Raw genomic sequence first — 57,671 nt, 5'->3', positions numbered from 1 at the left:
CAAGACCATAGTCGCGTTCATGTCAATGTTAATAGCACTTGACAACGGTTTTCAAGCTTGTCTAATGGCTCCAACTGAAATTTTGTCAGTCCAGCATTACAATGGATTATTAGAATTATGCAACAACTTGAATATCAGTATAAAAAAACTAACAGGTTCAACTAAAACTTCAGAAAGAAAAAAAATTCATGAAAGCTTGGAAAATGGCGATTTACAAATCCTTGTTGGCACCCATGCCCTACTTGAAGATAAAGTGAAATTTAAAAATTTGGGGCTTGCGATTATAGATGAACAGCATCGATTTGGAGTCGCACAACGAAGCAAATTATGGAAGAAAGGAGGCCCTCCTCAATCCTCCCAAAGGGAGGAAGCAAAAAAAAGTCTCCCCTCTGGGGAGATTAGTGGGGCTTCTATCCCCCCACACATTCTAGTAATGACCGCCACACCGATTCCCAGAACGTTGGCCATGTCTGTTTACGGAGATTTAGACATCTCAATTATTGATGAATTACCACCGGGCAGACAGTCCATAAAAACAGTACATCGTTATGATAAAAATCGATTAAATGTTTTTAAATTTATTCGAGACGAAATAACAAAAGGAAGACAAATTTACATAGTGTACCCTTTAATTCAAGAAAACGAAAAAATGGATTATAAGGATTTGATGGATGGTTACGAAAGTATTGCCAGAGATTTTCCATTACCAGATTATCAAATATCCATAGTTCATGGAAAAATGAAACCTGCGGATAAAGATTACGAAATGCAACGCTTTATAAAAGGAGAAACACAAATTATGGTGGCTACTACTGTTATTGAAGTTGGGGTAAACGTACCTAATGCCTCGGTCATGATTATTGAAAGCGCAGAACGTTTTGGCTTATCACAATTGCATCAGCTTCGTGGTCGTGTGGGACGTGGTGCAGAGCAGAGCTATTGTATTTTAATGACAAGCCACAAGCTTAGTAATGATAGTAAAACCCGTTTAGAAACCATGGTAAGAACCAGTGATGGTTTTGAAATAGCCGAAGTAGATCTACGCTTACGCGGTCCTGGAGATATTATGGGCACTCAGCAAAGCGGTGTTTTGAACCTTAAAATTGCAGATATCATAAAAGATAATGACATTCTACAATTAGCGAGACATCACGCGAAGAACGTGCTTAAAACTGACGCTACGCTCTCTTCTACAAACAATAAAGTTATTTTAGACACCTATAAATCATTAGGTAAATACAAAAACATCTGGAATTACATCTCGTAATTTTAGTTGGTGCTATTTATAATATTACTTTTACATAAAAAAACAAATATGCTTGGTTTAAAACTAGAAACAGATCCTCGTTGGGTAAACATTGCAGAATCAAATATTGAGGAGATTCTAACCGATCATGCCTGGTGTGAACAAAAGGCTGCTTCTAACGCGATCACTATAATTACTTTAAACTCAGAATATACTGATCTGGTTACCGATTTATTAGTATTAGCCCAAGAAGAGCTGGAACATTTCCAAATGGTTCATGATATTATAAAAAAACGTGGTTACAAACTAGGCAGAGAGCGCAAAGACAGCTATGTTAACGAACTTTATAAATTCATGAATAAAGGAGGCAATAGACTACAAAGCATGGTAGATAGACTTCTGTTTTCTGCCATGATTGAAGCCAGAAGCTGCGAACGTTTTAAACTATTATCAGAAAAAATAAATGACCCTGAACTTTCTAAATTCTATCATGACTTAATGATTAGCGAGGCAGGACATTATACAACGTTTATAGGGTTTGCTCGCAAATACGGAAAAGATATTGACGTTGATAAACGCTGGAAAGAACTCATAGAATTTGAAAGTATTGTTATAAAAAACTACGGAAAAACCGAAACCATACATGGATAAAAAAGAGGCTTTCTAAAAAGTAATATATTTTGTCATTCAGAATAACACTTTTTAGACAACCCCTTAAGTAGCTGTTAGTTGTTTGATTGATGATAATCTTTAATTAATATCTTCTCCTTTTTCCAATTTATCAATATTAGCTTGTACACGTCCTTTAGAAGCATCATTAGGCGCATTAGTCAAGGCCTTTTTTAAATGCGTTAAGGCTTTTGAATGGTTTCCTAATGCAGAATACCCACGGGCTAAACCATAGTGTACAGGCCAGGTACCTTTATTCTTTTGTGCATTTAATTTAAAAACTTCTAGTGCTTTCTCTTTTTTTCCTTGACCAATAAGCGTTCTACCGTATTGATGCATCTGAATAATAGTAGCAAACTCTAAAGCTTCGTCCATGGCAGCAAAAGCTTCGGCTTCTTTCCCAAGTTTTGAAAGTATTTGAGATTTTATCTGAAGATTATTAAATGTTTTTTGACTGAAAAACTGCCCAGCAATCGCACCGTCAATCCATCCCAAGGCTTCATTTAAGTCGCCACCATTATTCAAGGCATAACCAGCAGCCTGTTCCCAATTCTGACGCTGAAAGCCTCCTTGCCCTTTAAATTCTTCTTTAAAACTCGCCAAAACAATATCAGTAACGTCTACCTCAATTTTAAATGGTATCTGTTTCTTTTCCCATTGTAAGGCTAACACTGCCGAGGTTGCATCAACACTTATAAAACTATAAGTTAATAACTCTGTATGCGAAATAGTATTTGTAGTTACTTTTACTCTTAGAGCATCTTGCGATGGCTCATAAAAATAACTTCCCCAAGCCGAATGATCTTTAGAAAAAATTAATGTAGCAGTATCATCTTCATTAACAATGACATGAAACCCATATTTCCCAGCTTTAAGAGATTCTCCTTCAATTTTCACATCATCAGTAAACTTAATAATGGTATTTTCATTGGCTCCAGCTCTCCAAGGCGATTCTTTAGCAGTTCCAAATCCCAAGTTATTCATACCATAAGGGACTAATTTCCCCCAGACCTCTCTATCATTCACACTAGGTCTAGAATATTTAACATAAATATTCGTTATACCAACTCGTTGTGATACGCTAGCCATTTGACTGCCCCTAGGAGCATCTAATTGAGCAAATGTGTCAAAGCTTAAAGTAAGCAAAAGACACATAAATAATGTAGTCAGATTGTTAGTTTTCATTTTAGTCATATTTTTGATTCCCCTTTCAAGGTATATACAAATGGCATCCACAGGTGTTAGCATTTTGTTAAAGAATTAAGATTGACTGTTAATTAACATATTTTAAGAGTTTTAGTCTGCTTATATACTTCTTATAAAACGGCGGCTTAATTAAATAGAATTTTTAACTTTGCTCACTTATCCCCTGATGAAAAAACGCATGATAAACATTCATGATAAAACATTAAAAGATCTAGAGTTTTCAACTGTTCTGCAACAAGTAAGTGAACATTGTGTAACAGCACTAGGAAACGAAAAAACATTATTAACAAGTCCTTACAAAAATAAGGAAGCGCTTCTAGGTGCTTTACAATTGACCAATGAGTACTTGTCGTCTTTTTATAATGATAACCGTATTCCAAATCATGGTTTTGATTCTATTTCAAAGGAAATTAAACTATTACGTATTGAAAACACGTATTTAGAAGTACATGCATTAAAAAAAATAGTTTCAATTTCATTAACAACAAATGACATCGTTAGGTATCTAAAAAAGTTTGAGGAATATTATCCGAGGCTTAACGAATATGCATCTCATATTGAAGTTACCAAAGTAATTATCGAAAAAGTAGATGCTATTGTAGATCGCTTTGGAGATATAAAAGACAATGCCTCTAGCCTACTTTTTGAGTTACGTCAATCTATTAATAAGATAAAAGGTAAAATAAATGCTAGTTTTTCATCTGCCCTTACTACCTATCATAATCTTGAATATTTAGATGATATTCGTGAATCTGTAGTAGATAACAAACGTGTACTTGCTGTAAAAGCTATGTATCGCCGTAAAGTAAAAGGTGCTATTATGGGTGGAAGTAAAACAGGTAGTATTGTTTATATAGAACCTGAAACGACTTTACAGCACTCACGGGAACTCAATAATTTAGAATACGAAGAACAAGAAGAGGTTATTCGTATTTTAAAAGACCTTACCAATTACATACGTCCATTTTTACCATTATTAGAAAACTACCAAACGTTCTTAATAAATATGGATGTTATTTCAGCAAAAGCGAAGTATGCACGATCTATGAATGCTATTCTTCCCGAAATATCTGAAAACAGAAGTATGTTTTTGAGAGATGCTTATCACCCACTTTTATATTTAAACAATTTAGAAAAAAAAGAAACCACCTTTCCGCAAACTATAGAATTAAAACAAGACAGCAGAATCATAGTCATCTCTGGCCCTAATGCCGGAGGCAAAAGTATTACTCTTAAAACAGTTGGTTTATTGCAAGTGATGTTACAAAGTGGCTTGCTAATTCCTGTCCATGAACGCAGTAAAGTTTGTTTATTCGATAGGATCTTAAGTGATATTGGTGATAATCAATCTATTGAAAATCACTTAAGTACATATAGCTATCGTCTAAAACAAATGAATTATTTTTTAAAGAAATGCAATAAGAATACGCTTTTTTTAATTGATGAATTCGGTACAGGTAGTGATCCTGAACTTGGTGGTGCTTTAGCCGAAACGTTTTTAGAAGAGTTTTATCATAGAGAAGCATTTGGTATCATAACAACGCACTATTCTAATTTAAAGATTTTAGCAAACGAATTGCCACATATGCTTAATGCGAATATGCTTTTTGATGAACGTACACTAGAACCTCTTTTTAAATTGGTTATTGGACAAGCCGGAAGTTCGTTTACTTTTGAAGTGGCACAAAAAAATGGTATTCCTTATAGCTTAATAAATCGCGCTAAAAAGAAAATTGAACGCAGTAAAGTACGTTTTGACGCTACGATTGCTAAGCTTCAAAAGGAACGTTCTCGTCTAGAAAAAACAGGACAATCGTTAAAACTAAACGAGAAGAAAAAAATAGAAGAGGCCGATAAGCTTGAAGAAATTAATGCCAAAATTCAAAGGAAATTAGAAAGTTATCAAGAGCTCTACGATAGCAACCAACGTCTTATTTATTTAGGACAAAAAGTGAACGATATTGCCGAAAAATACTTCGATAACAAACAAAAACGTGAGCTCATGGCGGAGCTTTTTAAGGTGGTTCAAATTGAAAACTCTAAGCGTAAAAAAGTGACCGCCAAACAGAAAAAAGTCATAAAAGCAAAAGAAGAGCAAGTAAAAAAGGAAGCCGAAAAAGTGGTAACCGTTATTCGCAAAAAGAAAAAAGAAGCCAAGAAAAAAGCCATTGAAGCTCCAAAACCTAAACCTATTTTAAAAATTGGAGATCGCGTACGTATGGAAGATGGTCGTGCTGTTGGTAGCATCGATAAAATAGAAAAAAACAAAGCGGTTGTAAACTACGGTATATTTACGACCAATGTTAGTATGGATCAATTGGAACTCGTAGAAGCTAAAAAATAGCAACCTATATCAGGTTTTTGAATCTGAAACTTTTAAAGTGGTATCTTTGTTCTATGTCTTTTTCTTTACCAAAACATAAAAAACTTATCCTATTTGATGGTGTTTGCAACCTTTGTAACAGCAGTGTACAATATGTTATAAAACATGATAAAAAGAATATATTCATGTTTACGGCTTTGCAAAGCGATATTGGCAAAGATTTAATTAAACGATTTAATATAGATACAGAAAAGACCGATTCTATATTATTATACACGCCGGAAAATAGCTTAGTTTCAAAATCTACTGCGGCTTTAAAAATTGCAAAGTATTTAGGATTTCCACAAAGTTTGATGGGTGTGTTTTTTATTATTCCACCATTTATTCGAAATTGGGTTTACGATTACATTGCAAAAAATCGTTATAAATGGTACGGTAAAAAAGATGCTTGTATGATTCCTACTCCCGAATTAAAGAGTAAGTTTTTGGAGTAATAAACTCATGACTTGTTAACATATACTTTCTGCAACTTGCGCTGAATATATTTAAGCAGGAAAGGAATCCATTAAAAATAAGAATTAATCATATGGTGAATCTATGAATAAATTATTTTTTATACTTACTGGTTTATTGTTTATAAACGCCTACTGTCAGGAGGATACACCTATTGCCTTGAACATTAATAAAGAAGAAGGCATGTCCTATACCCCACTTTCGAAAATGGGTATTGATTCAACTTACGTCTATTCTAAGGTTGATTCTATTATAACGAATGGTATAAAAAATAACGCTTTCCCAGGGGCACAGGTTTTGGTAGCTAAAAACGGTACCATCGTATTTCATGAAAGCTACGGTTATCACACCTACAATAACATACAGGCTGTAGCCAATAATGATATTTACGATCTTGCTTCTGTTACTAAAATAGCAGGCCCTTTGCCAGCGATTATGAAATTAGTTGACAATGGTAAATTAAATTTGGACCAACCTTTTAGCACCTATTGGAAACCATGGAAAAAAATTGAGGACAAGAAGGATATGACTCTAAGGGAAATACTTGCGCACCAAGCAGGATTAGTACCCTATATTATTTTTTTGAATGTAGTGATTAAGAAAAATGGAAAACTCAAGAAAAGGTTTGTCCGCACAACACCGAATTTCAAGTTCAAAAAACAAGCGTTTGACCACCTGTTTGTAAAAAACAACTTCAATCTCAAAATGTATCGCATGATCAATAAATCTAAAGTAAGTACCGAAAAAAAGTATAAATATTCAGGACTAGCCTTTTTGATTTTCCCAAAACTTATTGAGCAATTGACTGGACAATCCTATGAGCGTTATATCACAGAGCACTTTTATCATCCTTTAAAAGCCTTTACCTTGGGCTTTAATCCAAAAACAAAAAACCAAACCAATAAGATTGTTCCCACAGAAATAGATACCCTTTATCGACATACACTGACCCAAGGTTGGGTCCATGATGAAAATGCCTCCCTTTTGGGTGGTATTTCGGGTAATGCTGGACTTTTTGGAACTGCTAACGATTTGGCCAAATTGATGCAGATGTATCAAAACTTTGGAGTCCTTAATGGCCATAGGTTTATTTCTGAAGCTACCTTAAGGGAATTTACCAAAATACAATATCCAAAAAATGAAAACAGAAGGGGTTTAGGTTTTGACAAACCCTTAATCAAAAATGCGGAGCTCAATTTGAATGAAGCCTACCCAGCACCCGAAGCAAGTGAACAAAGTTTTGGGCATAGTGGTTTTACAGGCACCTTCGTTTGGGCAGATCCAAAACACCAATTGGTATTTGTTTTTCTTTCCAATCGGGTCTATCCAACCCGTGAAAACAGAAATCTATATAAGCTGAACATTCGGGGAGCACTTCAACAAGTGTTTTATAAAGCTTTGAGCACTCCCAAAGAATAGGGCATAAAGTTAAGCTCAAAAAAACGTTAGTGTCTTTTTACACGCTACGTTTCATAGGCAAGACCAATAAGACTAATCTAAAGACTGGTTTTACTAGTGGCGTACCAGATAAGAAAAAGCCTTTACCAATGAATTTCTGAAGCTTTTAGGTATGATTACATAAATATATACTCACATAACAACAAATACTTTCAAAACAATTAAAAGTCTACTAGGTTAATGCTCTCAATTTTTACTTTCGAACTAAAAAAAACAAAATCAAAAGCTTTTACTTAGCACTTAGTGGAAAGTCTGTTAAATTTTATTGAATTATAAACGTTAGAAAACTTAGGTTTATTCTTATAGTAAAAAAACTTTGTAATCTAAATAGCATTATATCTATACTAAAGAGCATAACATCGAATATATAAAATCCTTGATGGTTTTTTAGGTGGGACTAAATACATTTGCTAATTCGAAAAACTATAACATTTTTTTGCTCATTTGGTATTTTAAATTTAGTAAAAAAAGAATAATTTTCTTTGCTAAATCAGATTTTTCCACGAAAAATCCTCGAGCTTAAATAACATACTAGATTCATTAAAAGCTGATATGAAAAAAAAGCTACTACTATTTATTATTCTAATCTTTATAGGTTTTATAGGAAGTGCTCAATGTCCTAAGCCATACCAACTAAGTACTAATACTAAAACAACCAATTCTATAACATTAACCTGGAACTCAGGAAACAATGCGTTGACAGGTAATTTTGAAATAGAATACGGCCCTAGAAACTTCAGCCCTGGAACCGGAACTAAAATTTCGAGTTCATATGTTGCTTTGCAAATCAACAATTTAAACTCTAATACGCCGTATGATTTTTATGTAACAAATAAATGCGGAAGCACACCTACAACATCTGATGTTTACCAAGATATAACCATTGCAGATTACTGTAACGGAGATCTGTTTTTAGACCCTGGTTTTAATGAAAATTACGTAGGCGAACATTATGAATCTTACAATATTAGACCAAATTCTCCTGATCAAAGAATAGTTTTAGATTTTGATGTATTTGAGTTATCACCCAATGCTACATTAAAAATTTGGCAAGGTAGTTACGCTCTTGGAAATCCTATTGCAGAGTACGACAATAACTCGCTACCCACAGAACCCATCACTTCTAAAGCAGCAAATGGCGAACTATATGTTCAATTTGAATCAAATAATTCACAAAACAATGCTATTGGTTGGGTAGGAAAAATTACTTGCATTGACAAACCACAATGCAATGCACCCAGGTTTGTTTCTCCTACAAGTATTACCTATAATTCAATCACGTTAAGATGGACAAAAAGCACAGCTAACCGTACATTTATAGAATATGGTCCTAAAGATTTTATAATGGGTACAGGTGAAAAAGTTAACACTTATTCAAATACAATAGAAATATCATCCTTAAATGAGTTGACAGAATATGATTTTTACCTAACTGAAGAATGCGAAGACTTAAGCTTAAGTGATACAAATAAAATCCCTTCTGTTTCTACAAAACCTTTTTGTGAATCAACTATTTCCTTTAGAAGACTTGATGCTTATAAATTAAATCAAATAGAATTAACCGGGGTAAATATTGATCCTGATCTTAATGAAGAGTGGCAGCTGGAATATGGATTAAAAGGCTTTACACCTGGTGAGGGTACTACACAAAATTACGCTTCAAAAGATATTATTCTTGGAAATCTGGAGAACGATACTGAATATGACTTTTATTTAAGGAATAAGTGTGGTGATCGTTTTAGTAGCCCAAAAGGGCCATTCTCAAAAAAAACAAATGTTGATTATTGTAGTGAAGGTAAAATATATGACAGAGGAGGTAAAGATAAAATTTATACCGACTATCAATATACAAGGGATAAATATATATACCTAAGGGACAATACAAGGGCTCGAATAAAAGTAAACTCAATACGGCTTACAAGTTATGAGGAAATTAAAATATATGATGGTCCCGATTCAAATAGCCCTTTACTAAGGCATTTGCGCCGTAATTTACCTCCAGGTGAGTTTGTTTCCTCAGGAAATAGTAATGTCATTTTCTTTGATATTAAAAATAATCATTATAATTACTCTGACATCAAATGGGACATAGACATAACTTGTGAACCAACTCCTAACTGTGAAGAAGCCACAAATTTTCAAGTTAAAGCCTCTAAATTAACCCATAATCAATGTGAGTTAAACTGGACTAAAACATCTAATTTAAGCGATAGTTACAGTATAGAGTATGGATTAGAAGGTTTTGAAAGAGGAACAGGTACCATAGTACAAACGAATGAAGATTTTATCACGCTCATTAATCTTAGTAAATCAACGTCATACCAGGCTTATATTACTACGGTATGTGCTGCAGGAGGTCAGAATAATATATATGTTGAACCACTAACTTTTAAAACAACCCCTAATTATTTTGGAGGAGATAAGTTTACTGATGATGGTGGCGTGGACAATAATATTCCGGAAAATCAAACGAAAATTACAACCATATATCCGAAAGATGATGGAGAAAGAATTCGTATTACTTTTGATTATATTGAGTTAATGACTAGTTACCATTACAATTCTTTAAAAATATATAGTGGCACTAATACAGATTCAGAACCAATTGTACAGCTAAAAACCACAAGTGATTTTGAGACGAAAGGTTATTCATTTTCTTCTGATGATCCAAATGGAGCTATCACAATAGAATACATTGGCAATGATTCGTATTCAAGGTATTTTTCAAGAGGTTGGGAAGCTGATATAATCAGTGAGTTAATCCCTGATTGTAGTGAACCTTTCAATATTTCAACAACCAATTTTACCCATCAGGAAATAAACTTAACCTGGGAGTCTGAAACGGATGTGTCCGAATGGAAAATTGAATATGGCCCTGCTGGTTTTATTAGAGGGAATGGGATCGTAAAAGACACTAATAATGAAAATATCAGTATCACAGACTTATCTCCTGATACAGTATATGATTTCTATATATCTTCAAAATGTGGCAACGGTAACTTCAATGATTATGCTCCTGTTTACAAAGAAAAAACAAGGAAAGACTTCTCAAACGGTGTCTTATTAACTTCTAATGATGAAATAAGGACAATATATCCCAACAATAATGGGGAAAGAATTAGAATTGAATTTACCCATTTCAATATTGAACCATATAATCAGAGCACCTGGAAAAGTGAAGTCGTGGTTAATTTCTTAAATGAACTAAAAACATATAACTATTACAGTTGTTATGTTTTTAACCATGACTCTAATTTATACCCTGTAGTTTCTGAAAAAGAAGATGGGTCTATATCCTATTTTCAAAATATAGATGGCACTTCATATTGGGAAGCAAAAGTATATAGTGAGCCTAAACCTACTTGCGAAACAACAAATGAAAAAGAATTTTTGTTTCAAAGGGTGAGTCATAAAGAAGTGGAGCTTATTTGGGAAAAAAATGACGAAAGCACAACATATAAGGTTGAATATGGTCCTCTTGGTTTTACTTTGGGAACTGGTATTACAAAAGAATTTGATAGTAACAGGCAATTTTTGGAGTCAGGACTTCGCAGACCTTATCATACTTATAATACAGAAAACAACCGTTTTGATCCAAATTTGATTTATTATTCTATTATTCTTGATGATTTATACGAAGATACAGAATACGAATTCTATATTACAACGATATGTCCTGATGGGTTTACCAATACCTTCCCGGTACCAAAACTCATTAAAACAACTGCTAATTTAGTTAATACAGGAATATATCATGCGAATTCCTCTGGACAAATGAAACAAAGAAAACTTTGGACTATAGTGGGGCAACTTGAAAACACAACCATTTATCCAAACTCATCAGAAGACAGAGTTGTAGCGACAATAAAGCGCTTAAAAATCCCTCAATACTCAGGGGGAGATCCCTTTACTGTTTTCAATAATAATAGCACTAAAGATGAAAATACAGTGCTTTTTTCTACTAATTGGGAAATACCATTTATTCATGATGAAACTGTTATAAAAGCCGATAACGATAGTGGTTGTTTAACTTTTAACTTCTCATTCTCAAATAGCCGTGCTTTTGGTTATATCCCAGAGACCGTAGAAAGTTGGTGGGACGGCTCTCCTGGAGGCTGGATTGTTGAAATAACTTCAGAACCAAAAAACACCTTGAATGTAAAAGATATGGCTGATACCAAGAATATTCAGTTATATCCAAACCCTTCCAAGGACCATTTCTTTATAAAAAATAATTTAGATTTAGATATTAAAGAAATTAGTATCAATGATATTACAGGTAGAAGTGTGAAAAAATATTTCAATACAAATTTGAATCAGAAACTAGATTTTAATTTACCTTCTGGAACCTATTTTGTAATTATAAAAACTGAAAACGATACCGCTAGTATTAAAAGAATTATTGTGGAGTAATTATGTATTATAAAGAAGTAAAATTATTCTAATTTTTGAAACTCCTGTAGCATAACATATAAAACTATAGAAAAAAGCACAGAGAAAGCTTCTCCTATGTCTTACTCATTAACCAAACTCCCCCACTCGGTCCAGGAACCATCATAAACTGATATGTTTTTATAACCGGAGATATTGGCTCCTAAGGCCAATATACATGCTGTGATACCCGAACCACAGGAAAAAATAATAGCGTCATCTTTATTATACGCTATTTCCGCTAAAGCTTTCTCAATATCTTTTTTAGATTTTAATTCCCCAGCACCCAACAAGTCTGTAAAAGGTAAATTCACCGAATTAGGAATAGTTCCCATTCGCAAACCCTCTCTGGGTTCTGGCTCCTGGCTCTTAAATCGACCTTCTGATCGTGCATCAATAATATGGTATGTTTTATTTTTTGAAGCCTGTTTCATGCTCTCAAAAAAGGTCATGCATTCTGGTTTGTAATTGGCTTCAAAATCACCAAGTTCACCATCATAGTTTTTCATAGCTTCAGTATCATAGTTCGCTTTTTTCCAGGCTGGAAACCCGCCGTTTAAAACAGCTACATTATAATATCCAAAAGCCTTAAATAGCCACCAAACACGAGCACTTGAATAAATACCCTTATCATCATAAACGACGATAACACTATTTTTATTTACCCCTAAAGCTCTAGCTTCTTTTTGAAATTGTTCCTGTGTTGGAAACGTACTGGGAAATGGTGCATTAGCTTCACTAAATTTCTTTTTAATATCAAAAAATCGTGCATTAGGTATTTGAATTTGTGATGTATCAAATACTTTATTTATAGTACCATCTAAAATGATAAGATTACTTGCTTCTATATTATTTTGAAGCCATTTTACTGAGACAATAGGTGATGATATTGACATGTTAGAATTCATTATTTTCTTGTAAACGCACTAAAGCGTATGTTTTAAGTTGAATAATCATTACTCTGCAAATATGATGTGATGTCTCAATCATACCTCATATCGGCTTAACAAAAACTATCCTTTCACTTTTTCATAATTATCATCCCATTCTTTGGGCTTTGGTTCATGCAGTTTACCTAAAGATTTGGCAACCATCATAGCAACGGTAGCATCTCCTGTTACATTCACAGTTGTTCTACACATATCTAACGGTCTGTCCACTGCAAAAATAAGTGCTAATCCTATTGGTAATAATTCTGCTGGAAAGCCAATAGATTCCAAAACGATAACCAACATGACCATACCTGCACTTGGCACTGCTGCACTACCTATGGATGCTAATAATGCCGTAGCAATTATGACTAATTGATTCGTGAATGTCAAGCCCTCTGGCCAAATAACCTGCATGATAAATACGGCCGCAATACCTTGATATAAACTTGTTCCGTCCATATTAACTGTAGCTCCAACTGGTAAAACAAATCCAGACACTTCTTTATCTACACCAATATGTTCTTCTACACGCTCCATGGTTACTGGTAAGGTTGCTGCACTACTACTGGTAGAAAAGGCTAATAGCTGTGCCGGACTTATTTCTTTTAAAAACCACATAGGCGATTTTTTAGTATAAATACTTACTAAAATAAGGTAAAAACCAATCATTAACATTAAGCCTCCAACAACACATAAGGCATAGTTTAATAGCTTAAGAAGTATTTCGGTATCATCAAAAGCGATAATTACATTAGCCATTAAAGCAAATACCGCATAAGGCGCAAAAAGCATAATTAAATCCACCATTTTCATGACGACTTCGTTTAACGAATCGAAAAAATTCACTAAAGGTTTTGCCTTTTTTTCAGGAATTAACAATAAACAAATACCAACAAATAATGCAAAGAAGATGACCTGAAGCATCTTTGCGTCTCCCAATGCTTTAAATATATTACTTGGAAAAATATCAACTAGCGACTGTAATGGTCCTGCATCTTTTTGTACAGATGCTTTTGTAAGTTTATCAGCAACCCCTTCATCACTCGCATATTTTGATTTAATTTTTTCAATGGTATCTTGTGACATACCCTCTCCTGGCTTTATTGTATTCACGATACTTAAGCCTATAATTATAGCAACCAAAGTGGTAGCCATGTATATACCAATAGTACGTAATCCCATCGTTTTAATCTTAGAAATATCTTTTAAGTCTGAAATCCCTTTTATTAATGAGGCTAAAATTAATGGTACTGCAATAAGCTTAAGTAAGTTTATAAAAATGGTTCCAAATGGTGAAATCCAATCGCTTACAAAATCTTTTCCTCCAACAGAATTCATAATAAAACCAAAAATGATTCCAAGAACCATTCCTATAATAATCTTCCAGTGTAATGCCAGTTTTTTCATATAATAATATTTCTATATAATTACTTGTAAATTTTCAAAGCAAGATAAGTTTTTTTGCCTAGACCTTTAAAACCAAATGTAAATTCCAATTGAATTGGTAATAAATTAACAGATTGTACACAATACGACTCTACCCAATATATCTAGTCCAATTTTTTCATTAATATGCTTTTAAAAGGATAATAGAGAAGGTTAATAAATAGCTACTAATTATACATTTTATTTAGTAAATAAAAATCAGCTAAAACCAATGCCGCCATCGCTTCTACAATAGGCACGGCTCTTGGAACCACACATGGGTCGTGACGTCCTTTACCTTGCATTTCGACAGTATTTCCTTCTTTATCTATAGTTTCGTATTTCTGAATAAGTGTAGCTACGGGTTTAAAAGCCACATTAAAATAGATATCCATACCGTTACTTATACCGCCTTGAATACCTCCAGAAAAGTTAGTTTTTGTAGTACCATCGTTATTAAATGCATCATTATGATCGCTACCATACATCGTACTCCCTTCAAATCCACTACCGTATTCAAACCCTTTTACGGCATTAATGGAAAGCATGGCTTTGCCGAGCTCTGCATGTAATTTATCGAACACCGGCTCTCCTAAACCAACAGGGACATTTTTAATGACACAACTAACAATACCACCAACGGTATCACCCTTACTACGTACTTCTTTAATGTAAGCTTCCATATTTGCTGCCATAGCTTGATCTGGACATCTTACAATATTTGATTCTATCTTTGTTAAGTCTATTTCGGTGTATGGCTTCTCAAGTTTCATAGTACCAACACCGGAAACATAGGCCGTAATTTCAATGCCTTTTAGCATTTGTTTGGCAATGGCACCAGCAACCACACGACATGCGGTTTCTCTTGCTGAACTTCGTCCACCACCACGATAGTCTCTAAAACCATATTTCTTATCGTATACATAATCGGCATGACTTGGTCTATAACTATCTTTTATATGCGTGTAATCATGAGATTTTTGGTTGGTATTTTCAATAACAAAACCAATTGAAGTACCAGTCGTTTTACCTTCAAAAATGCCTGAATGGAATTTAACTGTATCTGGTTCTTTTCGTTGTGTCACTATAGCAGATTGACCAGGTTTTCTTCTATCAAGTTCATTTTGAATGGCTTCTAAATCTAACTCAATTCCAGGAGGGCACCCATCAATTACACCTCCTAAAGCTGGTCCATGAGATTCTCCATATGTTGTTAAATTAAATAGTTTTCCAAAAGAATTGCCTGCCATAAATAAAATTTTGTCGCTAAAATAAAGCTTTTTTCGAAATCATCTGCCCTAAATACTAAGCCATATATGGTATTTTTTAATACATGTGGATTTATATATCTATACCTTTTATTTTAGATTTCTATTTTCACTTCGATTTCTCTTAATGTCACCTCTTTGTAATGATAATTCTAAATAAATAATACGAAGCTAGCCCAATAAAATTTTTCAATCTGTTCTTATAAATTATGAAAGTAAAATAGTGTATAAACATTGATTATTGTAATAAACTACCTAACAATTGTTTAACATAATGCTGATATTTAGATAATTATAAGATAATATAAAAACCTGTAATTTGTAAAATAACCTTAAGACACTATTATTGAAAATTAAACGTAAAATAGAAGTCGCAGTAATCTCTGATGTTCATCTTGGAACTTATGGCTGTCATGCTAAACACCTTCTCACTTATTTAAATAGTATTGAACCAAAGAAATTGATTTTAAATGGTGATATTATTGATATATGGCAATTTAGTAAACGTTACTTCCCTAAATCGCATTTAAAAGTTATTAAGAAGATTATGGATATGGCCTCTAATGGTGTTGATATTATTTACATAACTGGAAACCATGACGAAATGTTGCGTAAATTTAGCAATACAACCATTGGTAATGTCTCTATTGTTGATAAGCTTGTTTTAGAATTAAATGGCAAAAAGGCTTGGTTTTTTCATGGGGATGTTTTTGATGTTTCTATACAAAATGCCAAATGGCTTGCTAAACTTGGTGGTTATGGCTACGATTTACTAACTCTTCTTAACCGTTTGATAAATTGGTATTTAGAAAAACGTGGAAAAGAACGCTATTCGTTATCTAAAAAGATAAAGAATGGTGTTAAAGGTGCTATCAAGTATATTAATGATTATGAAGAAGTCATTTCTGACCTGGCCATCGAAAATGGTTATGATTATGTAATCTGTGGACATATACATCAACCAAAGATGGCATATATAGAAAATAAACATGGTAAAACGATGTATTTAAATTCAGGGGATTGGGTTGAAAATTTCACAGCCCTCGAATATCAATTTAATCGTTGGAAAATATACAATTACAATAACGATAAGTTTGCTCCTTTTTATGTCGATGAAGATATAGAAAACCTAGAGGTTAAAGATTTAATTGCTGCCATCACCATTGTAGAACAACACGAAAAAAAGAGTAAATAGTTTCTTTGTTATTTATATATTAAATTCTTTTTAGTAATAAAATTCTATTAATTTTGTTAGCTATATTTATAAATAGTGGCTATGTATTCTAATGCCAACGTGACAAAATTATATGTGAATACGTTATTATAGTATTCAAATAAAAATAAGAAAACGTAATCATGGAAATAAAACGTATAGATCCAAAACAAGCAGAAAACTTAATTAGAGAATTAGACGAATATCAAAGTAAGTTATACCCACCTGATAGTTGCCATCTAGATAGTATCGAAACGCTACAAAGCGAAAATGCTTATTTTTATGGGGCTTTCGAGAATGATGAAATTATAGCCATTGGTTCTGTAAAGATTTTTGCTAAATATGGGGAACTAAAGCGTATTTATGTTCCTCCATCACAAAGAGGAAAAGGTTTAGCACAAAAAATAATTAAGGAGCTTGAATCCTTATTAATTAAAAAGAAAATATTTTTAGCAAAATTAGAGACGGGTCCTTATTCTAAAGACGCCATAGGTTTATACAAAAAGCTTGGTTATTCGATTTCTGGTAAATTTGGTAATTATAAAGAAGATCCATTAAGTACATTTATGGAAAAAAGATTAAGTGAAACCGACAAAACAATTTTTTGATTTACGCTGTGTTGAATAACATACTTGAAGCGTACCTAATAACACTACTAAATAATTTAATGAATAGGCTCACCAGAATAACATCCATTCTAATTCAATTACAATCTAAAAAAGTGGTAACAGCCAAAGAGATTGCCGACAGATTTGAAATTAGTTTACGAACTGTTTATAGAGATATTAAAACGCTTGAAGAAGCAGGTGTCCCCATTGGTTCAGAAAATGGCATTGGTTATTTTATTGTTGATGGCTATTCCTTACCACCTGTAATGATTACTGAAGAAGAAGCAAATGCATTAATTGTTTCCGAAAAACTAATTTCTAATCAGGGAGATGCTTCTCTTATAAAAGATTTTAACTCCATACTTATAAAAATCAAGTCCGTTCTCAGGAGTTTCGAAAAGGAAAATATTGCCAAATTGGAAAACAGAATCATACCTTCTTATAAAAAAGATGTATTTGAAAGTAATTGGTTATCTCAAATTCAAAAATCAATTACTAATGGAAAAGTTCTGACTATATCGTATCATTCAATTTATAAGAACGAAGAAACGCTAAGAGAAATTGAACCTTTAGGTGTTTACTATACAGACAAAGCCTGGATAGTGATCGCATATTGCAGGTTAAGAAAAGACATAAGAGAGTTTAGATTAGATAGAATTTTAAAAATAAATTCCACTTCGCAAACCTTTGATTATCAAAAAGATTTCAGCCTTTCTAAATATTTTAGCAGATTTACAGAACCTTGTTGACATAGGGTTGTCACTCCTCCATTTTACTTTTGTTTTTCATCTCACCCAGGATTGCAAAAAAACAATTCTGACCTCTCCAAAGGAGAGGTAAATAGGGACGCCTCCCTAAAGGTTGGTGAATTTTTAAATTAACTTATAAATAAATGAAATGGAACAAAGTGACATCATTCAAATTTCAAAAAAGTATCCTCAAGCTTTTAAAAGCATGGATCCTAACTTAATTGATCGTTTTTTCACTAAAAACGTCACAAAAACTGGGTTTTTGTATGATTATGAATCTAGTAACTGGACAGATATGACTACTGTTGGGGTTTTAGATCTTAAAAATTGGGTAACGGACTATAATAAACATGATATTATACCAGACTCAGAAATAAAAATTCAAATTCTTGATCTACAAGAAAAAATAGCCGTTGTAAAACTCGAAATGGACTGGGCGCCTAATAAAAAGGGATGCGATTATCTTTTTCTTATAAAAGAGGATACCTGGTTAATTGATAAAATTCTATGGCAAAGTACTCTTTAAGCTATATCTGTAGAAGTCATTACATATTAATTTTTAACCATAGTTAAATCTATAAATCTTTATCCAAGGTAAGCAAGGGCAAAAAACGTCCATACCTGGAAGTCATACCAATTAAACCTCAAAATGAAACAATTAGCAATACTATCAGCCTTCCTAATATTATTTGGCTGTAACAATCAAACAAAAACAAAAATGCACGTTGAAAAAAAAAGAAGACATCGGAACCATTGTTCTTGTCACGGCAAAAACTAAACCTGAATACTCCAGAGAAGAAATAATAAAACTTTCTAAAGCCATTGACCCTATGGTTGATAAGTTTGACGGGTACTTGGGACGTAAAATGACATTTTCAAATAGTGAACCAGACTTCTTGATGGAACTTGTCTATTATACGAATGTTAAAGCCTTTGAAGATGCTTCAGAAATTGAAATGAAAAGCGAAACATGTCTAAAGTTTTTTGGCACCATGATACCAGATCCTGAGACAAATAAAATACTAATTACATCGCCGCTAATCATAACTACACCAAAGCCTGGAAAGGTAAAAGTTGTTGAATTAGTTCTTTTCAAAACAAAGCCTGAATTCACTAAGACACAAGTTGTTAATGCTGCAAAAAACATAAACCCTGTATTGGAAAAACACAAAGGATATCTCTCAAGAAAGCTTTCCATAACTGAGGACGGACAATGGATGGATGTGGTTTATTGGACTGATCTGGAAAGCGCGGAAAATGCATCAAAGCACATTTTAGAGAATAAATTAGCGCAAAAGTATTTTGAAATGATAGATGATAGTACCGTAGAATTCAATCATTTTAATGTGATTATAGATACAGAAAGGTAATAAACAACAATTGAATTTATCTAATAAAAAATGAACATTTTAGTATTTAAGACTAACATTGATAACATGCAAAAACTTGCATCTGTAAATAACTCCTTCTCTGAAATCTCCGAAATAAATCATTGGTCTGTTGATATGGAGGATATTGATAATGTTTTAAGAATAGAAACCTCTGGGAACATACTAGAATCGAATATCATAGACTTGCTAGGTGATATTGATCTTTATTGTCGAGATTTAATCTAGTATTTATAAAAACAATTTTAGTACATGACAAAAATTGAAACAGCCATTGTAAGTTGTTGGTTATTAGAATAACTAAATTATACTTTTTTATGTTTTTAGACCTGACAGGTCTCTGTTTCAATGCTATCAACTTCACTTCATAAAGTCTAAGATAATTTTTGTCATGTACTTAGAAAAATAATATTAAAATAAAAATGGCAGAATTATTAAAAAACAGATACAATACTAAATTCTTTGATCGCTTTATAACTTCAGTTCAAGAAGTTGTTCCAAGTTTTAATAAGGCATCTTTTTTAAAGGAAATATACGATGATGAATGGGAAAATAGCGCGTTAAAACAACGCATGAGATGTATAACCCTAGTATTTAAAAATCATTTGTCAGATGATTTTAATACGAATGTCGAAACTATATTAAAACTTATTCCCGTAATAAAAAAAAATGGGTTCAAATCAGATAACTTTGAATTCATGTTTTTTCCAGATTTCATAGAAGTTTACGGTATAAAGCATTATCAAACATCGATAAAAGCATTTGAAACGATTACGCAATTTGTCAGTTGTGAATTTGCAGTTAGACCTTTTATAATAAAATATCAGGATAACATGATAAGACAAATGTTGCTTTGGGCAAGCCACAAACACAGTTCGGTTAGACGACTAGCTACAGAAGGTTGTAGACCAAGACTGCCATGGGCTATGGCAATTCCATCATTAAAGACAAACCCTGCTCCTATTATCCCAATTCTTGAGAAATTAAAAAGCGACACTTCTGAATATGTAAGAAGAAGTGTTGCTAATAATTTAAATGACATCTCTAAAGATAATCCAGAAACTGTTGTCAATCTCGTTAAAAAATGGGAAGGAAAAACCAAAGAAACCAATTGGTTAGTTAAGCATGCAAGTAGAACCCTTTTAAAACAAGGTAATACAGAATTAATGACATTATTTGGTTTCGGAGCTATTGATAAAGTTAAGATTATTGATTTTAAAATACTTACACCAAAAGTCAAAATTGGAGCCTCTGTAGAATTCGCACTTAAACTTGTAAATACCAACAATAATTCATCCAAAATCCGATTGGAATATGGACTTTATTATCAAAAAGCGAATGGATCTTTATCTAGAAAGGTATTTAAAATAAGTGAAAAGGACTATCCAAAAAACTCAACCACAAGTATTAAGAGAAAACAATCGTTTAAAATAATCACAACGCGTAAATTTCATATTGGAAAACATCAAATTTCTATAATTATAAATGGAAAAGAGCTCGATACATTAGATTTTGAGCTTATTCAATAACGTGAATAATGGATAAGAATTTTTTGTTAGTTAGAGTGCCAAATCCATGGTATAGTATAATAACTCACCTGAAGGATTACCTCTTCTCTTAATACTTGAAAACGTGAAGTCAATCCCATTGTTTAATAAATATGTTTATAAATCTAAACGGCCATTAAATATAAATTCAATTTTGGCGTTATTTTTGTTAACCAATGTAAATAGAGTAATCTTTTTTACGAAAAATATCGTATATCATTTAATCAAACTAAACTTTAAACTTATGAAGAAATTATTTTTATTATCAGTTGCTATTTTAGGATTCACTTTAACCTCTGGTGCTCAAAGCATTTCAGATAACGCTATTGGGTTACGATTGGGTGACAGTGACGGCTTAGGTGCTGAAATCTCTTATCAACGTGCTTTAGGTGATAACAATAGACTAGAATTAGATTTTGGTTGGAGAGACGGAAAAAACTATGATGGTTTTAAGCTTGCTGGATTGTATCAATGGGTATTTCCTTTAGATGGTTCTTTTAATTGGTATGTAGGTGCTGGTGGTGGTATTGGCTCTTTTAGCTTTGATGTTCCTGGTGGAAGAGATGTTTCTGATACATTTATTTTCGCAGCCGGTGATATTGGTATTGAGTATAACTTTGATATTCCATTATTATTATCATTAGATTTTAGACCAGAAATTGGTTTTGGAGATGATGTTTATAATAACAATGACTTAGATTTTGATATTGCTTTTAGTATTCGTTATCAATTCTAAGTTAGAAAATTATATATTAAATAAAAAAGCGCCTTAATGGGCGCTTTTTTGTTAATTTATAGTTCCTTTTTTATACTTATAATACCAGACACTTAGCCAAAGTATCTTCATAAATAGCTTCATACTGAGGTACAATAGCATGCAAATCGAATTTTAAAGCTTCTTTTCTTGCATTATCTTTAAAAGTCTGTAAACGTTTTTCATCGCTCAAAATATAAAGTGCATTTTTAGTCATATCCTCTACATCGCCTGCATCACTTAAAAACCCGGACACCCCGTGTATGTTAACTTCGGGAATTCCTCCTGTATTACTTGATATAACTGGAACACAAGAAGCCATAGCTTCTAACGCTGCTAATCCAAAACTCTCTGTTTGTGAAGGTAGTAAGAACAAATCGCTAAAACATAATATTTTATCTATTTCATTACTTTTTCCGAAGAAAATAACTTTATCTAAAATACCTAATTCTTGACAACGTAGTTCTATTTTTTCACGCTCTGGCCCCTCTCCAACAAGCATTAATTTAGCTGGCATTTCTTTTTGAATATTATAAAAAACAGAAATAACGTCCTGTGCACGTTTTACCGGGCGTAAATTACTAATATGCGTAATTATTCTTTCATTATCATGGGCCATCATTACACGTTGACAATCTGTAAAACTGTGCTTATATTTATCTAAATCGATAAAATTTGGTACGACATTAATATCACTTTTAATATCAAATAATCGTAACGTATCGTCTTTTAAACTTTGTGATACTGCCGTTACTGCATCCGATTTATTAATACTGAATTCCACCGCCGGTTTATAAAATGGGTGGCTTCCCACAAGTGTAATATCGGTACCGTGCAATGTTGTAACAATTGGTACATAAATACCTGCTTCTTGCAGCATTTTTTTAGCCATATAAGCTGCGTAAGCATGAGGAATAGCATAATGAACATGTAGAATTTCTATTTTATGAAGCCTCACCATATCTACTAATTTACTAGATAAAGCCAACTCGTATGGTTGATAGTGAAACAAAGGGTATTCTGGAACATTTACCTCATGGTAGTGTACATTGTTACTTAACAACTCCAATCGTACGGGTTGGTTATATGTAATAAAATGGACTTCATGCCCACGTTTAGACAATTCTAAACCAAGTTCTGTGGCAACGACACCACTTCCTCCAAATGTTGGGTAGCAAACAATTCCTATTTTCATTGAAACTCTATTTTTTCATTCCCACGAAAGAGGGAATCTAACTTCTGTTAATCTTAATTTTATAACTACAAGGTTTTAAAAAACTTGCAGGATTATTCAATTATCGCTTCGTAAATTAAGCGTTGTATTTCAGTTCTAATATTCTCCCTTAACAATAAATTTTTCCCTGCTTTTGGGTAGGTTCTGTTGGCCAAAAAGATATAAACTATTTCTTCTTCAGGGTCAGCCCACGCATAAGTTCCTGTAAAACCCGAATGTCCAAAACTTGTCATAGATATGCAACCACAAGTTGGTCCTTCTTCTCCCAACTGTGGCTTATCAAATCCTATCCCTCTTCTATTTCCTTTTGCACAATAATAGCAAGTATTAAATTTATCAATAGTTTCCGGTTTTAAGTAGCGTTTACCCCCATAATACCCTTTTTGTAAATACATTTGCAAAATTTTGGCCACATCGTTAGCATTACTAAAAACACCAGCATGTCCTCCTATACCATTTTGCATAGCTGCCCCCATATCATGTACATAGCCATGCACTTTTTGATATCTATAATAATCGTCTACTTCTGTTGGAACGATTTTCTTGCTACTTATTTTATAATATGGGTTGTACAATGTATTATTAGCTCCTAATGATTGATAAAAATGATCTTGTACCAATTTATCAAGTGTTTTGTCGTAATGAGTTTCTATAAATTTCTTTAAAATATAATATGGAAAGTCACTATATCTATACCTTAGTCTTTTTAACAATTCTGAGTCTTTAATAATACTGTTTATAGAATCCTTATAATCAGAGCGTAAAAACAAATTCTTCGTGACTTCTACATTAAATTTACCAGTTTTTTTGCCTCTATAATATTTTTTACTTGGTCGTTTAGTAACAGTATCTAAAGTACGAAAATAAAATGGCTCCCATGGTCTTAATCGAGCATAATGCGATAACATACTTTTAATGGATATATCTTCCTTATTTGAGCCTTTATATTCTGGTAATATTTTTGAAAGTTTAGTGTCTAATGATACAATACCATTCTCTTCAAGTTCCATGAGCAATGGTAATGTTGCTAATATTTTGGTTAAAGATGCTACATCATAAATATCATCAAACCCTACTCTATTTTTTCCTTTGTAAGTATGCTTGCCAAAACTTTTATTGTAAATGACTTGCCCTTTTCTTGCGATTAATAATTGAATACCCGGTGTCATCTTATGATTTACTGCCAATTGTGCAACTGAATCTACTCGTTTTAATTTTTGAGAATTCATCCCTACACGCTCTGGAATAGTATACCCCAATCTTTTAATAGCATTGATATTAAACCCTTCTCCCGCTTTAAAAAAGGTTCCAGTAGATACTGGTAAATGTCCTTTGGCAGGAATAGCACCAAAAATAAGTTGTGCCGATTTTTGCTGTGCTATGTCACTATTTTGATAACTAACTACTATACCTTCAATGTTTTCGATACTTTTTAAGTCTGAAAGCGCATAAGGTTTAACAAAAGCATCTAAAATAACGGTATGCGTTCGGGCTATTTCTTGTAACCAAACTAATTCTTTATTAGTGAATTGATACTTCTGCCACGGACTATCATTAGAGCGGTGTAAACCAACTATTACGGTATTATATACTTGAAGTTTTTTAATTAAACCATCTAACTTTTCAGCTTCTATATGATGTACTTTCGCGTATTTTTTTAATTCATTAAAAAATGCCGAACCACTGTCATCTCCCATATTCACATAGGCTATAGTTTTAGTTTCTAATTGCCTTAAAGGCATAAAATGCTTATCGTTTTTCACAATAGTAAGAGCATTTTCAATCAATTCTTCATACAAAATATCATCTTCGAGCCTATTTAAATCTTTAGACAAATTATATAGTCCAATAGGTTCATAATTATTTAAACCTACTTTATATTTCGCTTTCAATATCTTTTTTACCGAATGCGCCAAACGTTCTTCTGTAATATCACCTTTATTGCAAGCATCTATAATTTTAGCAGTGCCAATACCTACATCTTCAGACATTAACATAACATCGTTCCCAGCATTAAAAGCGGCCAAATCTATATCTCCGGTTTCACCAAAGTCTGAAACACCTTTCATCGTGAGTGCATCTGTAAATATAAGTCCTTGAAAACCTAAAGAATCTTTTAAAACATTGGTGACAATATGCTTTGATAATGAAGATGGGTAGCCTGAACGAGACTCCAAATTGGGTACATTTAAATGCGCCACCATGACGCTAGATAGACCTTCTATAATGAGTTTTCTATACGGATACAACTCTATAGAATCGATACGCTTTTCATTAAAACTTATAGTTGGTAATCTTTCATGTGAATCTTGATCTGTATCACCATGACCAGGAAAATGTTTGGCGCTAGCTAAAACGCCCGCTTCCTGCATACCTTTCATAAAAGCTAATGCCTTTTCAGTAACATTATCTCTATCTTCTCCAAAAGATCGATTGCCTATTATTGGATTTTTAGGGTTGGTATTAATATCTACAACGGGTGCAAAATTAAAATGAACCCCTAAACGCTTACAATGTTCTCCTATTTTTCTTCCTGTTTGCTCTATAAGATCGTTGTCTTTTATAGCTCCCAGTGTCATATTCCAAGGAAAAGCATAGGTCGAATCTAAACGCATGCTCAATCCCCATTCTGCATCCATCCCGACCAGCAATGGGGTTTTAGAAAATGATTGTAATTCATTATTCAATTTTGCTTGTCTAACGGGACCTCCGTTTGAATAAATGATGCCGCCAATATGATAATCTTTAATTAGCTGAATAATTTTACTTTTTGAAGTAACATCTTGATCAGACATAACTTGCACCATATATAACTGTCCTACTTTTTCAGCTAAAGTCATGGATTCATAAATACTATCCGCCCATTTTTGTTGAGCTTCAGCATCATCAGTTAACAAAGGGTTTTTGGCCGCTTGACTAAGCGCAGAAAATATTGTAAAAAATGATATTACTGTAAAAAAGATACGGTACATAAAAAGAATTAATTAGAGGCATTAATAGCAATTGTCTTAACACTGATAATAATGCCAAATTAACACTTTTAAAGGGAAGATAAAAAGACTTTTAGATAGATTTAAAGAAATAATGAACTACTATTTCTACAATCGGTAATACTTATTACTATAAGATTCGTATTACATTTTATAACAAGATTGATTAAATCACTTAAGAACAGAACTATACCGATTTTTTTTAACTATTCAATTAAATCTATATGCCTGTCGTGATACCCCAACAAATACAGCACACCATCTAGACCAATACTTGATATAGAGTTTTGTGCATTATCTTTTACCGTTGGTTTCGCATGAAAAGCGATCCCTAACCCAGCAAGATTAAGCATTGGTAAATCGTTTGCGCCATCTCCAACAGCTATAGTTTGGCTAATATCTATATCCTCATTTTTAGCAATTTCTTTAAGATACTCTGCTTTTTTATCACCATCAACAATATCACCAATATAGCCACCAGTTAAAACACCATCTTTAATTTCCAATTGGTTAGCATACACATAATCCATACCCAGTACTTCCTTTAAATAGTGACCAAAATATGTAAATCCACCCGACAGAATAGCTGTTTTAAATCCATAGCTTTTCAATGTATCTATTAGTCTTTTTGCCCCCTTAGTTATAGGTAGATTTATTGCCACATCGTGAAGCACTTTTTCTTTTAATCCTTTTAAGAGTTTCATACGACTTTCAAAACTCTCTTTAAAGTCAATTTCTCCTTGCATTGCAGATTCTGTAATGGCTTTTACTTCATCGCCAACACCTGCCAATTCTGCCAATTCATCGATAACTTCAGTTTGTATTAGTGTAGAATCCATATCGAAACAAACTAAGCGTCTATTTCTCCTATAAATATTATCCTCTTGGAAAGCAATATCGACATCTAGATCGTGTGAAATTTGCATAAACCTCTCAGTAAAATCAGCCTTATTATCTATTCTCCCTCTAATGGATAGTTGTATACAAGCTCTGGGGTATTCTTCTTCTTTAACAAGTGATAAACGTCCTGTAAGTCTTTTTATAGAATCTATGTTTAAATTCTTTTCTGATATTATTTTAGTAACTTCTGATATTTGTTCGGCTGCTAGCTTTTCCCCCAAAATAGTAACAATATAACGGTCTTTACCTTGTAACGTTACCCAATTTTCATAATCTTTGAGTGTGATTGGTGTAAATTTAGCTTGAATACCAAGTTCATAAGCCTTAAAAAGCAAATCTTTTAATACGGCTGCTGATTTTTTTCCTGATTCAATTTTAAACAAGATTCCTAAAGATAGGGTATCATGAATATTCGCTTGTCCGATATCTAAAACTTTGGCTCCATATTCTGCCAAAACAGATGTTAAACTAGAAGTTAACCCTGGTTTGTCTTGTCCAGAAATATTTAATAAGATTATATCGTTAGCCATAATATCATTTTTACGCTTTATGAGCATAAAAATCATTATTCTATTTGATATATGAAAGTTTTTTAAGGTTTAATAACTTTGTTCTCTTAAATTTTATAGTTCTCTTAAATTTTAAGATTTACTTTTAAAAATTAACTAGACTTTCAACAAAAAATTGGGTAGAATGATAATAAAGAATAAACTAACTACCTCAATTCCTGCGAAGGCAGGAATCTTTTTAATTGAAACTATAAGTTATTTCGAATATTTGTTAAGTGTTATAAAGAGTACATCTCCCAAAATTTGTTTCAGGGGTAAACTTTACAGAAATAACGCCACTCTTCTTTTATAGATGATAACTATTTGATTTACAGCGATAATTTCTCAAAAATCACGTCAAGTATTATTTAATAGATTCCTGCCTTCGCAGGAATTCAGCTATTTAATAAACCTACTATGCCAACTCTCGCTAGCGGGAACCTCCCAATTTTCTTTAAACTCAGCAATATTAGTAACCAGGTTATTAAAAACAATGGTGTTTTTAGAAACGGCTTTATCTTTCGCCATTTTTTTAAAGTCAACAAGTGGCTTATAAGCAATATACTCTCCTTGTTTATAGGAAACATTCATTTTATCCATCAAATCAACATTGAAATCTTTTTCTAATTGCTGAATAAAATGTACCGAGGCATCAATAGAACAACCTGAAGCATTATGTAGATTTTGATTCAAACCTATAATTATAAAGCGCTTATACTTAACTAAGTATCCTGATTGTAAATCACTTCCATGAGCTGTCCAGTTCTCAATAAAGACATCTAACTTAGATTGTATTTCTTCAATCTCCTGTTCTGTAAAAGATCGATTCGCTTGATATATCCAAACACGGGATTCTTCAGGTAATATGTTAAAATCTACTAGCATGTTTTGATTTTAGAATTACGATTGATGATTTTTGAATTTAGAACTAAAAAAACAGTTCTTCTTACGGCACAAAAATACGGATTTACATCCAATCTTTGTGTTATGATTCCACCTTAAATAATATATAATCAACAATTCGTCATGCATTTTTTATCGTTATAGCTAAGTTGATATAAAATGGCATAAAATATTTAGAGATAAAAAATTGAAGTTCGAGTTAAAAATACTCGGCATAGCCTAGCTACGCCGAGTATTTTTAACGAAGAAATTCGGTTTTTTAATCAAAAGATTCATGCTATTTATGTTGATTTAGCTATATATGTGGAATAGTTAAACCTTGAGCTCCTGAATATATATCAACTACCAATTTTGAAGACATAGCTTTGCAACTTTTCAAAATTAAATTTTACTACTACGCAATAAGTGCGGACTAATAAAAATTGTAGATTGCTTTAAAAAGATTTTTTGCTTATATATTATAGATCCTGCGCATTAGCTATTAATTCAGCAATGTCCATTACAGCAACATCGTCTTCTTTTTCTTTAGCTTTTACACCATCAGTCATCATGGTGTTACAAAACGGGCAACCTGCTGCGATGATTTCTGGTTTTACTTCTAAAGCTTGTTCGGTACGCTCAACATTTACTTCTTTATCACCTTTTTCGGCATCCTTAAACATTTGCGCCCCCCCTGCTCCGCAACATAAACCATTACGTCTGCAATTTTTCATTTCAACTAATTCTGCTTCTAATTTCTGAATTAAGTCTCTTGGTGCCTCATAAACATTATTAGCACGCCCTAAATAACATGGGTCATGAAACGTAATACGCTTTCCTTTAAACTTTCCACCTTCTATAGTTAAACGACCATCATCTAGTAAGGTTTTCAAAAACTGCGTATGGTGCATAACCTCATAATTACCTCCTAACTCTGGATACTCATTTTTTATAGTATTAAAACAATGTGGACAAGCTGTTACTATTTTTTTTACTTCATAGGCGTTTAACACCTCTATATTAGTTACCGCCTGCATTTGAAATAAAAACTCGTTCCCGGCTCTTTTTGCAGGATCTCCAGTACAGCTTTCTTCTGTTCCTAATACTGCAAATTCGATATTAGCTTTGTTTAATAGTTTAACAAAAGCTTTTGTTATTTTTTTTGCTCTATCATCAAAACTACCTGCACAACCAACCCAGAATAATACTTCAGGTTGCTTGCCTTGAGCCATAAATTCTGCCATCGTTGGCACTTTTAGTAATTCGCTCATGTTTTATTTTGATTTTTTGAATTTATAAAATAATCTAGTCGTTTTTCCAATTTAATCGATCCATTTGATTGTATGGCCACGGTGCGCCATTGTTTTCAATATTAGTCATCATATTATTTAGTTCTGTAGGGGCAGCGGACTGCTCCATAACCAAATAACGACGCATATCTAAAATAATTGATAATGGATCTATACTCACTGGACAAGCTTCTACACAGGCATTACATGACGTACATGCCCACAATTCTTCTCTAGTTATATAATCGTCTAAAAGTTGCTTTCCATCATCTTTAAACTCACCTTTATTTGTATCTATATTTTTACCAACTTCCTCCAAGCGGTCTCTGGTATCCATCATAATTTTACGAGGCGATAGTTTTTTCCCTGTTTGATTGGCTGGACACTCACTAGTACAACGTCCACATTCTGTACATGTATAAGCATTTAATAAGTTAACCCAACTTAAATCTTGTACATCGCTGGCACCAAATTTAGCAGGTACATCATTTTCTGTTCCTGCTGGCGGAGCTGCAAATGGATCAACATTAGGATCCATCATCATTTTAACTTCTTTGGTTACAGCTTCTAAATTATTTAGCTGTCCTTTAGGCTGTAACTTCCCGTAATACGTATTTGGAAATGCTAATAATATATGTAAATGCTTTGAGTAATAGAGATAGTTTAAGAAAACTAATATACCAATGATATGTACCCACCATGCTCCTCTTCCTATAAAGTGTAATGTGCTATTAGATAGACCACTAAACCAAGGTTCTATAAATTGACTGATTACATTACCAGAATTTAAATCTTGAAAATGAACATCTGTAGCATTCATAACTAAAAACAAAGTCATTAATACCATTTCAAAATACAAAATATTATTACCGTCATTTTTAGGCCAACTTGTCATTTCACTTTTCCAGAAACGTTGAAGTCTTATAATGTTTCTTCGAATCCAAAATAAAATAACAGATACAAAAACGAGTACAGCTAAAACTTCAAAAGCACCAATTAAAAACCCATATGCTGATGTTGGTAATATTTTTAACCCAACTCTATGTGTACCAAAAATACCATCAATGATAATTTCTAAGACTTCAATATTGATTATTATAAAGCCAATATATACTACAACATGCAAAAAACCAGCAATGGGTCGGCGTACCATTTTACTTTGTCCCAAAGCAATCATCGCCATATTTTTCCAACGTTGCGATTTATTATCACTAACATCTACCTCTTTTCCCAGTTTAATATTTCTGGCAAGTTTTTTTACATTTTTAACAAAAAAACCAATACCGGCTATTAGTACAATAGCAAAAACAATGTTAGGTAAATATTGCATAAAGTTTATTTAGTTTCCTCCTCTTTATATGGAATTTCTTTTTTTGATAAAATTCGGAAATAGCGTTTTGGATGCAGTTTGATATCCTTTAATAAGGCTTCCATTTCTTTAGTAGCTCCTTCTAAATTATTATACAAAGTTTCATCTTTAAGGAGTTTTCCCATAGAACCTTCTCCTTTATTAAGGGCCGCTAGTATGTTGTTTAAATTGTTAAGCGTATTTTTTAAAGTTTCTACAGTCGAACCAATATTAGCATTTTTTAATTCAGCAGATAATGCCGCTAAATCATTACTGGACGCTTTAAATTTTTCAAGGATACTGGTTATACTCTTATCATTTTTAGAAAGGACACTATTAACCGTATTAGAAGTCGCTTTAAAAGATTTTAAAGTTTCATTTAAGCCTTTTATAGTACTCTTTAGCCCAGCTTCGGAATTATCGTTAACGAACTCATTTAAACTCGTAAATAGTGTATCTGTTGCTCTTAATGTAGAATTTAATTCGCTACTAATTCCTGAAAAGTTTTTGGAAAGACTGGATACCAGTCCTGTTTCTACTTCTGATTTTAAAACATCACCAGATTTTGCAATATCACCATCTTTAGCTAATATTATGGCTATAGCATTTCCTCCCATTAAACTAGTTTCATAAAGTCTAACTATGCTGTTTTTCGAAAATTTCAATTCTTCATTTACAAAAAAGGCGACTCTGGTTTTTCCAGTTTTAAAATCGTAAGTGATATCCTTAATTTTTCCTACCGAGTTACCTTTAACGGTCACTAAGGATGATTGGGATAAGGCATTATAGTCAAACTCTGTATAATAAACATTAGTAGAATCGAATAGGTTTTGACCTTTTAAATAATTAAATCCAAAAATAAAGAGTATGATCCCTGATATAACTAATATGCCTGTTTTAACTTCTTTTGATATTTTCAAACTAAAATGTATTAGAAAACAAATTTAAAATAAATTTGAAAGAAACAACTTAATTAGCAATAGTTTTTAAAGCATCTATCAATGCTATTTTTTTTCCGGCTTTAAAAGCGACAACAAAACTCGAAGTATATCCTTTTTCTGCAACCTCCTCTTCGAGTTCTTTTATTTTATCATAATCTGGTGTAGCGCCATAAAAATACTTATAAATATTACCGTCTTTTAAACGAGAAACTCCTTGTAATCCTTTAAAATTATAAGGTTTTGTTTCAAGTGGTGTTGAACCTGCCGCAATTTGCACTTTAAAAATGATATCGTCCAAAGTTGACTCAACAGATTCTGTTGTATCATTTATAACTGAATAATCATTATAATCATTCACATTTTTTTCTAAACTACTTTTATATTCCAAAATAGCACTAACAATAGAATTGGACATCTGTTGTTGTCCTTTTTTCGAATTCAGATAAGAGCCTTCTTTTTTATATGATAAAAACCCTGTTTCAACTAAAACACTCGGCATCACAGTTTGATGTAAAACAATAAACCCAGCTTGTTTAACACCTCTATTTTTACGCCTTAATGAATTAGTAAACTTTTTTTGTATTAAACTCGCTAGCATAATACTTTGATCTAGGTATTCTTCTTGACTTAACAATATGCTCATAACAGATTCCGGCGAATTAGGATCAAAACCTGCATAATTTTTTTCGTAATCATTTTCTAGAAAAATTACTGAATTCTCCTTTTTTGCAACTTCAAAATTCGTTTGATTTCTATGTGTACCTAATACAAATGTTTCTGTTCCATGGGCTTGTGAATTATGAGCATTACAATGCACCGATACAAATAAATCCGCATTTGCTTTATTGGCTATTTGCCCTCTAACGAATAAATCAATAAATACATCTTTTTTTCGTGTATAAACCACTTTTATATCTGGGTTTTTCTGAAGTTGCTTCCCTACTTCTAAAACGATCTTTAGGGCAATATCTTTTTCTTTATAACCATTACCCAGATTACCTGGATCATGTCCGCCATGTCCAGCATCCAACACAACAACAAACTTATCTCTATTTAAATCTTCATCTTTTTTAAATGACGAAAATGTTAATACTGTTATAAAGGATACGAAAAGTAATACTCTGTGCGTTTTCATGTGGTATATAAATTAACTTTAATCGAAAACTTGTCATATTTCACCGTATTTGTTGTTTTAACAAAGGATACTATATAAGAGTTTCATCGATTAAAAAACTCGGTTTATTTTAATTTTAAATTTTTAATTGATTATTAAATCAATCACAGAAAAATATATGTAATTTTGGCTTTTCAAAAACCGAGCCATACTTTTACAAAAATACATTTAAAAGCGTTGCATACAAACAACTTTAAAATACTTTTTGCATTAAGTTTTACAGTGTTTATTAACACGTTTAGCTTTGCTCAAGACATCCCTAAAAAGGGTAAAACCATTAACCGAAGTGTTAAAGACAGTGTGATTTCTACTACAGACAGCCTTCTAGTCCCAGAAGTATCTGAAAAAAGTCAAGATTCTACATTAACAGATTCTATTGCTCCTAAAAAAGAGCTTTTAGAAAATATTGTTACTTATCATGCAGATGATTATACTACATTCAATCAAAAAAAACAAAAGCTTTACTTATACAATAATGCTAAGATTGATTATGGAGATATGAATATTACTTCAGGTAGTATTGTTATTGATTATACTAAAAATACAGTATACGCTAAGGGCATAACAGATTCTATTGAAGGATATACCCAAAAACCTGTTTTCACTCAAGGATCTAATGTCGTAGAACCGGATTCTATTATTTTTAATACTGAGTCAAAAAAAGCACTTATATTTAATTCTAAAACAGAACAAGGCGAAGGTACAGTCATTGCCCAAATCACTAAGAAGGAGAATGATTCTGTGTACTTCTTAAAAAATGCTAAATACACAACTGCTGAAGACCTTGAAGACCCTGAATATTACATCAAGCTTCGAAAAGCAAAAATTGTTCCTGGTAAAAAAATAGTTACAGGATTAGCCAATTTATTTATATATGATGTACCCACACCTATTGGAGTACCGTTTGCTTTTTTTCCACAAAGTGACAAGCAAACTTCTGGGGTCATAATACCTTCATTTGGTGAGCAGAACGATCGTGGATTCTTTTTACAAAATGGCGGGTATTATTTTGCAATTAATGATTATGTTGATTTAGCAGTTATTGGAGATTACTATACCAATGGTAGTTATGGCGTACGATTAGAAAGTACTTACTCTAAACGTTATAAGTTTAGAGGTAATTTAGGTTTTAGATATGAAAATTTAATTAATAGTGAACGGGGTTTCCCTGATTACTCAAGAAATACTATTTATAACCTACGTTGGTCTCATAGCCAGGATAGTAAGGCAAATCCTAATTCACGATTTTCAGCTTCGGTGAACTTGGGTAGTAGTACCTATTATCGTTCGTCTGTGAATCAAGTCAATACAGGTGCTTTTTTAAATAATTCTTTGTCGTCATCTGTATCATACTCTAAAACATTTCAAGGAGAACCACAAGTGAATTTTAGCGTAACAGCGACACATTCGCAAAACACTAATACGGAGACCATAAACATGACACTCCCTACATTTCAAGGTAGTGTTGGTAGAATGTATCCGTTTGCTACAAAATCAGGATCTAAAAAAGGCATTATTCAAAATATAAATTTGCAGTATAATGTGAGAGGTGAAAATAGAATTCAAACAACCGATTCTCTTTTCTTTAAAAAGGAAATGTTTGATGATGCCAAAGCAGGTTTTCAGCATTCTATCCCATTAAGTACTAATTTTAAAATATTTAAATATTTTAGTCTTAGCGCCAGTACTAATTTTAATGAAGTCTGGACTTTTAAAACTGTAAATAAATCTTTTGACCCTATAGAACGCAAAGAAGTTACAGAAACTATAAATGGTTTTGACTCTTTTAGGACTTATAATTTTAGTACCAGTTTAGGAACTACTATTTATGGTATGTTTAATTTTGAAAAAGAAGGCAAGGATCCTAAAATAAAGGCTATAAGGCATGTCATAAGACCTTCGATAAGTTATAATATAAATCCTTCTTTTGATAAATATTACGATAGCTATGAAGTTGTTAGTGCAGATGGGTTAACGACCAGTGATGTTGAGTTTTCCAGATTTGACGGAGGTATTTTTGGAGCCCCCAATAAAAACTTTTCAAGTTCTATGGGAATCTCCGTATCCAACAATATAGAAGCTAAAGTTCGTGATAAAGATAGTACTGCTACAGAACCTAAAAAAATAATAATATTAAATAATTTAAACTTTTCTACTTCTTATAATTTTGCTGGTGACTCGCTACAGTGGAGCCCTGTTAGAATGAGTGGTGGCACACAACTTTTTAATAATAAAATGAGCGTAAATTTTGGTGCTACTTTAGACCCCTATGCATTAGATAACAATAATAGAAAAATTAATAAATTTAATATTGATAATGGAGGCAGTTTCTTTAGGTTAACGAGTGCAAATTTGACTACTAGTTGGTCTTTATCCAGCAAAAAAGGGGACAAAGATAAAGACAAAAATATAGACGAAAATTTACGTAGTGGTGGTCGTGCTGATGATCTGTTTGGGGTTTCTCAAGATTTTTCTAATCAACAAATTAACAACAAAAAAGAAGAAAAAGAAGAACCTCCAAGTGAACACTATAATTATAAAATCCCCTGGAGTTTACGTCTAGCCTATGCTGTAAACTATTCAAATTCCAGGAGGCAGAATGAAATCTCATCGCATTCACTTATGTTTTCTGGAGACTTAGAGTTATCCCCCAAGTGGTCTGTTGGCGCATCATCTGGTTACGATTTAAAGAATGCAGGCTTTACTTATACACAACTACGTTTTGAACGCGATTTATTGAGTTGGCGTATGAATTTTAGTTGGGTACCTTTTAGCTCAAGAAGTTCATGGAATTTCTTTATTGGTATTAAATCAAGTATTTTAAAAGATTTAAAATATGAAAAACGTAGACAACCAGACATTAGACTCTAGAGTTTTATAACGTCGTTTTAATAATTTAAGAAAAGTATAACAAGATTTCCTCTTTCGCGGAAATGAAATAAAAGATATTTCAATGAAAAAAATAATTACAACATCTAAAGCACCAGCTCCTATTGGCCCTTATAACCAAGCAGTGTTAAGTGGTAATACTTTATATACTTCTGGACAAATTGCCTTTAACCCAGAAACGGGAGTCCTTGTTTTGGGAGATATAAAAACTGAAACCGCTCAAGTTATGCAGAATCTTAAAGCGGTTTTAGAAGCAGTAAACATGACTTTTGAACACGTTATAAAAACGTCTATTTTCATTAGTAATATGGATGATTTCAATCAAATAAATGCCATCTATGGTAGCTATTTTAATGACGATACTGCTCCTGCACGAGAAACTGTACAAGTTGCCAGACTACCCAAAGATGTTAATGTAGAGATAAGCATGATAGCTATAAAATAAAAATCATTAATGTCCGACTAAAGACATAAGACCGCTTTGCTATTAGAATCTAGAACAAAGACTTAATTGTAATTAGCCAGGCTTCAAACTGTATTCGATAATTTTAATCGGGCAACAATAAATAAAAAGATAATAAGGGTTCATTTAAATCGATGTTTCTTTATCTTTCTTAGAGTATTTAATTAACAACTCTTTTAGTCTGTCTGTTTCTATTGGTTTTGCTAAAAACTCATCAATCCCAGCTCGTTTAGCGTTAATGATGTCTTCTTCAAAAGCACTTGCAGAAACGGCAATTATAGGAGTTTTTTTGTTAGTGTATTTCTCAGTTTTTTGAATAGCCTTGGTCGCCTCATATCCATCCATATCTGGCATATAAATATCCATAAATATCATATCGAAATCTAAAATTTTATACAACTCAACTGCTTCTATACCATTTTTCACAAAAGTGCAATCGGCGCCTTGACGCTCTAGTAAAAATTTAATAACTTTTTGATTCGTTCGATTATCTTCAGCTACCAAAACGCTGAACTTATCTTGAAGTATAGGTTTTTGCCCAATGTTTTCTGCTTTAATATTTAATGTCTTTTTTAGCTGTAAACTAAAATAGAAAGTCGATCCTTCATTTTCTTTACTCTCTAATTTTAACTCGCCTCCCATTAGTTTTACCAGCTGATGCGAAATAGAAAGCCCTATACCTCCTCCTCTATAATCTCTCATCATAGACGCATTATATGGGCCTGAAGCGTTATCAAAAATTCGTTTAACTTCATCTTGCCGCATACCTATACCTGTATCTTTAACATAAAATGTTACTATTTGGTCGTCATCAATACCAATAGATTGATCTACTATAATTGATATCTTTCCATAGTTAGTAAACTTTATAGCGTTGTTAATCAAATTGATCAATATTTGTTGAATTCTAGCCGAATCACCTAAAACAGAAAACGTTTCTTTTTCTTCATATAAAAACTTAAAATCAAATTCTAAACCTTTTTCCCAGGCTTGATATTCAAAGACTTTAAAAAGACGGGATAAATCCGATTTTAAATCTATCGCTAATAAATCTAATTTAATATCTCCTGTTTCCACATCAGCATTATCAGTCACCATGTTTACTAATTGCAATAAATGTTTCGAAGAATATTCTGCTATTTCAACCTGTGCTTTTTGATCGCTATTAAGTTCCGTCTGCTTTAACATGTTTAGCATGCCTAAAACAGTACTAAGTGGTGTACGAACCTCATAACTCATGTTTGCTAAATAAATTGATTTATGCTCAATTATTCTATCAGATTCTTCAAGAATTGCTTTCAGCTCCTTAATTCGAATGTTTAAATTTGATTGTACAGTATCGTTTTTTAATTGATTTTTAAAAAAATACTGCAATACAAAAACTTGTATTATGGCTAGAATAAATAAAAACAATGCTATCGTTTCTAAACCAATTTTCTTTTCAAGAAAGAAATAGCTCACCAATAGTATGGTGGCCATAGAAATAAAAATAAAAAAAGATAATACCCTTCTTTTTTTTATAGATTTAGTAAACCGTGAGAAAAAGCTCATTTATTAATACGTTTTAACAAACTTATTCAAATTATATTAAAACTTTATAATTCCTTTATTTTTATTTCTCTTAACGCTATACTTTGCCCTTCTGCTTGTAAACCAATTAAACCTTCAGCTAGCATTTTTCTCTCAGTTTTTATTACTGAATCACAGTGGTTTAAAGCACCTGTGTAGTATATAAGCATGAAAAAATGGTAGGCTCTTATTAGTCAACACTCTATAAAAAATTATGGTTTTAAATCTTTTACATTTCAATAATATCTTCGATTATAATACGTGTAATAGATGCACATGTATTATTTACTTCCCAATTCAGTTTTACATTTAAAGGAAATGTTACTTTTTGCAGATCTATATTAGCATTTTCAGGAAGTATTTCAAATCGATAATCTGTGGTCATGTTATCAATTTCTATTATCCATCCTCCACAGCAAGCACATAATGTAAGATCTTGGCCTTTAATCACTGCTGTGGATTCATATTTAATTTCAGCTGAATCATCATCATTTTTGCAAGCTAAAAACAACGAACATAAAGTTACCAGTAATACTATTTTTTTCATAAAACGCATCTAATGATTTTATATCTAAGATGATATATCATTAAAACGGTTGCGTGATAAATAAAAAAATTATTAAAACCGACTATCCCCCGAGGCAAGCCGTAAGGATATTTTGCCAGTTTCATACCCATATCAAGTTGAGCACAAAGTTTTGGCTTCAGGATCAAAAATCGAAATTTTGTGTTTTACTTTACCCGAAACTGTAAAAAGCAGTTCCGACCTCTCTCAAGGAGAAGTGAGAAGAAAACCCCGATGCTTGATCGGGGAATTTTTAGATTAAAAAACTTATAAATTTTTAGTGTGAAAAGACACCAGACCTTCAATAGGTCTTCGCTCAAAATTACCAACTGTAAATCCCATCTCTTGAGCTACAGCTTTAATTTCATCTTGTGAGAAATATGCAATAGACCCTGCAAAATGAACTGGAGCGGTTTTTAGCTCCTCTTTATATTGCATAATCATATTAATAGCAAATAATCGGATGCCTTTTTTTATAAGGTTACTAATATATTCTGACTCCTTATTTAAAAACATAAACTCAGCAAAACTGGCTAGATACGCACTAGGATTAGGTTGTTTGTATAAGTTATACTTTATATAATCAGACTCCATATTAAATTTACTGCTGATGGCTATTTTAATGTCTTCCGGCATATGATTAAAATAATAATCTCTAATCAATTGACGTCCATAATAATTACCAGAGGCATCATCCATAATAGAGTATCCTAAAGAGTCAACACTCTGCACTAACTCTTTACCATTATAGTAACTACAATTAGACCCCGTTCCCAGAATACAAACTACTGCCGCCTCTTTATCATGACTAATTGTAGAATAAACCGCAGCCATGGTATCTTCATTCACTTCAACATGGGCATTGACAAACATTTTTTCTAACACCTGTTTTAAAAGTGCTGATGGTTTTGCCGTACCACAACCAGCCCCATAAAAGAAAACATGACTAACACTTTCCTTATGCTCCTTTAATAAACTATTAGATTTAATTATTTTTTTTAATTTCTTTTTTGGTAAAATAGCTGGGTTAAGCCCTTTAGTACGTATTTTTTCCAGTAATTGATTACCATTACTATCTACAGCTATCCAATCAGATTTTGTAGAACCACTATCAACAATTAAAATCATAAGTTTTTAAATAAAAAGTCCACAGAGTTGCTTTATTAATAAAGTTACTCTGCGGACTAAATTAATAATTTATATTGAACCGATATGTTGTGCTAAATCAACTAATTTAGTTGAATAGCCAAATTCATTATCATACCAAGATACTAATTTAACAAAGTTATCATTTAATGCCATACTTGCGTTTGCATCAAATGTACTTGTTTTTGGTTCTGAAACGAAATCTTGAGATACGACACCTTCTTCTGTGTATCCTAGAACACCATTTAATTCATTTTCTGAAGCATCTTTCAAAGCCGCTTTGATCTCATCAAAAGAAGCTGGTCTCTCTAAACGACATGTTAAATCTACCACAGATACATCAACAGTAGGTATTCTAAAAGCCATACCTGTTAATTTACCATTTAATTCTGGAATTACTTTTCCTACTGCTTTTGCAGCTCCTGTAGATGCAGGCACAATATTATTTAAAGAAGCTCTACCTAATCTGTAATCTTTTCTTGAAGGACCATCAACAGTAAACTGTGTTGCTGTAGCAGCATGAACTGTAGTCATTAAACCTTCTGCAATACCAAATTTATCGTTAATTACTTTTGCTAAAGGCGCTAAACAGTTTGTTGTACAAGATGCATTAGATACGATAGTATTTTCTGCAGTAATTTCGTCGTGATTAACCCCCATTACAAACATTGGTGCATCTGCAGATGGTGCAGAAATAGCCACCTTCTTAGCTCCAGCAGTAATATGCTTTTGAGCACCTTCTAAAGTAGTGAAGATACCTGTACAATCTAAAACAACTTCTGCTCCAACCGCATCCCATTTTAAATCTTCTGGGTTACGTTCTGCAGTAATTCTTATTTCATTACCATTAACCACTAAGTTACCGTTATTTGTTTCTATAGTTCCATCAAACTGTCCGTGAACAGAATCGTACTTTAATAAATATGCTAAATGATCTACATCTAGTAAATCGTTTATTCCAACTACTTCAATATCTGGTCTAGAAGCTGCTACTCTAAAAGCTATTCTTCCAATTCTTCCAAATCCGTTAATTCCTAATTTTAATTTTGACATAATCTTATTTATAAATGTTATGTGCTCATGATATCTGAGACACGCAATAATTCTAAGTTAATTTTTGACTTTCCTTTTATGGCTTTCTCTAATGGTGTTAATTCTACTTTATTGTCTAACAAACCAACCATATAATTAGTTTCTCCTTCTAATAAGGACTCAACCGCACTTACACCCATTCTACTGGCTAAAACACGATCGAAACATGATGGTGCTCCTCCTCGCTGCATATGGCCTAAAACTGATACTCGAACATCGTAACCTTCCATGTTTTCATCTACATAATCCTTTAGTTCGAATATGTTTTTACCAATTTTATCACCTTCAGCAACTATAACTATGCTTGAAGTTTTACCAGATTTTCTACTTCTATTCAGCGACTCTACCAATCTATCTAATCCTAAATCTTCTTCAGGGATTAAAATCTCTTCAGCACCGCCAGCTATACCAACATTTAGAGCTATATGTCCTACATCGCGTCCCATGACTTCAATAAAGAATAATCTGTTATGGGAACTCGCTGTATCACGAATCTTATCTATAGCATCTACTACTGTATTTAAAGCTGTATCAAACCCTAAAGTATGGGAGGTTCCATAAATGTCATTATCAATGGTACCCGGTATTCCCATGACTGGAAAGCCAAATTCTTGATTAAAAATTAAAGCTCCTGTAAAAGAACCATCACCACCAACAACAACTAATCCATCAATATTGGCATCTATTAATTGTTTAAATGCTTTTTGTCTGCCTTCAACTGTTCTGAACTCTTTAGATCGTGCAGATTTTAATATAGTTCCCCCTTTGTTTATAATTCCTTTTACGCTACGTGCGTCCATTAACTTAAAATCGCCCTCTATCAAACCTTCATAACCACGATAAACACCTACGCATTCTATCTCATGATAAGCACATGTTCTAACCACCGAACGAATAGCAGCATTCATTCCTGGTGAATCTCCTCCAGAAGTTAAAACGGCTAATTTTTTCATTACTTTTGGCATCAAATTTTATTATTTACAGGTAAAATTAATAAACAAAATGCACATATCTATAGCATTTATCTTATTTTAATTATAGTTGTTAAACTATAACGTTTGAGTTAATAAAAAAAATCGTTTTATTATGAAAACAGCTATAAATAAAGTAAAAAAAGGCCGTTTATTTTTGTGTAGAAGGCTTCACTTTAATGAAATTCGGTAATGCATTAGCTTCTTTTTCTTCTGTTTTTTCTTGAGGAGCTATGTCTTCTTTTTTAGATTTCTTAAAGAAGTTTTGAAGTAATTCTTTAAAGGTATCAAAATCGACACTGTATGAAAGCCCAACACCTTGAGTATAACCTATCGCTTCACCAAAATTTCTAATACTATTTTCTCTATTAAATACTTTAGCAGTTAGTGTGCCATCTTCGTTTAATAGAAAATCAATTTCTACATCTCCTGCAATAACGGTTTCGGTTGCTCCTGCACCACCTACCGGAACACCTACTTTACCATTTATAAGTACCCGGTCACTAATTTGTGTTTGTAAAGTAACTCCAACTCTATCCCCAGTTTGATAATCTGGTCTATTTTGACCTGCCTCGTAATTTAATCCTATATTGAGTTTTCCATCTCCGTTAGTAAAAATACCGCCAATAATGCCATTTAATCTTTCTGCAATTGTACCAGATACATTAAACTCCCCTGCTCCTCTATTTTTAAATGAGCCGCCTGTCGCTAAAAAATATAATGCTTGATTTTGCCTGTCATCATCAGATTCCAAGCGATATTGTAGCTCCGATTTAATAGTTGAATTTACATTAGGAAACTCAAAACTAAACTCTGGATCGGGTTTTTCTAAATTTCCTTTTAAACTAATATTCAATTCAACAGGAATACTTCTATTTATTGGATTGTCTAACAATGGTGAAGGGTTTGCTTGCGTTTTGTAAATAGCATTCATGTTCATTATGGCATTTAACGGATCTCCATCCCATGATAGCGTACCACCTGGTTGCACAATAAATTCTTTTTGAATTAAACCGCCATAAGCAAAATTATAAACACCTTCAAATACAGAGAAATCTCCCCACATATTAAATTTACTATTTGTATTAATTTCCACTAATAAACCACCTCTACCGCGTCCCTTTAATGAGTGTCCTGTATTTTTATCAATAATAATTTCCACCTCGGCTTCTTCCGTAAGATCTAAATCAAAATCTAATTCCAATCCTTCAATCTCGTTAAAAGTAACGTCTTCTCCCTTTCTTCTGGCCTCTTTTTCATCTTTTGTTATAAAATGGATAAAAGAATTATCTCCAAAGGATTCAGCGTCACTAAGTGGAATTTTAAATACGGTACCGCGCTTGGTTTCTCCAACTACATCAATAACCAATTGTTCTGTTGGCCCAAAGATACTTGCCCTTCCACCTATAAAACCAGTACCATAATACAAAACGTCTTCAGCTTCTTTAGTATCAAGTACTAATAATCGAGGGGTTCGCAAGTCTAAATCTAAACGCCACTTAGAAAGGTTAACATGACTCAACATACCATTAAGTTGACCCTTGGAATTAAACTTTGTATCTGTTAACCGAATCTTATTAAAAATAAAACTTTGGTTTTTTAAAGTTACTGAAGCATTTTCATTGAAGCTATAATCTACATTTAAATAAGGTATACCAAAACCAGAGTTTGTTAAAGTTAAGTCTCCATTTATATCTGGTTTATTAAGGTTTCCAACTATCTTAGCCTCACCAAATACCAGGCCTCTAATATGACTTAACACCCCATCTAATAACGGATTTAAAGGTTGCAAATTGAATTCGTTAAAAGTTAGATTGACATCTATTTTAGGTAGATTTTTACCAACGGAAATATTTCCATCTGCTTTAAAAGAGTTAGATTTATCATTCTTAATTTTAGCATCTACAACATAATTCGTGAGATTTTTATTTCCTGTAATGGTGGCATCAAAATCCCCTAAAGGAAAGTTATTGACTTTAAAGTCATTTATAATTACTGTTGAATTTGGTAAATAACTCCCCTTCTGCTGAAGAATATCTAACTTACCATTCACATTGCCTGCTAAGGCAATACTATCTATATCCGGTGTTATTTTTGCTAAATCAACATTTTTAAAGTTTAGTTTTAAATCCTTTTCTGTAGAATCTCTTATGAAACCGGAAAGCCTGATTTCCTCATTTTTATGATTAATTTTAAACTTATCGATATCAAACTTTGTAAAGTCTTTATTGAAAGAAATTTTATTAAATCTATCTTTATTTTCGTTAATAAACCATTTATTGTTTTTAATAGTTACATCAGATTTTTTAAAACCAATAACAGATTCATTTTCTTCATTAATGGTATGATAAAAACTCAAATTATAACTATCATTATTACTCTTACCTCCTTTAAACTCGGATCGCATAAACAAGGTATCATTTACAGTTACATTAATTAAATTAAATTTAGAGACATTGTAATACTTTGTATTTAAACTATCTACTTCTATATAAGTATTGAAAAGCGGATTACTATTATCTACTTGCAACTCAATATTATTAGCAAAATTGTCCAGCAATCTAATTTTTGGTGATTTAAATGTGAGGTTAAAGTTCTTTTCATCACTTTCAACACGCCCTCTTATATATGTATTTTTACCTAGTTCAATTTCAGGGTAAACCACTTCAATAATCTTGTTATAAATTTTAAAGTTAAAATCTATACTTTGATTTGTCGCTACTTCATGCGGAACATAATTAGTATAAATGTGCCCTAATGAATTTTCGAATAGCTTCCTTAAATCTTTAAATACAAAACGTCCTTTTAAATCACCTTCGATAATATCCGGGGAATTAAATTCAATAAATCGTGTATGACCTTCAAATCGAGAAAACACATCAAATTTATTGAAGTAATAATCATCATTTTGATTTTTATAAGATGTTTTCCTGAAAGAAATTTTACCATGAGCATCATCATAATCACTTGCATTCATATTCATTTTAACACGACTTCTAAAGATGGAAATACTATCTTTCTTTACAAAATTTAGCGCCTTTAAATTTGCATATTCAACATTAGCATCGAAATCGTACTTCTTGATAACTTCAGAAAAATCAATAAGTCCTGCAAAACTTAATCTTAAGTTTTTATCATTCACAGCTAGATTTCCATCAAAAATTTTGTTTCTAACGTTTCCCGCAACTTTTACCCCTTTATAATTGTAATCGTTATAATCAACTTCAAAAACATCTCCTTTTACTTGCGTATTAATGTTCTCTGCAATAAACCCTTTACCATTTACGTCAAAATTTAAAGACGCATTTCCAACTGCCGGATCATTAAGGAATGTTCCAAAATCAAATTCTTCAAAAATGATGTTTCCTTTGTAAGAAGCATTATCAATATCATTAATTCTTGATATTTCTAAATTTGAATCAACAAAACCTAACTCTGTAACTATTTCAATATCTGCAATTACTTTAGAGGATGTTACTTGTGAATTTCCAACAATAATAAACATACCTAATCGATCAAACGACGAGGGTATAGCCTGTCCTAAAACATTTGGTAATAAACCTTTTAAATCTCTATATGTCGAAGATAAGTTTCTAAAATCTCCGTTCATATAAAAATTATCTTCTTCTTTATTAAATAAATTTTTAAAATTGATATCTCCGTAAACCCTTGTATTTCTACTGGTATTCAATTTTAAGTTTGTTGTTTGTAAATCGTTTAAAGTACCGGATAAATCGACACTAAATTTAGCCGATTGATTTGTTCCAAATTCATTATAAAATGTATTAAGCTCATCTAATTGTACATTAGAATCTTTAAAACTCGCTGAAACCAAAACTTTATCTGTAAAGAATTGCAAATCTTTTCTATCATAAGAAAATTTTAAATGGCCGTTTAAAACAGAATGAGGTGTTTTTATTTGAAGATTTGCAAACGTCATATCTTTTAATGTATATGCAAAATCCGTCATTAAATTTTCCATAACCAGTCCACGGCTATCTTTAAGAGACAATGTATTAATTCTGGCACTTACGTCACTCCCCTTAATTAAAAAATTGGTAGCATTAATGTTTAAACTATTAAAATGAAGAACGTTTGTGGTTTCTCTATTTTCATCAGATAGTCTAAAAATACCGTTATAAATAGATACATCACTAGAGGACAGTAAAAAACTGCCATCTCCTTTGGTCGGATTGTCTCCCTCCAACTTAGCAACAAAAACATCCAAATTGGTATCTCTTGCTCCTTCATAGGTTTTTATATTGAAAACCAGATCTATAATATCTATATCTCCAAATTCTAATTTGCCATTAGATAAATTTCTGTAATTTAAAATAGAAGTGTTTAATTCTGTTATATTTATAAGCGTATCTTTTTTGTAATCTTCTATGTAAATATTTTTAAGCTCAACATCGCCATTAAACTGTAAGCCAACTTTATCAATATTTATATTAGTTCCAAAATCTTCATTGATTCTTTTTGTAGCATAATTACCTAAACTCGTTTGAATTGGGGGTATAGAAAGCACTAGCACCAAAATGATGAAAAGCAGCAAAATAATGCCTACAATTTTTGATACTATTTTTAAGAATTTTTTGATGTCTTTTTAAATTATAATTTGAATTAAGAATACCCTATTTTTGTACTTACGAATAAAAACTATGTATTAGATTTTTATTCTGTTTCAAAATTAACAATTATTGTGCCTAATATTTACTAATGTCCTCACAAAATATTTACATTCTGGGAATTGAGTCGTCCTGCGATGATACAGCTGCATCTATAATACACAACGGAAAGATTTTAAGCAATGTTGTGGCAAGTCAAAAAATACATGAAGAATTTGGTGGTGTGGTACCAGAATTGGCATCCAGAGCTCACCAACAAAATATCGTCCCGGTAGTACATCAAGCATTAAAAAAAGCAGGTGTAACTAAAGATCAACTACATGCTATTGCTTTTACTCGCGGCCCTGGCTTAATGGGATCTTTATTAGTGGGAACCTCCTTTGCTAAATCTTTAGCTTATGGCTTAGATATTCCGCTAATTGATGTTAACCACATGCAAGCACATATTTTAGCTCATTTTATTGATGAAGAAGGTTTTAATAAACCATCATTTCCTTTTATTGCAATGACCATTTCTGGCGGACATACACAAATTGTTGAAGTGAAAAGCTATTTTGATATGACTGTCATTGGTGAAACCATTGATGATGCTGTAGGGGAGGCTTATGATAAAAGTGGAAAAATCCTTGGTTTAGGGTATCCAGCGGGGCCAGAAATTGATAAACGCGCACAAATGGGAAATCCGAAGGCGTACCAATTTACAAAACCAAAAGTAGGCGGTTTAAACTTTAGTTTTTCCGGTTTAAAAACAGCTATTCTATATTTTGTTCAGAGAGAAGTAAAAGCAAGCCCTCGCTTTATTGAAGAAAATCTAAATGATATTTGTGCCTCTATACAATATACCATCATTGGTATTTTAATTGACAAATTAAAACTTGCTACAAAGCAAACAGGGATTAAACAAATTGCTATTGGTGGTGGCGTTTCTGCAAATTCCGGTATACGTAAGGCTTTAAAAGACGGTGAACAAAAATTTGGTTGGACAACATACGTCCCTAAATTTGAATTTACCACAGATAATGCTGCTATGATAGCTATTGTAGGCTACTTAAAATATTTGGAAGGTGATTTTGCTGAACAGAATGTTATGGCTTCAGCTAGACTTAAAATATAGTATGCAGTGTTCAGTATTCAGTAGCAGTTGGCAGTACTTGATATTGTAATTCACGATTTTTTCTTTGCGCCTTTGCGTCTTCGCGAGAAATTAGTATTCAGTGTTCAGTAATCAACAATCAGTATAGTTTGCTATACAAGTAGCTCAAAAAATCAAAAATCCGCAATCGCAAATCGTAAATCCTTTCTATCTTCGCCTTATGCAATTATTTTATAATCCAGATATAACAAAAAATACTGAGCAGTTTTCTTTCCCAAAAGAAGAAAGCAAACATATTGTAAAGGTCTTACGAAAGAATGTTGGGGATATATTGCATATTACAAATGGTCATGGTTGGTTATTTACTGCCGAAATTGCCATACCAAATATTAACAAGTGTACGGCCATTATGGTGTCTAAATCACTACAACCAAAAAGAGATTATCATTTACATCTAGCTGTTGCACCGACAAAAATGAACGATCGCTACGAATGGTTTTTAGAAAAAGCTACTGAAATAGGCATAGATAGCATCACACCTATTATTTGTGACCATAGCGAGCGTAAAGTCATTAAACCAGAACGTTTCGAGCGTATTTTACAATCGGCTATGAAACAATCTTTAAATTGTTATTTACCAAAATTAAATGATGCTATTACTTTTAAAGCTTTTTTAAAACAAGGTTTTAATGGTGGTTTGTTCATCGCACATTGTGAAGAGACCGATAGAACATCTTTAAAAGAATCACTAAAACCAAAACAGGACATTACTATTTTAATTGGACCCGAAGGTGATTTTAGTGTTAAAGAAATCGAGCAAGCACTTCTAAATAACTTTAACCCTGTAACTTTAGGAAACACGCGATTACGCACAGAAACAGCTGCTATTGTTGCTTGTCATTCAGTAGCTTTTATAAATGAACTATAATTTTATTTGACCACCTCCTGTAATATCTAAATTTTCAGCTTGTATAAGTGCTACTATAGATAAATCATCATTTTGAGTGACTATATCTGGAATAGAAATGCTTCCTTTTCCATTTCCTGAATCTAAATTTAGATAAACTTCCTCCACTACAATATTAGCATTTTTGAGTGTTCTATTTCTGTTTTCACCACGCTTAATTGAAGTGATCCTTTCATTAATAACCAAAGCTATTCTTAATGTCTTTTTATTAATAGCCCCTTCTACTTTATAGTCTAAAGAAATTGCTCCGTTCTCTTTTTTTATATTACTAAGTACGACTCTGTTTAGAGAGGTCTTTTTTAAATAACTATCAAGTTTTGATTTCATAACGCCTTTTTTAGAACCAACAAAATGTTCTTTTCCATTTACAACTATCTGTGGCGTATAAATGGAGCTACTATTAAACTTTCTGCCATAAGCGCGTTGTTTATTACTAAACTCTTTCTTGCTAAAAGGGTCTTTCCAACCAATATAATTCCAATAATCTACGTGGTAAGACAAAGCAACAATCTGATTGTCAGAATATTTAGATTTAACTTCATTTAGTAAATCATCTGCTGGAGGGCAACTAGAACAACCTTGAGATGTAAACAACTCTAAAACAACAAGAGGCTTAAATGTTTCTACTTTTTTCGGCTGAAAGAAAAATGATAACATAATTATAGTTAAAAGTATCTTTTGCATAGCAATTCTTTTTATTTTTGGATCTATGATACTTAGTTGGGTTAAAATTGAAAATCTTACAAAAGTTCTTGTCATTAGTATTTCTTTAATGGCTGGTAACTGCATGGCTCAAGATTTGGCCATTTTAAAATATAAAGGTGGTGGTGATTGGTATGGCAATCCGACAGCATTACCAAATTTGATTGCTTTTTGTAATCAAAATATAAACACCAAAATTGCACCCAAACCGCAAACCGTAGAAGTTGGGAGTCCTGATGTTTTTCAATTTCCCTTATTGCATATGACAGGACATGGCAATGTATTTTTTAGCGAAGCAGACGCCGAAAACTTAAGAAACTATTTAATTTCTGGTGGTTTTTTACATATAGACGACAACTACGGTATGGAGCCTTTTATAACCAAAGAGCTAAAAAAGGTATTCCCTGATAAAGACTTGGTTGAACTCTCTACTAGTCACAAAATATTTAATATGCCTTATAAATTCCCAAAAGGCTTACCTAAAATTCATGAGCACGATGGTAAACGCCCACAAGCTTTTGGAATCTTTCAAGAAGATCGATTGGTATTGTTATTTACTTACGAAAGTGATCTAGGTGATGGTTGGGAAGATACAGAAGTGCATAACGACCCTGCAGATGTTAGAGAAAAAGCACTTAAAATGGGAGCTAATATTGTTAAATATGTTTTTGAAAATTAAGTAAGATTTTTGCTAAGACGTAAAGAAAAAATGAGACTGAAGACTGAACACTATAATCTATAAACTAACATGAAATTAAGTTACTATTGTAGTTCTTGTAAAAAAGAGAATTATTTAAAAACCAAAACTACAAATCGACATGATTTTTTATTAGAATATGGTAAAAATGAGATTAATGAGCGATGTAAGCATTGCGGAAATCATACTAAAAGACATATTAATAGATTACATGCTGAACCTAACAAACTTATTCTAATCGGAGGTATTTTGATAGCAATTTTGGTTACTATTATGTTATGGGATTTAGGATTAGTTAGTACATTAACTGCAACAATTCCAATCGCAATCGGTTTTAGTGATAAAGCAAGAACAAGTGGTTTCAATAGGACTATGGTTAAGTAAGTACTCTCAAACAAATTTCTTTTGAAATTGAAACACTTTTATTTATGAAAGACCTCTTACTTATTCTTATTGATTTTATTTTTCATGTAGATTCTGACGGAGAAATTACATTAAAAAAAATATTGATTATAGCTTTAAAAGTTTTAATATTCATACTAGTTCTTTCAATTATAATATGGTTTTTATTAAACTATAGAGGATAAATTTACTGAACACTCAAAAATGTTTCTCGCAAAGGCGCAAAGACGCAAAGAAAAACTGAGACCAAAGACCGAATACTGCCAACAAAAAATATGCAACTAACACACTACAATACAAACTTTACCAAACGCTCCTTCCCTATCACTTTAGTTTGTGATCATGTAACAAATGCACCTAACATTGGGAGTTTATTTAGAATTTCTGATGCTTTTGGAATTGAAAAACTGATTCTTTGTGGTGATCATATTCCACTTGGACGGAAAATGACAAAAACCTCAAGAGCTACCGAAAAAGCAGTTAATTTTGAGATTTTTAAGTCTGCTTCAAAAATAGTTGAAGCATTAAAGAGCAATGGTTATCAAATCGTTTCATTGGAAATTACAGATACAAGTAAACCTATTCATAATTTTAAATTTTCAATAGAAAAACCTATTGCTTTGATTATTGGCGATGAAAATTTTGGAGTCTCTGAAACTATTTTAAATAGGTCTGATGCTATTGTTCATATAGACATGTATGGACAAAACAGTAGCATGAATGTGGTACAAGCAACCAATATTGCGCTATATGAAATAACGAAACAACTGCTTTAATTGACATGTAAAATTAGTCCTATAAAAGTTTGCAGTTTCGGTTTATAAGATTGTTACGTCACTTCGTTCCTCACAATGAACTCATCTTGACTTTTTCTATTTCCTAAAAAACGGCTAAAATTCGCCCATATTTCGTTACTTTTTTTAGGCTTAGCGATGCTATGCCTTTCAAAAATGGTCTCATCTGAACAAATTTTATCTCATTTTCGGTTAAAAACAAAAAGTCAAGATGAGTTCAATGACAAATAATACTATATTTACTAAATGAATATATTTCTATGAATTCTAATACAATTTCTAATGGTATTTTAAGAGCTATAGCTATTATTTTAGGCATTGCCTTAGTACTATACTTTTTATATCAAATACAATCGGTTATTGGTTATATAGCCATTGCTGCAGTTATTTCATTAATTGGAAGGCCTATCGTTCTATTTTTAGAACGTCGATTAAAATTTAAAAACACCGTGGCCGTCATAGTCACTATGGTGGTTCTTTTAGGTTTGTTTTTAGGCTTAGTTGGTTTATTTATTCCTTTGGTTATAAAACAAGGACAAAATTTATCACTATTAAATATTGATGAGTTACAGGTTAATATTGAAAATTTATATGCGGAGATTATTAGCTATTTCAATTTGCATCAAATAGATTTAGAACAGTCTATCAAAGAATCTAACCTTTTATCTAAAATAGATTATTCATTGATTCCTAACTTTTTAAACTCGGTAGTTAGTGGTTTAGGGAGCTTTAGCATTGGATTGTTTTCCGTGCTTTTTATTTCATTTTTCTTTTTAAAAGATAGTCGGTTATTCGAAAATGGTCTCCTAACCTTTATACCAGACAACAAAGAATCACGTTGGAAAAACTCATCAAATAAAATTAAAGATTTACTTTCTAGATACTTTGTAGGGCTCATTTTTCAAATATTGATCTTATTTATTATCTATACCATCGGTTTGCTTATTATTGGTGTTGAGAACGCCATCGTTATAGCATTTTTATGCGCCTTATTAAACCTTATCCCCTATGTTGGACCTTTAGTTGGTGCCTTATTAATGATAACATTGACCATGACCAGTAATCTTGGTGAGTCTTTTAGTGAGGTTATTTTACCAAAAACATTCTGGGTCTTTATTGTATTTGCTATCGGACAGTTAGTTGATAATTTTGGAAGTCAGCCTATCATATTTTCAAAAAGTGTAAAGTCACACCCTTTAGAAATATTCTTAGTGATTTTAATCACCGGTATTTTATTTGGTGTTATTGGTTTAATAATCGCTGTCCCTGCATATACCGCCATAAAAGTGATTTTAAAAGAGTTCTTATCTGAAAATAAGATTGTAAAAAAGCTCACTAAAGACTTATAATACTATTTGAACACCTCTATTTTAAATACTGAAATGCAAGAATTTATAAATAGTCATTTAAATTCTGATGTGATGGCATTACTTCTAAAAGGCATGTCTTTCCCTTCAGTTGAAGCCAAAGAAGTTATTGAACAAATTGAGGCTAAAAAACGCTGCGAAAAGAAGTTACCAACGTGGTTTAGTTGTAAAAAAATCTATTACCCAAGTAAGTTAAATATTGAGCAAACGTCTTCAGAAGTAACAGCCAAATACAAAGCTAGTTTAATTAGCGGCGTATCTATTATAGATTTAACAGGTGGCTTTGGGGTAGATTGCTCTTATTTTTCAAAAGTATTTAAAACAGCGACTCATTGCGAAATCAATGAAAATCTATCAAAAATTGTAACTCACAATTACAAACAACTGGGCATAGATAATATAGATTTCCAAAACATTGATGGTATAGACTATTTAAAAGCTTCTGAAAAACAATTTAATTGGATATATATAGATCCTTCCAGAAGACATGATAGCAAAGGAAAGGTCTTCTTTCTAAAAGATTGTCTTCCTAATGTCCCAGAACATATTGATTTGCTTTTTGCGCACTCAAAAAACATCATGATTAAAACATCTCCTTTACTTGATTTATCGGTGGGAATCAATGAATTAAAACATGTAAAAACAATTCATATCGTTGCTGTAAATAATGAAGTAAAAGAGTTACTTTGGGTTTTGGAAAATAATTTTAAAGGGGATATATCTATTGAAACAGTAAACATTAAAAAAGAAGCAAAAGTATCCTTTAGTTTTTCAATAGCCAATGAAAAAAAATCAGAATCAAAATACCACACCCCCCTCACCTATCTTTATGAGCCAAATAGTGCCATTTTAAAGGCTGGTGCATTTCATTCTATAAGTAATCAACTAAACGTTTATAAACTTCATAAGCATTCGCATTTATATACGAGCCATTCTTTAATTGATTTTCCCGGCAGATCTTTTAAAATTGAAAGCATGGCACTTTATAATAAAAAGGAATTAAAAAAACTTGGTATCTCCAAAGCAAATATTACAGTCCGCAATTTTCCTGAAACGGTTCAACAAATTCGAAAAAAATTTAATGTTAGAGACGGTGGTGAACTGTACTTATTTTTTACTACTGATATGGATGATAATAAAATCATATTGGTGACTTCAAAATTAGATTAAAATAAAAATCAATCATCTATAATCTTCCATCGACATAAGCTTAAAAGATAATCCTGTCAAAATGTTTTTTTAAATTGTTAATAGCATATTATATCTGCTTTAAAGCTTTAGTTCTTGGACAACAAGGTATTGAAATGGTACTAGATATTCTTAAGACAGAATTAATTCGAGGTATGCAATTAGCAGAAACTGCATCAATTGAGAAAATATCAAGAAACCACATTTCAACAACTTGAAAACAAGACCTAGACCTTATAGAACCGAACGAAGTTTAAGTAGTAAAAGAATTAGCTGGTGTTGTCGAAGTCTAAAGCTTCACCATATATACTAATCTTATTGATATCTTTTGTTCTTTCTGATTATTAGTTAAATTTAATGAATGACAAAATTAAGTTGTATATAAAAAATTCCTACTTTTAGCTTAACCAATGTTAGTTGCTTTGTTTGCTGGCTTCTGATTTCTCTTCGGAAAATCCTTGTACTGAAACTTTGCAACTTTCTATATACCAATCGTTGGCTACAATTAAAATCCAATAAAATGGAAAGTTTAAACAGAAACATCGAGAATCATTACCTCAAAGAAGGACTTTATGAGGATATCATCAATCGTCTTAAAGAACAAAATATTGCCCTAGATAATGTAAAAAGGTCTGACATTGCAGGTGCTGATGAGTTTCATGTACGTGGAGCAGCTGTATCAAAAGAACTTGCCAATAGTATTGATTTAAATGGACTCAATGTTTTAGATGTAGGTTGTGGATTAGGTGGGCCTTGTAGAATGCTTGTAGATGAATATAATTGTCAGACTACAGGAATAGATCTTAGTAACGAATATGTACGAACAGCCAACAAACTATCTAAACTCGTAAATTTAAATAATAAAACAACTTTTATACAAGGAGACGCTACTGAACTACCGTTTGAGGATAACACCTTTGATGTTGTCTGGACACAACACGTTCAAATGAATATTCCTGATAAGAAAAAGTTTTATTCAGAAATAAATAGAGTATTGAGGAAAGGCGGACATTTTCTTTATTATGATATCTTAAAAAAAGGAAATGGAAATGTTAATTACCCAATGCCTTGGGCTAGTAATGCTAATCTTAGTTTCCTATTCAAAGCGGACGAAATGGATAGTTTTTTGAAAGAGTTTGGTTTAACAAAAGAACAGTCCACAAATCAAACGCAAGCAGGTATTGATTTTTTTGATGCCCTTGTTGCTAGACTGAAAGAATTAGGGCCACCTAAAATGGGACTGAACGTCCTAATGGGTGATACAACAAAAACAAAACTAATGAATCTTCTAACCCATTTAAAAACTGGTGAACTGGAACTTAAAAGTGGAGTATATAAGAAATAATCGTTGCCAACAAAGACGTGTATAATTAATTGCTTAGGTCTGTGATACTTGGAAAACCCTTCGGATTTTCCTAATGTTCAGTTTTCTTTTGCTAAATTAGTTGCGAAACAATCGCAACAAACCGTTACCCAACATTTGAGAAAAATTATGCGTACTCAAGAATTTAACAGTTTTGTTATAAATAAATAGTTATGAAGGAATATAAAGTTGGCCGATTTTGGTTTGTAATTAGTTCGATAAAAGCTTTAGCAATATTATTCTTAGCTGTGATTGTCCCTTACTGGGTTTTTATTGAAAAAACTGTTTCCTATAAAGCTGGAATAGTTATAGGTTCAATTGCATCTTTGGTATTGTTATACTATGGAATTACAGAGTTAATCAAACTTTCTACGGGTCTTAAACAAATTGTTTGTGTTGATGAGGATAGTATATCAATTGGTTCGGCTAAATTATTTTGGAATGAAATTAGCACCATTACTTTTCAGCCAGCAGTAGGGTTTGATCCAGCAATTTTTATTCAGTCGAAAAATAAAAATATTGAAATAGGAATACCTACACTTATCGGCAGGAATAATTTGATTGAATTGGGGCGTGAATTAGAAAAGAGAACAAGAAAATATGCTGTCGAGATAAATGATATGGATGGAGATATAATTGATCCCGATCCTTCTAATATAGGGATGCCAGTTACTCTTAATTTTGAAAGTTCAATAAAGAATATGATAGCCTTAAATTACAACACATGGCTTTCAGGGAAGCTTGAAAAGTTGGATAAAAAATATTGTGAGTTAGTAGCTAAAAAATTTAGTTTTGAGGGGTTTTATAGGGGGTTTACAGATAAGGATAAGAAATTAATTGAAGATTTTGTTAAAATTCACAAATTTGAAGATGATGAGTTTTTAATTACCTCTATGGCAAATGCCTATGTAATGACAAATAAAAATATATTTTTTCCAATAAAAAACCAAGTTATCAGCTTAAAAGATATTCAATCATACTCATCTAAAGGTTGGTGGACTGTTACATTTTTTATGACCTTAATATCTGGAGAAGAAATTGTCATTGAAAACTTGGATGGGGTTCCGACTGACGAGTATTTAAATTTTTTCAAGAAATAAAACAAATAGGGAAACCTCAAATTACCAAACAACGCCAGACTGATTTTAAAAGCAACCGACTCTCTAACCAGATATGCACTCAAAAAGGAAAACATAAACTTGATGGAATCAATGGAAATCGTATCCAAAGCAATCACGGAAAGCAGAATATCAGACAGCACTTCGAACTTTCATAAATAAGATCGTCGTTGGCAATAATTATAAAAAATGAATAAAATAATCATACAAGGAATTCTGTTTGACGAAAAATCTTCTTACCAGAAAGGGCCTAAACTTGCACCTCCTTTAATTAGAGAAGCCTTAAATTGTGGCTCTGCAAATATGTATTCGGAAAATTTAAACTCTATTGAAAATACAAAAATTAAAGATAAAGGAGACTTTGAAATATCAGATTATTTTGATATCGAAAAAATAACCAAAAAACATCTTGATTCAGAAGCAAAGATTTTTACTTTAGGAGGAGACCACTCCATTACATTTCCAATAATTAAAGCACATTGTGAAAAATACACCAAATTAGATATTCTTCATATTGATGCACATTGTGATTTATATGACAATTTTGAAGGTGACAAATACTCTCACGCTTGTCCATTTGCTAGAATTATGGAAAATGGATTAGCTGTAAAACTGGTTCAAGTAGGAATTAGAACATTAAACACACACCAAGCAGAACAAGTAGAAAAGTTCAATGTTGAAGTTCATCAAATGAAAAATTTGAATCTATCAGCAATACCAAAATTTGAAAACCCCTTATATATTTCTCTAGATATGGATGGGTTTGACCCCGCATTTGCTCCCGGAGTTTCACACCATGAACCTGGAGGTTTAACTTCAAGACAAGTAATTGATTTAATTCAGAACATAAATTCTGAAGTCATTGGAGCTGATATTGTTGAATATAACCCTAATAGAGATTTTCAGAATATGACGGCTTTTTTAGGTGCAAAAATGATGAAAGAAATATTAGAAAAAATGATGTAAAAACTATTGTCAATAACGATAATTGTTGCGCAAAGCTCTCAAAAAAATAAATCTTAACTCAAAAGTTTTTTTTTAAGAAGTTTTTATTTTTAAAAAAGGTTATTGCGGTTTTGCTACATTTGATTTTCATTCGAAAAATCCTCGTACACAAAACCGCAATTTTAGATACATATACACGTTGGTTTTAATTTGGAAACCACTTATCAACCAAAGTTTTTATTTCAAATTTCGCCCTCTCAAGAATTGAGCTTAATTCATCTCTATTTTGGTCAACCCCAAAGGCAGAAATATGTTCTGAAGCTATACCCATAAAATCAAAGTTTTGCTTAATGGTAGATGAGGCATATTCTTTAACTTCATCTGAATTGTTGTAATCAAATCCACTCACTATAATTGACAAAGCCTTTTTGTCTTTACAAAGACCGTCAAAACCAGTTTCAGGGCTAAAAGAAAATGTCTTATCACTAACAACAATAGCATCTATCCAAGCTTTCACAGCTGCTGGCATTGTAAAATTATAAATTGGAAAAGCCACTACAATATTATCAGCTGCAAGAACTTGTTCAATAAGCTTATGATGATTAGAAAGAATGGATAGTTCCAATTTTGAAAAATCTCTTTTCCCCATGTTCCATTCCATTATTAAATTTAGATT

Annotated in this window: 48 protein-coding genes (2 of these 48 running past the window's edge); 27 read left to right on the top strand and 21 right to left on the bottom strand. The window is 32.2% G+C overall.

The features are described from left to right. Both recG and miaE read left to right on the top strand, forming a co-directional pair. A protein-coding gene (recG, locus tag Q4Q47_RS15605) for an ATP-dependent DNA helicase RecG (protein ID WP_303307566.1) crosses the window boundary here: on the top strand, positions 1-1,267 show its 3' portion. Its footprint begins 905 nt before the window's first position; 1,267 of the gene's 2,172 nt are visible here — the last part of the coding sequence; its start codon lies beyond the left edge, outside the window; its stop codon occupies positions 1,265-1,267. Positions 1,268-1,315: 48 nt separating this feature from the next. Next, positions 1,316-1,897 carry a tRNA-(ms[2]io[6]A)-hydroxylase gene (miaE, locus tag Q4Q47_RS15600; RefSeq protein WP_303307565.1) on the top strand — a complete coding sequence of 194 codons (582 nt, stop codon included), beginning with the start codon at positions 1,316-1,318 and terminating at the stop codon, positions 1,895-1,897. Between the two features lie 99 nt (positions 1,898-1,996). On the opposite strand, the gene Q4Q47_RS15595 is transcribed toward miaE, so the two are convergent. After that, positions 1,997-3,100 (bottom strand): DUF2911 domain-containing protein, encoded by a 1,104-nt coding sequence (locus tag Q4Q47_RS15595; RefSeq protein ID WP_303307564.1) that lies wholly within the window; start codon positions 3,098-3,100, stop codon positions 1,997-1,999. Between the two features lie 199 nt (positions 3,101-3,299). Here Q4Q47_RS15595 and Q4Q47_RS15590 point away from each other — a divergent pair, with 199 nt between their 5' ends. From Q4Q47_RS15590 to Q4Q47_RS15575, 4 genes are all read left to right on the top strand, one after another. Continuing rightward, complete coding sequence (locus tag Q4Q47_RS15590; RefSeq protein WP_303308484.1) at positions 3,300-5,465, top strand: endonuclease MutS2; 2,166 nt, start codon at positions 3,300-3,302, stop codon at positions 5,463-5,465. Positions 5,466-5,518: 53 nt separating this feature from the next. Next, positions 5,519-5,938, top strand: a complete 420-nt coding sequence (locus Q4Q47_RS15585) for a thiol-disulfide oxidoreductase DCC family protein (protein ID WP_303307563.1) — start codon at positions 5,519-5,521, stop codon at positions 5,936-5,938. A 103-nt stretch (positions 5,939-6,041) separates the two neighbouring features. Next, entirely contained in the window at positions 6,042-7,376 is a 1,335-nt protein-coding gene (locus Q4Q47_RS15580) for a serine hydrolase domain-containing protein (protein ID WP_303307562.1), read from the top strand. A gap of 591 nt (positions 7,377-7,967) precedes the next feature. Continuing rightward, the gene (locus Q4Q47_RS15575) at positions 7,968-11,828 is read left to right on the top strand and encodes a fibronectin type III domain-containing protein (RefSeq protein ID WP_303307561.1); all 3,861 of its coding nucleotides are present in this window, start codon (positions 7,968-7,970) and stop codon (positions 11,826-11,828) included. Between the two features lie 101 nt (positions 11,829-11,929). Here the strand turns inward: Q4Q47_RS15575 and Q4Q47_RS15570 are convergent, their stop codons facing one another. The 3 genes from Q4Q47_RS15570 to aroC form a co-directional block, all read right to left on the bottom strand. Further along, complete coding sequence (locus Q4Q47_RS15570) at positions 11,930-12,754, bottom strand: sulfurtransferase (RefSeq protein WP_303307560.1); 825 nt, start codon at positions 12,752-12,754, stop codon at positions 11,930-11,932. A gap of 105 nt (positions 12,755-12,859) precedes the next feature. Further along, positions 12,860-14,185 (bottom strand): dicarboxylate/amino acid:cation symporter, encoded by a 1,326-nt coding sequence (locus Q4Q47_RS15565; protein WP_303307559.1) that lies wholly within the window; start codon positions 14,183-14,185, stop codon positions 12,860-12,862. Between the two features lie 206 nt (positions 14,186-14,391). Further along, on the bottom strand, positions 14,392-15,453 hold the full coding sequence (gene aroC, locus Q4Q47_RS15560) for a chorismate synthase (RefSeq protein WP_303307558.1): 1,062 nt from the start codon (positions 15,451-15,453) through the stop codon (positions 14,392-14,394). A gap of 364 nt (positions 15,454-15,817) precedes the next feature. On the opposite strand from aroC, the gene Q4Q47_RS15555 reads away from it, so the two are divergent. The 8 genes from Q4Q47_RS15555 to Q4Q47_RS15520 all read left to right on the top strand — a co-directional run bounded on the left by Q4Q47_RS15555 (position 15,818) and on the right by Q4Q47_RS15520 (position 21,712). Then, positions 15,818-16,666, top strand: a complete 849-nt coding sequence (locus Q4Q47_RS15555; RefSeq protein WP_303307557.1) for a UDP-2,3-diacylglucosamine diphosphatase — start codon at positions 15,818-15,820, stop codon at positions 16,664-16,666. Positions 16,667-16,827: 161 nt separating this feature from the next. Beyond that, a complete protein-coding gene (locus tag Q4Q47_RS15550; RefSeq protein ID WP_303307556.1) occupies positions 16,828-17,292 on the top strand; it encodes a GNAT family N-acetyltransferase in 465 nt (154 codons plus the stop codon). Positions 17,293-17,351: 59 nt separating this feature from the next. Next, positions 17,352-18,041 (top strand): helix-turn-helix transcriptional regulator, encoded by a 690-nt coding sequence (locus Q4Q47_RS15545; protein WP_303307555.1) that lies wholly within the window; start codon positions 17,352-17,354, stop codon positions 18,039-18,041. A gap of 148 nt (positions 18,042-18,189) precedes the next feature. Further along, positions 18,190-18,567: a nuclear transport factor 2 family protein gene (locus tag Q4Q47_RS15540; RefSeq protein ID WP_303307554.1), complete on the top strand. Its 378-nt coding sequence runs from the start codon at positions 18,190-18,192 to the stop codon at positions 18,565-18,567. 199 nt (positions 18,568-18,766) lie between these two features. Then, positions 18,767-19,411: an antibiotic biosynthesis monooxygenase family protein gene (locus tag Q4Q47_RS15535; protein WP_303307553.1), complete on the top strand. Its 645-nt coding sequence runs from the start codon at positions 18,767-18,769 to the stop codon at positions 19,409-19,411. A gap of 30 nt (positions 19,412-19,441) precedes the next feature. Further along, positions 19,442-19,657 (top strand): hypothetical protein, encoded by a 216-nt coding sequence (locus tag Q4Q47_RS15530; protein WP_303307552.1) that lies wholly within the window; start codon positions 19,442-19,444, stop codon positions 19,655-19,657. Between the two features lie 194 nt (positions 19,658-19,851). Next, positions 19,852-20,958, top strand: a complete 1,107-nt coding sequence (locus tag Q4Q47_RS15525; protein ID WP_303307551.1) for a DNA alkylation repair protein — start codon at positions 19,852-19,854, stop codon at positions 20,956-20,958. 262 nt (positions 20,959-21,220) lie between these two features. Further along, positions 21,221-21,712, top strand: coding sequence for a hypothetical protein (locus tag Q4Q47_RS15520; protein ID WP_303307550.1), 492 nt, complete (start codon positions 21,221-21,223; stop codon positions 21,710-21,712). Between the two features lie 76 nt (positions 21,713-21,788). Here Q4Q47_RS15520 and bshA read toward each other — a convergent pair whose 3' ends face one another. From bshA to Q4Q47_RS15480, 8 genes are all read right to left on the bottom strand, one after another. Continuing rightward, a complete protein-coding gene (gene bshA, locus Q4Q47_RS15515) occupies positions 21,789-22,925 on the bottom strand; it encodes an N-acetyl-alpha-D-glucosaminyl L-malate synthase BshA (protein WP_303307549.1) in 1,137 nt (378 codons plus the stop codon). Positions 22,926-23,017: 92 nt separating this feature from the next. Then, positions 23,018-25,936, bottom strand: coding sequence for a glycoside hydrolase family 3 N-terminal domain-containing protein (locus tag Q4Q47_RS15510; protein WP_303307548.1), 2,919 nt, complete (start codon positions 25,934-25,936; stop codon positions 23,018-23,020). 224 nt (positions 25,937-26,160) lie between these two features. Then, positions 26,161-27,384 (bottom strand): phosphoserine phosphatase SerB, encoded by a 1,224-nt coding sequence (gene serB, locus Q4Q47_RS15505; protein ID WP_303307547.1) that lies wholly within the window; start codon positions 27,382-27,384, stop codon positions 26,161-26,163. 417 nt (positions 27,385-27,801) lie between these two features. Beyond that, complete coding sequence (locus tag Q4Q47_RS15500) at positions 27,802-28,287, bottom strand: ABC transporter ATPase (RefSeq protein ID WP_303307546.1); 486 nt, start codon at positions 28,285-28,287, stop codon at positions 27,802-27,804. Positions 28,288-28,763: 476 nt separating this feature from the next. Next, complete coding sequence (locus Q4Q47_RS15495) at positions 28,764-29,555, bottom strand: (Fe-S)-binding protein (RefSeq protein ID WP_303307545.1); 792 nt, start codon at positions 29,553-29,555, stop codon at positions 28,764-28,766. 34 nt (positions 29,556-29,589) lie between these two features. Beyond that, positions 29,590-30,903 (bottom strand): 4Fe-4S dicluster domain-containing protein, encoded by a 1,314-nt coding sequence (locus tag Q4Q47_RS15490; RefSeq protein WP_303307544.1) that lies wholly within the window; start codon positions 30,901-30,903, stop codon positions 29,590-29,592. Positions 30,904-30,908: 5 nt separating this feature from the next. Continuing rightward, on the bottom strand, positions 30,909-31,841 hold the full coding sequence (locus Q4Q47_RS15485) for an MlaD family protein (RefSeq protein WP_303307543.1): 933 nt from the start codon (positions 31,839-31,841) through the stop codon (positions 30,909-30,911). A 49-nt stretch (positions 31,842-31,890) separates the two neighbouring features. Beyond that, entirely contained in the window at positions 31,891-32,997 is a 1,107-nt protein-coding gene (locus Q4Q47_RS15480; protein ID WP_303307542.1) for an N-acetylmuramoyl-L-alanine amidase family protein, read from the bottom strand. A 165-nt stretch (positions 32,998-33,162) separates the two neighbouring features. Here Q4Q47_RS15480 and Q4Q47_RS15475 point away from each other — a divergent pair, with 165 nt between their 5' ends. Together Q4Q47_RS15475 and Q4Q47_RS15470 are read left to right on the top strand one after the other, a co-directional pair. Beyond that, positions 33,163-35,907 (top strand): putative LPS assembly protein LptD, encoded by a 2,745-nt coding sequence (locus Q4Q47_RS15475; RefSeq protein ID WP_303307541.1) that lies wholly within the window; start codon positions 33,163-33,165, stop codon positions 35,905-35,907. An 82-nt stretch (positions 35,908-35,989) separates the two neighbouring features. Next, positions 35,990-36,370, top strand: coding sequence for a RidA family protein (locus Q4Q47_RS15470; RefSeq protein WP_303307540.1), 381 nt, complete (start codon positions 35,990-35,992; stop codon positions 36,368-36,370). Positions 36,371-36,514: 144 nt separating this feature from the next. On the opposite strand, the gene Q4Q47_RS15465 is transcribed toward Q4Q47_RS15470, so the two are convergent. From Q4Q47_RS15465 to Q4Q47_RS15435, 7 genes are all read right to left on the bottom strand, one after another. Beyond that, on the bottom strand, positions 36,515-37,867 hold the full coding sequence (locus tag Q4Q47_RS15465) for an ATP-binding protein (protein WP_303307539.1): 1,353 nt from the start codon (positions 37,865-37,867) through the stop codon (positions 36,515-36,517). A gap of 116 nt (positions 37,868-37,983) precedes the next feature. Then, complete coding sequence (locus Q4Q47_RS15460; protein WP_303307538.1) at positions 37,984-38,127, bottom strand: hypothetical protein; 144 nt, start codon at positions 38,125-38,127, stop codon at positions 37,984-37,986. Positions 38,128-38,186: 59 nt separating this feature from the next. Next, entirely contained in the window at positions 38,187-38,513 is a 327-nt protein-coding gene (locus Q4Q47_RS15455) for a hypothetical protein (RefSeq protein WP_303307537.1), read from the bottom strand. 276 nt (positions 38,514-38,789) lie between these two features. Then, entirely contained in the window at positions 38,790-39,650 is an 861-nt protein-coding gene (locus Q4Q47_RS15450; RefSeq protein ID WP_303307536.1) for an N-acetylglucosamine kinase, read from the bottom strand. A 69-nt stretch (positions 39,651-39,719) separates the two neighbouring features. Next, a complete protein-coding gene (gene gap / locus Q4Q47_RS15445; RefSeq protein WP_303307535.1) occupies positions 39,720-40,721 on the bottom strand; it encodes a type I glyceraldehyde-3-phosphate dehydrogenase in 1,002 nt (333 codons plus the stop codon). A 17-nt stretch (positions 40,722-40,738) separates the two neighbouring features. Next, positions 40,739-41,725, bottom strand: coding sequence for a 6-phosphofructokinase (gene pfkA, locus Q4Q47_RS15440; RefSeq protein ID WP_303307534.1), 987 nt, complete (start codon positions 41,723-41,725; stop codon positions 40,739-40,741). Between the two features lie 157 nt (positions 41,726-41,882). Continuing rightward, a complete protein-coding gene (locus tag Q4Q47_RS15435; RefSeq protein ID WP_303307533.1) occupies positions 41,883-46,259 on the bottom strand; it encodes a translocation/assembly module TamB domain-containing protein in 4,377 nt (1,458 codons plus the stop codon). Positions 46,260-46,450: 191 nt separating this feature from the next. Between Q4Q47_RS15435 and tsaD the strand changes: the two genes are divergently transcribed. Beyond that, positions 46,451-47,473: a tRNA (adenosine(37)-N6)-threonylcarbamoyltransferase complex transferase subunit TsaD gene (gene tsaD / locus Q4Q47_RS15430; RefSeq protein WP_303307532.1), complete on the top strand. Its 1,023-nt coding sequence runs from the start codon at positions 46,451-46,453 to the stop codon at positions 47,471-47,473. Between the two features lie 199 nt (positions 47,474-47,672). After that, positions 47,673-48,380 carry a 16S rRNA (uracil(1498)-N(3))-methyltransferase gene (locus Q4Q47_RS15425; RefSeq protein WP_303307531.1) on the top strand — a complete coding sequence of 236 codons (708 nt, stop codon included), beginning with the start codon at positions 47,673-47,675 and terminating at the stop codon, positions 48,378-48,380. Here the strand turns inward: Q4Q47_RS15425 and Q4Q47_RS15420 are convergent. Further along, positions 48,375-49,103, bottom strand: a complete 729-nt coding sequence (locus Q4Q47_RS15420; protein WP_303307530.1) for a DUF1223 domain-containing protein — start codon at positions 49,101-49,103, stop codon at positions 48,375-48,377. The genes Q4Q47_RS15425 and Q4Q47_RS15420 overlap by 6 nt on opposite strands. Before the next feature lie 88 nt (positions 49,104-49,191). Here Q4Q47_RS15420 and Q4Q47_RS15415 point away from each other — a divergent pair, with 88 nt between their 5' ends. From Q4Q47_RS15415 to speB, 9 genes are all read left to right on the top strand, one after another. After that, positions 49,192-49,800, top strand: a complete 609-nt coding sequence (locus Q4Q47_RS15415; RefSeq protein WP_303308483.1) for a DUF4159 domain-containing protein — start codon at positions 49,192-49,194, stop codon at positions 49,798-49,800. A gap of 69 nt (positions 49,801-49,869) precedes the next feature. Then, on the top strand, positions 49,870-50,202 hold the full coding sequence (locus Q4Q47_RS15410) for a hypothetical protein (RefSeq protein ID WP_303307529.1): 333 nt from the start codon (positions 49,870-49,872) through the stop codon (positions 50,200-50,202). A gap of 293 nt (positions 50,203-50,495) precedes the next feature. After that, a complete protein-coding gene (locus tag Q4Q47_RS15405) occupies positions 50,496-50,996 on the top strand; it encodes a TrmH family RNA methyltransferase (protein ID WP_303307528.1) in 501 nt (166 codons plus the stop codon). 278 nt (positions 50,997-51,274) lie between these two features. Further along, positions 51,275-52,363: an AI-2E family transporter gene (locus Q4Q47_RS15400; protein WP_303307527.1), complete on the top strand. Its 1,089-nt coding sequence runs from the start codon at positions 51,275-51,277 to the stop codon at positions 52,361-52,363. A 6-nt stretch (positions 52,364-52,369) separates the two neighbouring features. Beyond that, on the top strand, positions 52,370-53,551 hold the full coding sequence (locus tag Q4Q47_RS15395; RefSeq protein WP_303307526.1) for a THUMP-like domain-containing protein: 1,182 nt from the start codon (positions 52,370-52,372) through the stop codon (positions 53,549-53,551). Between the two features lie 74 nt (positions 53,552-53,625). Beyond that, the gene (locus Q4Q47_RS15390) at positions 53,626-53,787 is read left to right on the top strand and encodes a hypothetical protein (RefSeq protein ID WP_303307525.1); all 162 of its coding nucleotides are present in this window, start codon (positions 53,626-53,628) and stop codon (positions 53,785-53,787) included. Between the two features lie 302 nt (positions 53,788-54,089). Further along, the gene (locus Q4Q47_RS15385; protein ID WP_303307524.1) at positions 54,090-54,914 is read left to right on the top strand and encodes a class I SAM-dependent methyltransferase; all 825 of its coding nucleotides are present in this window, start codon (positions 54,090-54,092) and stop codon (positions 54,912-54,914) included. Between the two features lie 191 nt (positions 54,915-55,105). After that, complete coding sequence (locus tag Q4Q47_RS15380; protein ID WP_303307523.1) at positions 55,106-56,032, top strand: hypothetical protein; 927 nt, start codon at positions 55,106-55,108, stop codon at positions 56,030-56,032. Between the two features lie 207 nt (positions 56,033-56,239). Next, complete coding sequence (gene speB, locus Q4Q47_RS15375; RefSeq protein WP_303307522.1) at positions 56,240-57,016, top strand: agmatinase; 777 nt, start codon at positions 56,240-56,242, stop codon at positions 57,014-57,016. Between the two features lie 184 nt (positions 57,017-57,200). Here the strand turns inward: speB and Q4Q47_RS15370 are convergent, their stop codons facing one another. Further along, on the bottom strand, positions 57,201-57,671 hold the 3' portion of the coding sequence (locus Q4Q47_RS15370) for an NAD(P)H-dependent oxidoreductase (RefSeq protein WP_303307521.1). 150 nt of this gene lie beyond the right edge of the window; 471 of the gene's 621 nt are visible here — the last part of the coding sequence; its start codon lies beyond the right edge, outside the window — the gene reads right to left on this strand; the stop codon is at positions 57,201-57,203.

Origin of the sequence: Flavivirga spongiicola (assembly GCF_030540825.1) — a bacterium.
Classification (GTDB): domain Bacteria; phylum Bacteroidota; class Bacteroidia; order Flavobacteriales; family Flavobacteriaceae; genus Flavivirga; species Flavivirga spongiicola.
The sequence above is the reverse complement of the archived record's forward strand: the minus strand, read 5'-3'. Positions and strand labels throughout refer to the sequence as shown.

Excerpts from the sequence above, each read along its gene's own strand:
- Q4Q47_RS15525 (WP_303307551.1), top strand. The coding sequence starts at position 19,852 with ATGGCAGAATTATTAAAAAACAGATACAATACTAAATTCTTTGATCGC.
- Q4Q47_RS15585 (WP_303307563.1), top strand. The coding sequence starts at position 5,519 with ATGTCTTTTTCTTTACCAAAACATAAAAAACTTATCCTATTTGATGGT.
- Q4Q47_RS15580 (WP_303307562.1), top strand. The coding sequence starts at position 6,042 with ATGAATAAATTATTTTTTATACTTACTGGTTTATTGTTTATAAACGCC.
- aroC (WP_303307558.1), bottom strand. The coding sequence starts at position 15,453 with ATGGCAGGCAATTCTTTTGGAAAACTATTTAATTTAACAACATATGGA.
- Q4Q47_RS15495 (WP_303307545.1), bottom strand. The coding sequence starts at position 29,555 with ATGAGCGAATTACTAAAAGTGCCAACGATGGCAGAATTTATGGCTCAA.
- Q4Q47_RS15570 (WP_303307560.1), bottom strand. The coding sequence starts at position 12,754 with ATGAATTCTAACATGTCAATATCATCACCTATTGTCTCAGTAAAATGG.
- speB (WP_303307522.1), top strand. The coding sequence starts at position 56,240 with ATGAATAAAATAATCATACAAGGAATTCTGTTTGACGAAAAATCTTCT.
- Q4Q47_RS15510 (WP_303307548.1), bottom strand. The coding sequence starts at position 25,936 with ATGTACCGTATCTTTTTTACAGTAATATCATTTTTTACAATATTTTCT.
- Q4Q47_RS15425 (WP_303307531.1), top strand. The coding sequence starts at position 47,673 with ATGCAATTATTTTATAATCCAGATATAACAAAAAATACTGAGCAGTTT.
- miaE (WP_303307565.1), top strand. The coding sequence starts at position 1,316 with ATGCTTGGTTTAAAACTAGAAACAGATCCTCGTTGGGTAAACATTGCA.
- Q4Q47_RS15480 (WP_303307542.1), bottom strand. The coding sequence starts at position 32,997 with ATGAAAACGCACAGAGTATTACTTTTCGTATCCTTTATAACAGTATTA.
- tsaD (WP_303307532.1), top strand. The coding sequence starts at position 46,451 with ATGTCCTCACAAAATATTTACATTCTGGGAATTGAGTCGTCCTGCGAT.
- bshA (WP_303307549.1), bottom strand. The coding sequence starts at position 22,925 with ATGAAAATAGGAATTGTTTGCTACCCAACATTTGGAGGAAGTGGTGTC.
- gap (WP_303307535.1), bottom strand. The coding sequence starts at position 40,721 with ATGTCAAAATTAAAATTAGGAATTAACGGATTTGGAAGAATTGGAAGA.
- Q4Q47_RS15380 (WP_303307523.1), top strand. The coding sequence starts at position 55,106 with ATGAAGGAATATAAAGTTGGCCGATTTTGGTTTGTAATTAGTTCGATA.
- Q4Q47_RS15490 (WP_303307544.1), bottom strand. The coding sequence starts at position 30,903 with ATGCAATATTTACCTAACATTGTTTTTGCTATTGTACTAATAGCCGGT.
- Q4Q47_RS15595 (WP_303307564.1), bottom strand. The coding sequence starts at position 3,100 with ATGAAAACTAACAATCTGACTACATTATTTATGTGTCTTTTGCTTACT.
- Q4Q47_RS15415 (WP_303308483.1), top strand. The coding sequence starts at position 49,192 with ATGGCTGGTAACTGCATGGCTCAAGATTTGGCCATTTTAAAATATAAA.
- Q4Q47_RS15565 (WP_303307559.1), bottom strand. The coding sequence starts at position 14,185 with ATGAAAAAACTGGCATTACACTGGAAGATTATTATAGGAATGGTTCTT.
- pfkA (WP_303307534.1), bottom strand. The coding sequence starts at position 41,725 with ATGCCAAAAGTAATGAAAAAATTAGCCGTTTTAACTTCTGGAGGAGAT.
- Q4Q47_RS15420 (WP_303307530.1), bottom strand. The coding sequence starts at position 49,103 with ATGCAAAAGATACTTTTAACTATAATTATGTTATCATTTTTCTTTCAG.
- Q4Q47_RS15455 (WP_303307537.1), bottom strand. The coding sequence starts at position 38,513 with ATGCGTTTTATGAAAAAAATAGTATTACTGGTAACTTTATGTTCGTTG.
- Q4Q47_RS15520 (WP_303307550.1), top strand. The coding sequence starts at position 21,221 with ATGAAGAAATTATTTTTATTATCAGTTGCTATTTTAGGATTCACTTTA.
- Q4Q47_RS15500 (WP_303307546.1), bottom strand. The coding sequence starts at position 28,287 with ATGCTAGTAGATTTTAACATATTACCTGAAGAATCCCGTGTTTGGATA.
- Q4Q47_RS15450 (WP_303307536.1), bottom strand. The coding sequence starts at position 39,650 with ATGATTTTAATTGTTGATAGTGGTTCTACAAAATCTGATTGGATAGCT.
- serB (WP_303307547.1), bottom strand. The coding sequence starts at position 27,384 with ATGGCTAACGATATAATCTTATTAAATATTTCTGGACAAGACAAACCA.
- Q4Q47_RS15400 (WP_303307527.1), top strand. The coding sequence starts at position 51,275 with ATGAATTCTAATACAATTTCTAATGGTATTTTAAGAGCTATAGCTATT.
- Q4Q47_RS15465 (WP_303307539.1), bottom strand. The coding sequence starts at position 37,867 with ATGGCCACCATACTATTGGTGAGCTATTTCTTTCTTGAAAAGAAAATT.
- Q4Q47_RS15470 (WP_303307540.1), top strand. The coding sequence starts at position 35,990 with ATGAAAAAAATAATTACAACATCTAAAGCACCAGCTCCTATTGGCCCT.
- Q4Q47_RS15550 (WP_303307556.1), top strand. The coding sequence starts at position 16,828 with ATGGAAATAAAACGTATAGATCCAAAACAAGCAGAAAACTTAATTAGA.
- Q4Q47_RS15530 (WP_303307552.1), top strand. The coding sequence starts at position 19,442 with ATGAACATTTTAGTATTTAAGACTAACATTGATAACATGCAAAAACTT.
- Q4Q47_RS15405 (WP_303307528.1), top strand. The coding sequence starts at position 50,496 with ATGCAACTAACACACTACAATACAAACTTTACCAAACGCTCCTTCCCT.
- Q4Q47_RS15575 (WP_303307561.1), top strand. The coding sequence starts at position 7,968 with ATGAAAAAAAAGCTACTACTATTTATTATTCTAATCTTTATAGGTTTT.
- Q4Q47_RS15545 (WP_303307555.1), top strand. The coding sequence starts at position 17,352 with ATGAATAGGCTCACCAGAATAACATCCATTCTAATTCAATTACAATCT.
- Q4Q47_RS15540 (WP_303307554.1), top strand. The coding sequence starts at position 18,190 with ATGGAACAAAGTGACATCATTCAAATTTCAAAAAAGTATCCTCAAGCT.
- Q4Q47_RS15385 (WP_303307524.1), top strand. The coding sequence starts at position 54,090 with ATGGAAAGTTTAAACAGAAACATCGAGAATCATTACCTCAAAGAAGGA.
- Q4Q47_RS15460 (WP_303307538.1), bottom strand. The coding sequence starts at position 38,127 with ATGCTTATATACTACACAGGTGCTTTAAACCACTGTGATTCAGTAATA.
- Q4Q47_RS15590 (WP_303308484.1), top strand. The coding sequence starts at position 3,300 with ATGATAAACATTCATGATAAAACATTAAAAGATCTAGAGTTTTCAACT.
- Q4Q47_RS15410 (WP_303307529.1), top strand. The coding sequence starts at position 49,870 with ATGAAATTAAGTTACTATTGTAGTTCTTGTAAAAAAGAGAATTATTTA.